The organism is Staphylococcus sp. NWU MKU2 (assembly GCF_033283605.1).
In the GTDB taxonomy this organism is placed as follows: Bacteria; Bacillota; Bacilli; order Staphylococcales; family Staphylococcaceae; genus Staphylococcus; species Staphylococcus haemolyticus.
The window spans coordinates 1-43,355 of record NZ_JAVSMH010000012.1; the positions used below are offsets into that span (position 1 = coordinate 1).

37 protein-coding genes and 2 pseudogenes are annotated in these 43,355 nt (G+C 32.5%); 2 read left to right on the forward strand and 37 right to left on the reverse strand.

Annotated elements, in window-relative coordinates:
* Positions 1–482 precede the first annotated feature (482 nt).
* From SBL15_RS12120 to hflX, 8 genes and pseudogenes are all read right to left on the reverse strand, one after another.
* Positions 483–860, reverse strand: a complete 378-nt coding sequence (locus SBL15_RS12120) for a DUF4355 domain-containing protein (protein WP_107612129.1) — start codon at positions 858–860, stop codon at positions 483–485.
* Positions 851–944: pseudogene (locus tag SBL15_RS12125) on the reverse strand (hypothetical protein); the annotation flags it as partial. The pseudogene SBL15_RS12125 and the gene SBL15_RS12120, both read right to left, overlap by 10 nt.
* Positions 945–999: 55 nt before the next feature.
* Positions 1,000–1,209: a hypothetical protein gene (locus SBL15_RS12130; protein ID WP_002433602.1), complete on the reverse strand. Its 210-nt coding sequence runs from the start codon at positions 1,207–1,209 to the stop codon at positions 1,000–1,002.
* Positions 1,209–2,056 (reverse strand): annotated as a pseudogene (locus tag SBL15_RS12135) (minor capsid protein); the annotation flags it as partial. The gene SBL15_RS12130 and the pseudogene SBL15_RS12135, both read right to left, overlap by 1 nt.
* A 117-nt stretch (positions 2,057–2,173) precedes the next feature.
* On the reverse strand, positions 2,174–3,514 hold the full coding sequence (gene glnA, locus SBL15_RS12140) for a type I glutamate--ammonia ligase (protein ID WP_317956139.1): 1,341 nt from the start codon (positions 3,512–3,514) through the stop codon (positions 2,174–2,176).
* A gap of 20 nt (positions 3,515–3,534) precedes the next feature.
* On the reverse strand, positions 3,535–3,900 hold the full coding sequence (locus SBL15_RS12145; protein WP_011275891.1) for a MerR family transcriptional regulator: 366 nt from the start codon (positions 3,898–3,900) through the stop codon (positions 3,535–3,537).
* Between the two features lie 203 nt (positions 3,901–4,103).
* Positions 4,104–5,342, reverse strand: coding sequence for an aminotransferase class I/II-fold pyridoxal phosphate-dependent enzyme (locus SBL15_RS12150; protein WP_107612128.1), 1,239 nt, complete (start codon positions 5,340–5,342; stop codon positions 4,104–4,106).
* A 19-nt stretch (positions 5,343–5,361) separates the two neighbouring features.
* The gene (gene hflX, locus SBL15_RS12155) at positions 5,362–6,600 is read right to left on the reverse strand and encodes a GTPase HflX (RefSeq protein WP_107613423.1); all 1,239 of its coding nucleotides are present in this window, start codon (positions 6,598–6,600) and stop codon (positions 5,362–5,364) included.
* A 109-nt stretch (positions 6,601–6,709) separates the two neighbouring features.
* Here hflX and SBL15_RS12160 point away from each other — a divergent pair, with 109 nt between their 5' ends.
* On the forward strand, positions 6,710–7,186 hold the full coding sequence (locus SBL15_RS12160) for a glutathione peroxidase (RefSeq protein ID WP_037537208.1): 477 nt from the start codon (positions 6,710–6,712) through the stop codon (positions 7,184–7,186).
* Between the two features lie 192 nt (positions 7,187–7,378).
* Here SBL15_RS12160 and hfq read toward each other — a convergent pair whose 3' ends face one another.
* From hfq to SBL15_RS12245, 17 genes are all read right to left on the reverse strand, one after another.
* Positions 7,379–7,621 carry an RNA chaperone Hfq gene (gene hfq / locus SBL15_RS12165; RefSeq protein WP_011275895.1) on the reverse strand — a complete coding sequence of 81 codons (243 nt, stop codon included), beginning with the start codon at positions 7,619–7,621 and terminating at the stop codon, positions 7,379–7,381.
* Positions 7,575–8,573 carry a tRNA (adenosine(37)-N6)-dimethylallyltransferase MiaA gene (gene miaA / locus SBL15_RS12170; protein ID WP_037537267.1) on the reverse strand — a complete coding sequence of 333 codons (999 nt, stop codon included), beginning with the start codon at positions 8,571–8,573 and terminating at the stop codon, positions 7,575–7,577. Before miaA ends, hfq begins: the two co-directional genes overlap by 47 nt.
* A 15-nt stretch (positions 8,574–8,588) precedes the next feature.
* Entirely contained in the window at positions 8,589–9,512 is a 924-nt protein-coding gene (locus SBL15_RS12175) for an alpha/beta fold hydrolase (protein ID WP_107612126.1), read from the reverse strand.
* Between the two features lie 292 nt (positions 9,513–9,804).
* Positions 9,805–11,478 (reverse strand): glycerol-3-phosphate dehydrogenase/oxidase, encoded by a 1,674-nt coding sequence (locus SBL15_RS12180; RefSeq protein ID WP_107613425.1) that lies wholly within the window; start codon positions 11,476–11,478, stop codon positions 9,805–9,807.
* Positions 11,479–11,630: 152 nt separating this feature from the next.
* Positions 11,631–13,130, reverse strand: coding sequence for a glycerol kinase GlpK (gene glpK, locus SBL15_RS12185; protein ID WP_053017106.1), 1,500 nt, complete (start codon positions 13,128–13,130; stop codon positions 11,631–11,633).
* 130 nt (positions 13,131–13,260) lie between these two features.
* On the reverse strand, positions 13,261–14,079 hold the full coding sequence (locus tag SBL15_RS12190; RefSeq protein ID WP_107612124.1) for an MIP/aquaporin family protein: 819 nt from the start codon (positions 14,077–14,079) through the stop codon (positions 13,261–13,263).
* A 226-nt stretch (positions 14,080–14,305) separates the two neighbouring features.
* The gene (locus SBL15_RS12195; protein ID WP_037537275.1) at positions 14,306–14,839 is read right to left on the reverse strand and encodes a glycerol-3-phosphate responsive antiterminator; all 534 of its coding nucleotides are present in this window, start codon (positions 14,837–14,839) and stop codon (positions 14,306–14,308) included.
* A gap of 15 nt (positions 14,840–14,854) precedes the next feature.
* Positions 14,855–16,867 (reverse strand): DNA mismatch repair endonuclease MutL, encoded by a 2,013-nt coding sequence (mutL, locus tag SBL15_RS12200; RefSeq protein WP_107613427.1) that lies wholly within the window; start codon positions 16,865–16,867, stop codon positions 14,855–14,857.
* Positions 16,868–16,879: 12 nt separating this feature from the next.
* Positions 16,880–19,531, reverse strand: a complete 2,652-nt coding sequence (gene mutS / locus SBL15_RS12205) for a DNA mismatch repair protein MutS (protein ID WP_317956143.1) — start codon at positions 19,529–19,531, stop codon at positions 16,880–16,882.
* Positions 19,532–19,798: 267 nt separating this feature from the next.
* A complete protein-coding gene (thiW, locus tag SBL15_RS12210; protein ID WP_317956145.1) occupies positions 19,799–20,290 on the reverse strand; it encodes an energy coupling factor transporter S component ThiW in 492 nt (163 codons plus the stop codon).
* Between the two features lie 21 nt (positions 20,291–20,311).
* Positions 20,312–20,677, reverse strand: a complete 366-nt coding sequence (locus SBL15_RS12215; protein WP_107612120.1) for a RicAFT regulatory complex protein RicA family protein — start codon at positions 20,675–20,677, stop codon at positions 20,312–20,314.
* On the reverse strand, positions 20,678–22,222 hold the full coding sequence (gene miaB / locus SBL15_RS12220; RefSeq protein WP_037537282.1) for a tRNA (N6-isopentenyl adenosine(37)-C2)-methylthiotransferase MiaB: 1,545 nt from the start codon (positions 22,220–22,222) through the stop codon (positions 20,678–20,680).
* A gap of 297 nt (positions 22,223–22,519) precedes the next feature.
* Positions 22,520–22,816, reverse strand: coding sequence for an MTH1187 family thiamine-binding protein (locus SBL15_RS12225; RefSeq protein WP_317956147.1), 297 nt, complete (start codon positions 22,814–22,816; stop codon positions 22,520–22,522).
* Between the two features lie 60 nt (positions 22,817–22,876).
* On the reverse strand, positions 22,877–23,488 hold the full coding sequence (locus tag SBL15_RS12230) for a poly-gamma-glutamate hydrolase family protein (protein WP_053017102.1): 612 nt from the start codon (positions 23,486–23,488) through the stop codon (positions 22,877–22,879).
* A 226-nt stretch (positions 23,489–23,714) separates the two neighbouring features.
* A complete protein-coding gene (locus SBL15_RS12235) occupies positions 23,715–24,581 on the reverse strand; it encodes a 2-oxoacid:ferredoxin oxidoreductase subunit beta (protein ID WP_107612119.1) in 867 nt (288 codons plus the stop codon).
* Complete coding sequence (locus SBL15_RS12240) at positions 24,582–26,342, reverse strand: 2-oxoacid:acceptor oxidoreductase subunit alpha (RefSeq protein ID WP_317956149.1); 1,761 nt, start codon at positions 26,340–26,342, stop codon at positions 24,582–24,584.
* Between the two features lie 134 nt (positions 26,343–26,476).
* Positions 26,477–27,271, reverse strand: coding sequence for a TIGR00282 family metallophosphoesterase (locus tag SBL15_RS12245; protein ID WP_037537290.1), 795 nt, complete (start codon positions 27,269–27,271; stop codon positions 26,477–26,479).
* Positions 27,272–27,430: 159 nt separating this feature from the next.
* On the opposite strand from SBL15_RS12245, the gene SBL15_RS12250 reads away from it, so the two are divergent.
* Entirely contained in the window at positions 27,431–27,646 is a 216-nt protein-coding gene (locus SBL15_RS12250) for a hypothetical protein (protein WP_037537291.1), read from the forward strand.
* 270 nt (positions 27,647–27,916) lie between these two features.
* Here SBL15_RS12250 and rny read toward each other — a convergent pair whose 3' ends face one another.
* From rny to rnjB, 12 genes are all read right to left on the reverse strand, one after another.
* The gene (gene rny / locus SBL15_RS12255; RefSeq protein ID WP_011275913.1) at positions 27,917–29,476 is read right to left on the reverse strand and encodes a ribonuclease Y; all 1,560 of its coding nucleotides are present in this window, start codon (positions 29,474–29,476) and stop codon (positions 27,917–27,919) included.
* Between the two features lie 576 nt (positions 29,477–30,052).
* Complete coding sequence (recA, locus tag SBL15_RS12260) at positions 30,053–31,099, reverse strand: recombinase RecA (protein ID WP_037551602.1); 1,047 nt, start codon at positions 31,097–31,099, stop codon at positions 30,053–30,055.
* A 175-nt stretch (positions 31,100–31,274) separates the two neighbouring features.
* Positions 31,275–32,417, reverse strand: a complete 1,143-nt coding sequence (locus SBL15_RS12265; protein ID WP_317956151.1) for a CinA family nicotinamide mononucleotide deamidase-related protein — start codon at positions 32,415–32,417, stop codon at positions 31,275–31,277.
* Positions 32,418–32,571: 154 nt separating this feature from the next.
* Entirely contained in the window at positions 32,572–33,147 is a 576-nt protein-coding gene (gene pgsA / locus SBL15_RS12270) for a CDP-diacylglycerol--glycerol-3-phosphate 3-phosphatidyltransferase (protein WP_037551603.1), read from the reverse strand.
* 33 nt (positions 33,148–33,180) lie between these two features.
* On the reverse strand, positions 33,181–33,573 hold the full coding sequence (locus SBL15_RS12275) for a helix-turn-helix domain-containing protein (protein ID WP_053017099.1): 393 nt from the start codon (positions 33,571–33,573) through the stop codon (positions 33,181–33,183).
* A 21-nt stretch (positions 33,574–33,594) separates the two neighbouring features.
* Positions 33,595–34,425, reverse strand: coding sequence for a YmfK family protein (locus tag SBL15_RS12280; RefSeq protein WP_037551607.1), 831 nt, complete (start codon positions 34,423–34,425; stop codon positions 33,595–33,597).
* Between the two features lie 173 nt (positions 34,426–34,598).
* Positions 34,599–35,303, reverse strand: a complete 705-nt coding sequence (ymfI, locus tag SBL15_RS12285; protein WP_107612117.1) for an elongation factor P 5-aminopentanone reductase — start codon at positions 35,301–35,303, stop codon at positions 34,599–34,601.
* Positions 35,303–36,592: an EF-P 5-aminopentanol modification-associated protein YfmH gene (gene yfmH, locus SBL15_RS12290; RefSeq protein WP_107609740.1), complete on the reverse strand. Its 1,290-nt coding sequence runs from the start codon at positions 36,590–36,592 to the stop codon at positions 35,303–35,305. The genes ymfI and yfmH overlap by 1 nt, the downstream gene beginning before the upstream one ends.
* The gene (yfmF, locus tag SBL15_RS12295; protein WP_107612115.1) at positions 36,592–37,866 is read right to left on the reverse strand and encodes an EF-P 5-aminopentanol modification-associated protein YfmF; all 1,275 of its coding nucleotides are present in this window, start codon (positions 37,864–37,866) and stop codon (positions 36,592–36,594) included. The genes yfmH and yfmF overlap by 1 nt, the downstream gene beginning before the upstream one ends.
* Positions 37,867–37,891: 25 nt before the next feature.
* The gene (locus SBL15_RS12300; protein ID WP_037537329.1) at positions 37,892–38,608 is read right to left on the reverse strand and encodes a GntR family transcriptional regulator; all 717 of its coding nucleotides are present in this window, start codon (positions 38,606–38,608) and stop codon (positions 37,892–37,894) included.
* A gap of 3 nt (positions 38,609–38,611) precedes the next feature.
* The gene (locus SBL15_RS12305; protein WP_107614291.1) at positions 38,612–41,029 is read right to left on the reverse strand and encodes a DNA translocase FtsK; all 2,418 of its coding nucleotides are present in this window, start codon (positions 41,027–41,029) and stop codon (positions 38,612–38,614) included.
* Positions 41,030–41,264: 235 nt separating this feature from the next.
* Entirely contained in the window at positions 41,265–42,938 is a 1,674-nt protein-coding gene (rnjB, locus tag SBL15_RS12310; protein ID WP_016930684.1) for a ribonuclease J2, read from the reverse strand.
* Positions 42,939–43,355 lie beyond the last annotated feature (417 nt).

Consider the following 43,355-nt stretch of genomic DNA (forward strand, 5'->3'; position numbering starts at 1 on the left):
CTCTCTACAACTATAAAAAATAGCTGTGAAAAAATCTATCGTCATAGATTTCTTCACAGCTAATCTTAGTATGTTTATTTTAAATTAATATTTATGGTTCTATTCTTAATTTATAAAGCTAGATATTAAAGCAAGTAATGCTAATATAAAAATCCCTATCGTTAAATATAGAGATATTTGATCCCTGTTGATTTTCATAATGTTAAACGCTCCTTTTATTTCTTAAAATAATTAACCATTGCTAACAATAAAGTAACTACATTAATATAAAAAGTTAACTTTCTTCTCAATTCTCTACTCATAAAACCCATCCACTTATAAATTATTAACTATTTCATGCGTCTTACTCGAGTCAATAGTTCTCAGACTTTGAGACCAACTTTTTATTTAATTATATTATATTAATTTTATAATATAACACACAAGTGTAAATTCAAATTTTATCGCAAGATATTGAGGCACATTTTAGTTCAGCAATTAAATTAGGGTTTTTCTATTATGTCTACAATTTGATCATCAAAATTTTCTACACCCGATTCACTAAGCATTGAACGCGTTTCATTTCTCATTTGAGATAATGCCTTTTCAGCTTTTAATGCTTCATTTTCTTTAAAAAGTTTTTCTATCTCATATTGACTTTTTTGGTCTTTATTCATCTTGGCCAGTTTTTCAGCTTCTTGAATAGCGTCTTTAATACGCTCATCAGATTTTCTTCTTTCTCTAGCTAGACGGTCTTTAATCATTTGAGATACTTCTTCTTGGGAAAATGTTTTCTCATTATGTTGGGCTTGTTCATTAGGTGTTTCTAAATTCTCATTGCTTTTTGTTTCTTTAGTAATATTACTTTGGTTGTTTTCCACGAGATATACCTCCGTTTATAGTCTGTCGACTTTTCATTCCATACTTGCTTTTATAACGTCATCAGCACGTTTTGGACATAAAAAATAACCTTCTGTAGAAGGTTAAAAAAGTGTATAAAAATAGCATCTTGGCCTTTTATTATCGAATAGATGCTTTATCTATAATCTTTATATATTTAATTTCACTTTCATCAAAATCATATAACAATTTTCCATCATCTAAATGTATAGAATCTTCTCCACTTTCGTTGTCTACTTCATCATCATAGTTTGTAACTTTACCAATGAATTGTTGTCCATTTGTCAACTCTATCAATACATTTTCACCTATGTAAGACCATAATTTCATCACTTCTCCTCTTTTCCGTTTGGAATAATATGAGTACAAGTTTTTGAATAATGTACTGTACCTACTTTTGTAGTTTTAAATTTGCCCTCAATATAATCTTTGCCAATAATTTTTCCGAAGTCAATTATTTCTTTATTTTTCCATATTCCTTTTGAATCAGTTATCAGTCTCCCACTACCGCTTTTTTGAATTATCAAAGAATTAAGTTCATCGCTTGTTAGTAATGTAAAACTAGGAGTTGCTTTTCCATTTTTTAAATTCTTCAGTTTGTATTCTTCGTATGATTTATGACCTAACAAATGTCTATTTTATTTTCTGGGTTTATATCTAATTTTATTTTACCACTACGTACCATATCAAGCATTTCTTTTTTTGCTTTTTCTTGTATTTTTTCTTTTTCTAATACATTATCCTGTATTTGATACTTACCTTTACGTTCATTAAAGAATTTATCCCGCCAGTTTCCCACATGCGGTACTGTAGTACTTCTACACCATGGATGCATTGGTGGAGCATTAACTCCAGGTATCATATCTTTAACTTTAAATACCTTACCATTTAATGTGTGACATATTTTAGATGTTTTCTTGTCAATTTTTGCTACATACTTGTACTCGCCATCTTCACCTAATTCTTTAAGATAAGTTAGCTTCTGTGATTCAGCCTGAACACGTGCAGATTCAGTAACTAACAATCTACTAGCATTATAAGTAGTGGAATTTGTTTGCTTTTTAAACTCAGATACATACTCATTAGGATGTCTCCCTCTATGTAATACATTGCTCGTCGTTGTTTCCACTTCTTTTTGAACTACAGCCATATCTTGCCATAATCTAGTTGACCAATTTGAATTTCTTCACAAAAATGGTCAAGTAAATTTAGCTTTTCAAACACAAAAAAGAAGCTAAGGCAAGATGCCTTAACTCCTTATACCACTAAGTCTTTCCCCAATTTGCTTAGCGAATTAATATTGTTTCATGTATTGATCGCGTTCCCATTCAGAAACTTGAGTTCTGTAATAATCCCATTCAATTGATTTAGAGTTAATAAATTGATTGTAAATGTGATTACCTAACGCTTTTTTAACTGTGTCATTTTCACGCATAGCTTTTAAAGCAGTGTAAAGTGTTGAAGGTAAGTCTTGGATACCTACAGCTTCACGTTCTTCACGGTTCATTTCATAAATATTTTGGTTAACTGGTTCTGGGACTTTAGTTTTGTTCTCAATACCATCTAAACCAGCTTGTAGGATAGTTGCTAATGCCATGTAAGGGTTAGCAGCTGGGTCTACTGAACGTACTTCAATACGAGTTGATAATCCTCTTGAAGATGGCACACGTACTAATGGTGAACGGTTTTTACCACTCCAAGCGATATAACAAGGTGCTTCGTAACCAGGAACTAAACGTTTATAAGAGTTTACTAATGGGTTACATACAGCTGTGAATCCACGCGCATTATTTAAGATACCTGCAGTAAAGTGATAAGCATCTTCTGTTAATTGCATTTCACCATTTGGATCGAAGAATGCATTTTCTTTGCCTTTGAATAATGATACGTTGAAGTGCATACCGCTTCCGTTAACACCGAATAATGGTTTTGGCATGAATGTTGCATGTAAGTTATGCTTACGTGCAATTGTTTTAACAACTAATTTAAATGTTTGGATGTTATCACAAGCAGTAATCGCATCTGCATATTTAAAGTCAATTTCATGTTGTCCTGGCGCAACTTCGTGGTGACTTGCTTCGATATCGAATCCCATATCTTCAAGTTCTAACACGATGTCACGACGGCAATTTTCACCTAAGTCTGTAGGTGCTAAATCGAAGTAACCACCATTATCATTTAGTTCTAATGTTGGTTCACCTTTTTCATCTAATTTGAATAAGAAGAACTCTGGTTCAGGCCCTAAGTTGAAATCTGTATAGCCCATATCTTCCATTTCTTTTAACACACGTTTTAAGTTATTACGTGGGTCACCAGCAAATGGTCCACCGTCAGTAGTATAAACATCACAAATTAAACGAGCTACTTTACCTTGACCGGCAGTCCATGGGAAGATAACCCAAGTATCTAAATCTGGGCATAAATACATGTCAGATTCTTCGATACGTACGAAACCTTCGATTGATGAACCATCAAACATCATTTCGTTGTCTAATACTTTTTCTAATTGGCTAACTGGTACTTCAACGTTCTTGATTGTACCTAAGATATCTGTGAATTGTAATCTTAAATATCTTACGTTTTCTTCTTTTGCAAATTTACGAATGTCATCTTTACTAAATGTACGTTTAGGCATGGTAGAAATCCTCCAAAAATTTATTTAATAAACCGTGATAAATCCCCACGATTTATTGGCAAAGCTTCACCAGGTGGTTTCTGCGTTGCGTCTACAATCATTCTTTTTCTAATCTCTTGTTCATCTGATGTTAAATGCCCTTGATTATTAGTTATGATTTGTTTAATTCCTTTAAGGTTAAATCCCTTCTCAATCAAAGATTTAATTTCGAGGAGACGTTCTAAATCATTTAACGAGAATAATCGCTTATTTCCTTCTGTACGCTCGGGCATGACAAGTTCATGTGTTTCATAGTAGCGGATTTGTCTTGCAGTGAGTTCTGTTAATTTACAAACAACACTCATAGAGAACACGGCCATATTACGTCTGATTTTATCGTTAGACATTAATAACCTCACCTCTACTTTTGAACTTGATACTAATTTAGCATAGTTTAAAGCGTATTACAAAAATATGTTAGGTTTTCTTACATGTAATTTTAAAAGCTATATTTAATATTAATTACAAAGCCTTTTATACCAGGTGATTTATATTGAATTATAAATTTTTCCAAAAAACCCCTACTCAACTCAAGTAGGGATACATTTTTCTATATCAAGTTTTGTTCTTTTAAATAACTAACTGCACGTGTAACAGCTAATTTAACATGTTCATATGTTAATCCGCCTTGTACATAAGCTTCATACGGTGGTCTAATAGGTCCATCTGCAGACAATTCAATTGAAGACCCTTGAACAAAAGTACCGGCTGCCATAATGACATCATCTTCATAACCAGGCATATAGCTTGGTTCTGGACTAAAATGAGCATTAATTGGTGAAGCATGTTGAATACTTTGGCAAAATGCTATCATTTGTTCTTTAGTATCAAATTGGACAGTTTGTATTAAATCAGTACGTTTAACATTATATTTAGGAACTGTTTTCATATTCATCTTTTCAAGGAGTAAGCTTGTAAATAATGCACCTTTCAAACTTTGACTAACTACATGTGGTGCTAAGAAGAATCCTTGATACATTTCTTGTAATGAATATAAAGAAGCGCCGGCCTCTTTACCGATACCAGGAGCTGTTAATCGATAACCACAACGTTCGATTAAATCTTTACGTCCGGCTATATAACCACCAATCTTAGCTAGACCACCGCCTGGGTTCTTGATTAGTGAACCTGCTATCAGATCTGCACCAACTTCAATAGGTTCACGTTCCTCGACAAATTCTCCATAACAGTTATCTACAAAAACAATGACGTTCGGATATTGTTTTTTAATTGCATGAATAGCTGATTCAATTTCGTCAACAGTGATTGAAGGTCTTTGGTCGTATCCTTTGGAACGTTGAATTGCCACTACTTTTGTTTTGTTTGTAATGGTTTCAATTGTAGTATTTATATCTATTTGTCCATCTTTTAAAGGGACTTCTTTAAATTCGACACCGTGTTCTTTCAAGCTTTCAATGCCATTTCCATTTACCCCTATTACTTCAAGCAACGTATCATATGGACTTCCAGTAATATATAATAGTTCATCTCCGTATTTAAGTGTACTTTGAAGTGCTAGAGTAATCGCATGTGTACCAGAAATGATTTGCGGGCGCACAATAGCATCTTCAGCTTTAAATGTATGTGCATAGATTTCTTCCAAATGGTCCCGACCAAAATCATCATATCCATACCCTGTACTTCCAACTAAATCACTCTCGGTAGCTTTAACGTAATGAAAAGCATTCAGAACTTTTTCCTGATTGCTATATGCAATTTCTTCTATTTCTTTAAAATATGGTGCCAACGTCTTCTCTACGTCTTTAACCATTGATGTAATATCTGACATTTTCATATACTTCCTTTTATCATTTTTTATATCCAGTAATGACGTAAGTTTCATTTTCAGCATCAAAATTCATTTCTTCAATGAGTGTATGCTGCTTTAAGAAATAAAGTCTATCTGCGTTTGTACTTGGGACAATCTCTTCATAGAAACTTAGTGTTGATTTAACTTGATCTATTAAAAATGCCTTAACTTTAGATTTATCTTCTTCATTACGGCTAGAGACAAAGATAGATGGAGATGCAGATAATGGTTTATCATCACTAACACTACATTGATCCTTCTTATTAAATATAACCGCTTGTGGTATTTGATTCATATCTAAGTCATTAATCAATTGATTTACTGTATCATATTGAGAACGGTATTCTGGATGACTTGCGTCAACAACATGTAATAATAAATCTGCACCTTTTGCTTCTTCTAAAGTTGATTTAAAGGCGGCAATCAACGTCGTTGGTAACTTTTGAATGAAACCTACAGTATCTGAAATAATTAAATTAAATCCTTCATTTATTTGAATTTGACGTGTTTTAGGATCTAATGTTGCAAAGAGTAAATCTTTTTCAAAGGTTTCTTCGCCAGATAATACATTGAACCATGACGATTTGCCCGCATTTGTATAACCTACGAGTGCAATCTGAAAGACTTGATTTTGTTCACGTTTGTTACGATAACGTTCCCTGTGTTCCACTACAGTTTTTAATTGATGTTTAATTTCATTCATACGTGTTCGAATGTTACGTCTGTCCATTTCTAACTTAGTTTCACCAGGACCACGTGTACCTATGCCACCACCTAGTCTTGATAAACTCTTACCATGTCCTTGAAGTCTTGGCAATAAATAATCTAATTGCGCTAATTCTACTTGTAATTTACCTTCGCGACTGCTAGCTCTTAAGGCAAATATTTCTAAAATCAATTGTGTTCTATCGATAATTTTAATGCCCAAATTATCATTTAATGTTTTTGATTGAGCGGTAGTTAACTCATCATTCGTTACTACGACGTCTATATCATGGAATTCAATAAAAGCTTTAAGTTCATCAATCTTACCTTTACCAACGTAATATTTATGATCGACTTGTTCTCTATTTTGAGTAACTTGTCCTTTAACATCTAGTTGACAAGTCAAAGATAGGGCTTTTAATTCTTCCATCGTTGAATCAAAATTAAATTCGTTTTCATTTTGAGCATGTACACCGACTAATACAGCAGTTTCTAATTTTTTCTTTGTTTCATGAGTAGTTTGCTGAGTCATGTTATACATCTCCTTCTTATATGTTTCTCAAATATTCTATCATAGTGTCTATGCAAAGACTATCCACTAAAATTATGTTACATTAAACCTATATCGAAAGGGTGATACTATGGAAAATATATATGATTTTGTTGTACAAAAGTCCAATGGTGAAGATTATAAATTAGAAGAATACAAAGGCAAAGTAATGCTAATCGTTAATACTGCAAGTGAATGTGGTTTCACGCCACAGTTTGAAGGCTTACAAGCATTGTATGAAAAATACAAAGACCAAGGTTTTGTGATATTAGGTTTTCCATGTAATCAATTTGGTGGTCAAGAACCTGGTTCAGGTGCAGAAGCTAATCAAAATTGTAAAATTAATTACGGTGTGACTTTCCCTATCCATGAAAAAATAGATGTCAAAGGTGAAAATCAACATCCTTTATTCCGCTACTTAACTGATGCAGCTAAAGGAATGTTAAGTGAAAAAATCAAATGGAATTTCACTAAATTCTTAGTTGATCGTGATGGTAACGTTGTAAGTCGTTTCTCACCTCAAAAGAAACCAGCACAAATCGAAAAAGATATTGAAAAATTATTATAGATATTGTTTTAATACAATAAAAAGCTTCATTATAGAGTGAAATAGCAACTCTATAATGAAGCTTTTTATATTACAAACATTCCTCTATTTGTCAAAAGTGCTAAAATTTGATGAGTTTATTACAAGTTACACTTTCATTAAGACCGTTGTCTACGCTCTTAAGAACTTGCAACGTTGCACTTTAATTACAACTTATTCTTCACTATTTACTGATTCTTCAGAATCTGAAACTTCAGTCTCTACAGTAAATGTGCTGATCGCATGTTTGTATATCAAATGTTGTTTACCTTGAGAAACTAAACTTACAACATATTTGTCAAAGTCTTCAATAACACCTTTCATTTGAAAGCCGTTTAAAAAGAAAACTGTAACTTCTGTTTGTTGTGATTTAAAGTTCTCTAGTGCTTGATCTTGGATGTTGTGGTTTGCAATCATGTTTAGAACTCCTTTTATTTATTTGGGTTGTAATCTCATCTAACATCATTTGAAGTGACATTGTCTCTCTATTAAACCATTGAACAGTCAATTTATTCTTGAACCATGTCAATTGTCGCTTAGCATATTGTCTAGAATGTTGTTTTAACGTTTCAACTGCTTGGTCTATTGATAACTCACCATTCACAACAGGTACCAGCTCTTTATAACCAATTGCTTGCATACTTTGAGTAGATTCATAACCCTGTTCTACTAGATTCTTCACTTCATTAAATAATCCGTGGCTCAACATAATATCTACACGTTTATTTATTCTTGAATATAATGTTTTGCGCGACATTTCAATCCCTATTAATAATGTATCATAATTTTCTGTAAATTGTTGTACTTTCTTGCGAGAACTTATAAGTTTTTTTGTGTTTAAGTAATATTCAATCGCTCTAAGCACTCTTTTTCTATTATTTGGATGTATGTCTTTCGCAGATTGTGGATCAAATGTAGCTAAATAATCATGCACTTCTTGATTAGTTAATGGTTCTAATTTTTGTAATTGTAACTGTGTTTTCTGTTCAACTTCTTTTGAAACTGTCTCATCATCAAAAGGATAATCATATATTAACGATTGTATATATAACCCTGTTCCTCCTGCTATGATCGGTATCTTTCCTCTTGAAGTAATATCTTCTATTAGTGCTTGAGCACGTAATTTGAAATCGTACACAGAAAATGAGTCATCTGGATTTAAAATATCAATCATATAATGAGGAATTCCATCCATCTCTTCATTTGTAACTTTAGCAGTACCAATGTCCATTTGTTTATAAACTTGCATGGAATCCCCACTAATGATTTCACCGTTAATTTGTTTAGCAAGTTCAATACTTAACTCTGTTTTACCTGATGCAGTTGGACCTACTATAACTACTAAAAACGGTTTATTGACGTCACTCAATAGTTATCCCTCACTTTATTTTTTCTTTAACACTTGTTTTTGGATCCATTCAAACATATGACTCCAAATCATTTCTTTTTCATCTTCAAATAAAATTTCATGTCTTCTATTAGCATATAGTTGGACTGTTATATGGTTTATTCCAGCACGTTTGAATTTCTTTCCTAATTTACGTATACCTTTCCCATAATCTCCAAATGGATCATCCTTACCAGAAATAAGAAGTATTGGTAATAGTTCATTCATTTTTTTAAGTTGATTATTATTTGCTGTAAGTATCATATTCTTAACGGTTTGGTAAATTAGTTGGTTTGAAACTAAGAAACCAGTGTAATCATCCTTAACAAATTTATTAATTTCATCGCGTTTAGATGATAGCCAATCACTACTTGTTTCAGGTTGGTCTATCTTTTTATTAAACGATTTATAAACAAATTGATTTACCCATTCTAGGCGACTGCGCTTCCCAAAAATTAAAGTTATTAATTTTAAAACGATGATGGCTGGAATCCCTTTATATTTTGGATATTGACCAGTACCAGTGAGAATTAAACCTTGCGCAATGTCTGGATATTTCTCTACAAATAAACGCGCAATAATTGAGCCCATTGAATGTCCTAAAACGATATATGGAATATTGTGATCTGAACCGTGAAGTGTTTGAGCTATTTCATATGCATCTTGTGCAATGATATTCATATCATCGTAATGACCTCTTTCATTTTCATAAATATCAATACCATGCCCTCGATGATTATGTCGAATAACATCATATCCCTGATGTGTTAAAGCTTGCACAAGTGCTTCATATCGATCCATATGCTCGGCCATCCCGTGAAAGATATGGACGACACCAAATGTTGCAATCTTAGCCTTATCTACTTTTACTTCAATCATAGTGCCGTCTTCAACGGTAATTTTGAATGATTGTTGACTCACGCATATGCCTCCTTGTGAAATTATAACTTAATCCTTAAAGCTTATATTCTTTTTAATATACCTTTCATTCTTAATGTTATCAAATTGTTAGTCTCATTTTAACAACTAAAGCTTTGTAACATAAAATTACTTTATTTTATAAAAAATGAACCGAGATGAGCTTCATATTAAAGCTCTCTCAGTTCAGATATTAACTACGAATTTGAAGTTTAAAATTAATTTACTAGTTAGTTAACAGTATCATATTTGAATTTAATCAAAAATGTTAAATTTCAAAACATAAATACTAATTTTATTTTAGTACTGCAAGTTGTTCATTTCCACGAGTTGCTTCTTCAATTGCAATATTAATTTCTTTAGTAAATTCGTTTTGTTGACTTTGTGTATAGTTTAGTAATTTAGCAAGTTCTTCAACGACTGCATCTTTATATTGTTTAACTTCATTGATATTGAAATAAAGTTTACCAGATCTACGAATTAAGAAATCAGTTGGTTTAAACACCATTTCATTTTGTACACTATATACTAATTCAACGTACAATTCTAAAGGTAAATTTAAATCTTTGTCTTGTGCAATTTGTGCGATGTTAAATAGTTTATCTACGTTAGAACCATATTTAGAAGCTAAACGTTTGGCAACATCGGCTTGAAGTCCAATCGCTTTACCTTCTTCAACTTTGCGTTTCACAAAACTTTCAAAGTTAGCGCTACCACCTACATCACCACCAGAAATTGGTGTATGTTTTGTTTTACATTCAGCAAAAGTCAATTTATATTCTTGTTTCAAGCGCTTAGCTAATAAATCTACGATTTCAAGCGCCATATGACGATAACCTGTTAATTTACCACCTGCGATTGTTAATAAGCCTGATTTACCTTCCCAAATTTCATCTTTACGTGAAATTTCAGAAGGGTCTTTTCCATCTTCTAAAATTAAAGGTCTAACTCCTGCCCAAGTTGATTCGATATCTTCATCTTTAACATTAACATCTGGGAACATATAGTTAATCGCATCAATTAGATAATCTCTATCTTCCTGTGTTGTTAAAGGTTTTGTTTTGTCATTATCATAGAAAGTATCTGTAGTTCCAACGTATGCTTTACCTTCACGTGGAATTGCAAAGATCATTCGACCATCTTTTTCAGTGTCAAAATAAACAGCTTGTCTTAATGGAAACTTAGATTGATCAATGACTACATGGACACCTTTAGTTAAACGTAATTGTTTATTGTTACGTGTATAATCTTTTTTACGAACTTCATCTACCCAAGGACCTGCTGCATTAATAACTTTTTTAGCGTTAATTTCATACATTTCACCAGTAAGTAGATCTTGCACTTCGATACCTCTTACTTTTGATTTAGAGTCGTAAATGAAATCTGTAGATTTCGTGTGATTTAAAATCTCTGCAGCATTTTCTTCAGCACGTTTCATAACTTCAATTGTTAAACGTGCATCATCAGTACGGTATTCAACGTAATAACCGCCACCTTTAAGGCCATCTTTTTTAACCAATGGCTCTTTGTTTAATGTTTGTTTTTTGCTTAACATTTTCTTGCGTTCATATTTTTTTACGCCTGCTAAACGATCATAAGCAGTTAAACCTAAATTAGTTGTGAATTTACCAAACGTTCCGCCTTTGTGCATTGGTAATAACATCCATTCAGGAGTAGTTACATGAGGGCCATTTTCATAAACAATCGCACGTTCTTTACCCGTTTCAGCTACAACTTTGATTTGAGCTTGTTTTAAATATCTTAAACCACCGTGAACAAGTTTAGTAGAACGAGAACTTGTACCTTGAGCAAAATCTTGCATTTCTACTAAAGCTACTTTCATTCCTCGTTGAGACGCATCTAACGCAATACCTGCACCTGTAATACCGCCACCGATAATAACGACATCGTATTCTTCATTTTGTAAATTTTTCTTAATTACTTCTCTGTTTAATGTTGATAAAGCCATAAATATACCCCTCCGATATTTTATTTAAGCGAAAAAAGAAAGACCTATCCATATAGAATCAAACTGTATGCAACAGGTCTCTCAAATCTCGACTGATGTATTAACTTAATTTAATCATATCACACTTCAATAAACTAAGCCATGTTTAGAGATTAATCTTCCAATTTAAAGACCTGAGTAGCTTCAACTGCTTTTTTCCAACCTTTATATAACTTAGTTCTGTCTTCTTCAGACATCTGTGGTGTAAATTCTGTTTCTAATTGCCATCTATTTGCTATTTCATCTTTACTATCCCAGAAACCAACAGCTAATCCTGCTAAATAAGCTGCACCTAATGCTGTCGTTTCTTGTATTTCAGGGCGTTCTACAGCAGTATTTACAATATCAGCTTGGAATTGCATGATAAAGTTATTTTTAACTGCACCACCGTCAACACGTAAATTGTTCACTTCAATCTTAGAGTCTTTAGACATAGCTTCCATAACATCACGAGTTTGGTAGCATAAAGATTCTAAAGTCGCACGAATAAAGTGTTCTTTTTCAGTACCGCGACTTAAACCAAATATAGCACCTCTAGCCTCTGAATCCCAATAAGGTGTACCTAATCCTACAAATGCTGGTACGAAGTAAACATTATCTGTAGAATCAACACGTGTAGCATAATTCTCTGATTGAGGTGCAGAATTTATAATTCTTAGTCCATCACGTAACCATTGAATTGCTGAACCTGAAACAAAGATAGAACCCTCAAGTGCATAATTGACTTTACCGTCTAAGCCGTATGCAATAGTAGTTAACAATCCACTTTCAGATTTAACTGGTTCTTCACCAGTATTCATTAACATAAAGCCGCCTGTACCATAAGTATTTTTAACATCTCCACGTTCGAAACAAGCTTGTCCAAATAGTGCTGCTTGTTGGTCACCAGCGATACCTGAAATCGGTACCTCTTGACCGAAGAAATGATAATCTTTAGTATGAGCGTAAATTTCACTAGATTCTTTAACTTCCGGCAATAATTGTTTAGGTACATTTAATAAATCAAGTAGCTCATCATCCCATTTTAAATCGTAAATATTATACATTAAAGTACGACTAGCATTTGAATAATCTGTAATATGTGCTTCTCCACCAGATAACTTCCAAACGAGCCAAGTATCAATTGTACCGAATAATAAATCACCATTTTCAGCTTTTTCTCTAGCTCCATCAACATTATCAAGAATCCATTTAACTTTTGTACCAGCGAAGTAAGGATCTAACAATAATCCAGTTTTATTGCGGAATGTTTCTTCATGACCTTGTTCCTTTAATTCATGACAAATTGATTGTGTTTGACGGGATTGCCAAACAATTGCATGGTATATTGGACGTCCAGTATTTTTATCCCAAATAACTGTAGTTTCACGTTGGTTGGTAATCCCTATACCCTCAATTTGGTCAGCGTTAATTTCATTTTCATTTAATACTTCAGTCATAACTGCTAATACCGAAGTCCAAATTTCATTTGCATCGTGCTCTACCCAACCTGATTTAGGGAAGTATTGCTTAAATTCTCTTTGTGCAACACCTTTAATATCGCCTTCTTTATCAAATAGAATAGCTCTTGAACTTGTTGTTCCTTGGTCAATCGACATGATGTATTTTTCCATAAATTTTCTCCCTTTCTGCTATGTGAATAAAAACACTTATTTTTTAATTTTGAATAATAAGGAAGTGTACTATATGTATAGCACTTTTCCAAAAAAATTAACCACTAATTTAAGATATTTATTAAATTAATTAATAAATAGACTCAATATCATTTGATTTATTAGATTTGTTTAATACTAAACCTAATACTAATGTTGCTATTACTAGTAAAATACCTACTGCACAAATTAAATCAAATTGACCTTTATAAAACACTTTATAAATTACTGCTCCAAGCATACCTCCAGCTATAGGTCCTAATACAGGTACTATCGCGTATCCCCAATTAGAACCACCTTTACCTGCAATTGGTAATATAGCATGAGCGATTCTTGGTCCTAAATCACGTGCTGGATTAATTGCATATCCAGTCGGACCACCTAAGCTCAAGCCAATAGCCACGATTAAGCCACCAACAATAAGTGGATTCATTCCATCTGCAATTTTATTTACACCGATAAATAAGATACCTAAACATAGGATTGCTGTCCCAATAATCTCACTTAAAAAGTTTGCAAAATAATTCTTAATTGCAGGTGCTGTAGAGAATACACCTAACTTTGCACCCTGATCTTCAGTTGCCTTCCAATGTGGTAAATACATTAACCAAACTAATACACCACCAAAGATACCTCCAAGCATTTGACAGATAATATAGCCAGGTACTTTAGCCCAACTAAAACTTCCATCCATCGCTAAAGCAATTGAAACCGCTGGATTTAAATGTGCACCTGAAAACTTACCAACTGCGTATGCGCCCATTGACACGGCTAATCCCCAACCTGCTGCAATTACTATCCAATCAGAATCCTGTCCAGCACTTCGCTTTAAATTGACGTTAGCACAAACGCCACCACCGAAAAGGATAAGAATAGCAGTACCAATAAATTCTGCTAAATATTCATTCATGACGAATCCTCCTATAAGACAAAAAGATTCCTACAAAAGCGCTAATAAAGGCATTGCAGAAATCTCTTCGTCTCTTAATCTAATATTAACTTGTTTAAATCATACAGAAAGTTTGTAAGCGTTGTCAATACTTTCGTTAAAAATTTGTCACATTTAAATTGTTTAAAAAATAGTTATGATTGCTTTTTAAGATTTTAAATTAAAGCAAAATTGTTAACGATACTATCTACCATAATAAACGATTGCTTGTTGTAACGTAACTTGCCCCGCTATCAAGTGCTTGAACAATTTCACTTTCTTCATTAATTAAACCACCTGCTATAACTTTTGAAGGGGTTTCTTCATCAATAATTTTAACTACTTTATGTGCAATCCCAGGTAATACTTCAACGAAATCTGGTTCAACCTTCTTAATTAAGTTGATGCTTCTACTTAATGCTTGGCTATCTATAATAAACACCCTAAAAATCGTTAACTTATTTAACGATTTAGCCTTCTGAATTACTTTAGATTTGGTAGAAACGATCCCTTTAGGATTATAAGTTTGAATTATATACTCACAAGCAAATTCATCGACAGCCATCCCTTTAATTAAATCAATATGAATATAAGTTTCAATTTGATTCGCTTTAAGTAATGCCATAACACTTTTCAAATGGCCGATATGCATATCTAATAATACGCATATCTTATAATCTGTTTTTATTAATTTCTCTAAATCTTTCATGTTGCGTATCGCTGGTAAAACATATTCCTTCATGCGGCATTTTCCTCTCTACATTACACGTTTAAATAGTTTTTCAAGTTCATAATTTGAGAAATTGATGATTATAGGTCTGCCATGAGGACAAGTGAATGGATCTTCTGCTTCACGTAACTGATCAATCAAATCCGCCATTTCATTATTTTTTAAATAATGATTTGCCTTTATTGATTTTTTGCAACTCATCATGATGGCAGCATCTTCACGCATTTTTTTAACATTTACTTTTTTATCGTTTAATACTAACTCAACCATATCTTGAATAATTTCTTCAGCTTCAGCTTTTGGGAACCAAACTGGGTAACTATTAACGATATAATCATGACCGCCAAAGTGCTCTAAATGAACACCCACTTTGTCTAATTCATCTTGATATTGATCAATAATCATTTGTTCATCTTTTGAAAAGTGGAATGTTAGTGGTATTAATAAATCTTGAACTTCATTAGTCACTTCGCCAATTTTTTCTCTAAAATATTCATATTTGATACGTTCTTGTGCAGCATGCTGATCTATCATAAACATGCCATTCTCATTTTGAGCAATGATATAAGTGCCATGCACTTGTCCAACGACTTCCATATACGGAACGCGTCGAGATGGTGTGTTACTTACTTTACCTTTAATATCATTATTATCTTGCTGACTGTATAATGTTTGATAAGCTTTTGATGACGCTTCATCACTATTGTTTTGTTCAGTTACAACTTCTTCTGAATCGTTTGTAGATTCGTCATTTAATGATGAAACATCACCATTGTCTAAGTCATTCAAAATTTCTTTTTGAATTTGGAAGTAATCTTTGTCATCTGAACGTTTATTATTATGTACGAAACTTTCCGTACTTTCATTAATTAACTCATTATTATCTAAATTTGAATTTTGTACTTCAGATTCACTCATATCATAATAATGAGAATTAGAATTGTCTTGATTAGTGTTACGCTGCCTTCTTTCAAAGTCTAATTTTTGTTGTTCAAATTGATTTAAGACTTTATTTTTTTTAGGCGTTCTATCCAAATCGTTTTGTGGAATTAAAATTCTATCCTTGAATGCATAACGGATTTTCTCAACTATTAATTGATATAATTGCTCTTCCTTTGATAATCTGACTTCTAATTTAGTTGGATGGACGTTCACATCTACTAATATAGGATCCATTTCTATGTTTAAATAACATATCGGGTAGCGTCCTATTGTCAGTAATGTATGATAACCTTCAATAATAGCTTTATTTAGTACAAAATTTTTAATATATCTTCCATTGATAAAAATTGATATATAATGTTTGTTACTTCTTGAGTGTTCTGGCTTGGCCACAAAGCCTTCAAGGTGATAATCACTTGTATCACCTTGAATATGCACTAAATCTTTTGCTACTTTTATACCATAAATCTCTGACATAACTTCATTTGTTTTACCTGAACCATTCGTTTTTAATAACGTTTTTCCATCAGATATTAAAGAAATTCGTATATCAGGATGACTCATTGCCATCCGATTCACAATATCTGTAATTTTACCTAACTCTGTGTATAAGCTTTTAATATATTTTAAGCGAGCTGGTGTATTGTAGAAAAGTGATGAAACAGTAATATCTGTACCTTTTTTAGCTTTAGCAGGTTTACGACTTAAAATCTCTCCCTTTTCTGCATAGATTTCATGTCCATTCTCATTATCAGTGCAAGTTTTAAGTGTAACTTTAGCAACTGAAGATATGCTCGCTAATGCCTCCCCACGAAATCCTAACGTTCTGATATGAAATAAATCGTCATCGGCATCTAATTTACTAGTGGCATGTCTATGAAACACTAAATCTAAATCATCTTGTTCTATTCCAGTACCGTTATCTACTACTCTAATTGAGGATATACCTGATTGTTCTACCTCAATATTAATTTCTGTCGATTTAGCATCGATTGCATTTTCTAGCAATTCTTTCACAACTGAGCTTGGACGCTCTACTACTTCGCCTGCTGCTATTTTATTAGCTAAAGAGGTTTGTAGTTCTTTAATTTTGCCCATTTTCAAACACCTCTATCTCAATTGGTTTTGTAATTCACTTAGTTTTAGTAATGCTTCAATAGGCGTCATGTTTGATATATTAAGATTTTTAATCTGTTCCTCAATTTCACTAGTCATTGTTTCTGAATCAAATAAATCGAAAGACGCTTGCTCAAATTCATTCTCATTTTCATACTTTGTTGTTTGAGACTTTTTATCATTGTTATTTGCATTTTGTGCGTCATCATCTTCAAACCCTTCCACTGAGGCTGAATCTTTAAGAACAGTAACGTTAGAATACTCTTCATTATCAGATGCTTTTTGACTTTGTTCAAAAGCATCTAATATAACTTGTGCACGATTAATAACTTCATCTGGCAAGTTAGCTAGTTTCGCTACTTGAATACCATAACTATCATCTACAGCACCATCTTTTACTTTATGTAAGAAGATTAATTCACCTTGATATTCATCTGCAGCCACATGAACATTTTTAAGACTTGGTAGTTCTTGATCTAAAGTCGTAAGTTCATGATAGTGTGTTGAGAATAAAGTTTTCGCATGAGATGTTTGAGCAACATATTCAATCATTGCTTGAGCTAGCGCTAACCCATCATATGTTGAAGTTCCTCTACCAATTTCATCGAAGATTATTAAACTATCTTCTGTTGCGTAAGTTAAAGCTTTTTGTGCTTCTAACATCTCTACCATAAATGTACTTTTTCCTGATACTAAATCATCTGCAGCACCTATACGAGTGAATATTTGATCAAATATTGGTAATTCTGCTTTATCACAAGGAACATAAGCCCCCATTTGAGCCATGATGCTTATGATTGCTACTTGTCTCATGTAAGTTGACTTACCAGACATGTTAGGACCAGTTATTAGATATATAAAGTTATCTTTATCTAATTTACAGTCATTAGGTACATAGTCGTTGTAGTCCATCACACGTTCAACAACAGGATGGCGAGAGTTCTCTAAACTTAGCGTTTTATTATCACTAAATTCAGGTTTAACATAGTTGTATTTTTGTGCAATTTCAGCAAAACTTTGTAGGCAGTCAAGTTCAGAGATGATTTTAGCCTGTTTTTGAAGTCTTTCAGTATATGTTTTAATGTGTTCTCTTAGGCGAACAAATAGTTGATATTCAAGATCTACCGCTTTATCTTCTGCACCTAAAATAACATCTTCTTTTTCTTTCAATTCATCTGTAATGAAGCGTTCGGCATTGGACAATGTTTGTTTACGGTGATAGCCAAATTTACTAGGTTCAAATCCTTGTAAATTTGCTCGTGTAATTTCTATAAAATAACCAAACACTTTGTTAAAACTAATTTTAAGAGATTTAATACCTGTACGCTCTCTTTCTTTAGCTTGTAGTTGTGCTAACCAATCTTTTCCATTTTTAGAAGCTTCTAAGTATTCATCTAATTGTTTACTAAAGCCTTGTTTAAATAGACCACCATCTTTAATGGAAATAGGCGGTTCTTCGATTAAACTATCTTCTAACACTTGTAATAAGTCTTCTAACGGTTCAAGGGAACTAAATTGATTTGATGCTACGTCATTCATACTTTCAAGTAAAGATTTAATATTAGGTATCTCTGAAATTGAATGTTTAAGTTGAATTAAATCACGCGCATTGACATTGCCATAACTGACACGGCCAACAAGTCTTTCTATATCATATACTTGATTTAAATATCCTCGTAATGTGTCTCTCTCAATAAAGTGATTCATGAATGATTCTACTACACTTAGTCTTTCTTCAATTCTTTCTTTATTGATTAATGGTCTGTCTATCCATTGCTTAAGGCGACGTGCTCCCATCGGCGTTTTAGTTTCATCCATTAACCATAAAAGTGTTCCTTTTTTAGATTTTAATCTAATACTTTCAGTTAATTCTAAATTTCTTTTAGCATAGTAGTCCATCTTCATAAAATCCACTGCAGCATACGTTATTGCAGTTTCTAAGTGAGACAAATCTCGTTTTTGAGTATGATAAACATAATCGAGTAATAGTTGTGTTGCTAGATACATATGATTATTAGTTAATTGATTCACTTCATAGCTTGCATCGGAAATAGATTCTCTAATTGTTATAGTTTCTGTAGTTAAATAGATTTGTTTTTTAAGATTATCATCAATTTCCTGGTTAACAACGATTTCATTAGGATTAATAGTTACAATTTCATTAATCAATGTATCTTCATCTTCAATTTGAGTGGCCTTTAACTCTCCTGTAGAAATATCACAATAACTAAGGGCGTAGTTACTATCTTGTTTAATGAAACTTAAAATGTAGTTATTTTGGTTTTCATCCATACCACCTTGTTCCATGACTGTTCCAGGTGTTACAACTCTAACTACTTCACGTTTTACCATACCTTTAGTTTGTTTAGGATCTTCCATTTGTTCACAAATTGCTACTTTATAACCATTATTTATCAATGTTTCAATATAGCTATTAGCGGAATGATACGGAACGCCACACATAGGTATTGGATTCTCTTTTTTAGCATCTCTTTTAGTTAATGTAATTTCTAATACCCTTGACGCTTCTTTAGCATCTTCAAAAAACATTTCATAAAAATCGCCTAATCTGAAGAATAATAAGCAATCTTGATATTGCGATTTAATTTTTAAATATTGTTGCATCATCGGTGTCGTGTTAGACATATTTTCACAACCTTACTAATTTTTTCCGATTTATTACATGCTTTTAACTCATATATTTTAACATATGAAATGTTACAACGCTCGTGAGTTCATTTTATTGATTTTATTTACTTTTTAGAGTTTAGTTAAAAATGATTCATCTTAATTTACAAATAAAAAAGATTATCACAACAAAATAAAGACCACATCCGTTTCATAAACGACTGAACTTTACTTTTTGGAATGATAACCTCAAATCAACTAAAACAATCTCTTATTTCCAAACTATTATTTTTTAAATCTATCTAGTAAACCTCTTTTTTTCAACATTATAAGTAAGAAATAACTAATAGCAGCTCCGATAAAACTTGAAATAATAAACGCTATCATTAAAGGTTTGACGAAGAAATCTTGCATACCTAAAACCCAGGCCATTGGTATACATAAAAGACTTCCTATAATGCCTGTACCAATTACTTCACCAACAGCAGCCATAAAGATATGTCTTCTATACATATAGAATACACTAGCCAATAGCACGCCAATCATACTTCCAGGAAATGCAAAAAAACTACCAGTACCAAATAAATTTCTTATGATTGATGAAATTAATGCTTGGGCTAAACCGTACCATGGTCCTACAAATACTGCACATAACACATTGATGAAATGTTGAACAGGTGCTGCTTTGACAGGACCTAAGGGTATGATAATAATACTGCTTAATACAACATTAGTGGTAATTAACAGTGCAGTAAGTGTCAATTTTCTATTGTTCATAGTGCTTATCCCTTTCTTCCATTAATCCTTATGTTCATCTTCATTATGTTCATTCAAACGATCTTCCATTGTGCTTATCATTAGTTGTAATAAATCATTTGCTTCATAATGAGCAGAACGAAATTCTTCCACTATTGGTAATTCATTAATTTCATGTTCAAGCGCTTCAATTTCATTTTCTGATTGTTGATAAGCATGTTGTTTCCCATAATTTTGAAAATTAACAGATTGCTTCTGTTGTTTTTTTAAGCGGTTCATTTTACTTTCAATATTATGATTTTCATGAATTTGTTTCTCTATATTTTGATAAGATTTTATTAAATCTAAATCTTGAATTTTACTCGTGAGTTGATCGGCTTGTTTTAAAATATCATCTTTACTATACATTTAATTTGTCACCAATGGTGCATCGTTAAATTCTTTGAATGTACCATTTAATGAATATTGCTTTGTTTCATCAATTTCAACATTTACTAACTTACCGATTGCTTCACGTGGTCCTTTAAAGTTAACTAACTTGTTCTTTTCAGTATAACCTGCTAAAACTGTATCATCTTTTTTACTTGAACCTTCACATAGAACAGTTACAGTTTTGCCTTCATATTGATTCATGGCTTTTTCTGAATAATGTCCTACTTTTTTATTTAAACGTTGTAATCGTTCTTTTTTAACGTCTTCAGGTACATTATCTTTCATTTTTGCGGCAGGTGTACCATCCCTTTGAGAGTATAAATACGTATAAGCGTGCTCAAATTGAACTTCGTCATATAGTGATAGTGTCTCTTCAAATTGCTCTTCAGTTTCGTTTGGATATCCAACAATGATATCAGTAGTTAAAGCTACATTAGGTATTGATTTTTTTATTCTATTAACTAGATCTAAATAACTTTCTCTTGTATATTTACGTCCCATAATTTTCAATACAGCATTATTTCCTGATTGCACGGGTAGATGGATATGAGGTACAATATTGCCACCTTTAGCTATTACTTCAATCATTCTATCTGTAAAGTCCCATGGGTGACTAGTAGTAAAACGTACTCTTGGAATATCAATTTTGGAAATGTCTTCTAATAAATCTCCTAATCCATACTCTAAATCCTTAATATCTTTACCATATGAATTTACATTTTGACCAAGCAAAGTTATTTCTTTATAACCATCTCTCGCTAAACCGCGAACTTCTTCAATAATATCTTCTGGTCTACGACTACGTTCTTTACCTCTAGTAAAAGGTACAATGCAATATGTACAGAATTTATCACAGCCATACATAATATTAACCCATGCTTTTGTACTACCTTCACGTACTTTAGGAAGGTTTTCAATAATGTCGCCTTCTTTAGACCAAACTTCGACAACCATTGCTTTAGATAGGTATGCTTCTTCTAAAATTTCAGGTAATTTGTGAATATTATGAGTTCCAAAAATCATATCCACATTTTGGTATGATTTAAGTATTTTATTTACTACTGACTCTTCTTGTGACATACATCCACATACACCAATTAATGCTTCTGGTCTATTCTTTTTTAAATGTTTTAAGTTACCAATTTCACTAAACACTTTATTTTCAGCGTTTTCACGAATCGCACATGTATTTATCAAAATAACGTCCGCTTCGTTGATATCTTCTGTAGCAGTATATCCTAAGGCTTGTAATATTCCTGCCATTACCTCAGTATCATGTGCATTCATTTGGCAGCCATATGTTTTTATTAAGAATGTGCGGCCTTTGCCCATCCCTTCAAACTTGTCTTCTATATGAAAGTCACGATTATAATTTATATCTTGTTTTCCACGTTTACGTGCTTCTTTTAAACTAGGTGGTTGATAAATTTTTTCGAAATATTTACTATAATCTTTTTCTACTTTTCTATCGCGTTCATCAAGGATATTTATCGTACCAGCTTTTCTTTGTTCTTCGTTCACTTTAAAAAATTCCTTTCTATATGCCCTTATATCATTAGTTCATTATATTAAAATTAATAATAAAGTGCAAAAAGAGTTGAAATAGTTAATAAATTTGTCATTTAAAAAGTGGAATGGGGTGGGATAGAAATAATATTTTTACAATATTTATTTAGATGTAATCCCAGCAAAGCAAGATTAACTAGCATTATATAAGCTTGTTATAAGTATTTTTTAGAACAGTCAACTACTGCCATTATAAAAAATATAGCCTAAGACACAGATTTATGTCTCAGGCTTATCTCATTTAAACTTTACTTACTCGTTATCATATTTTCCTGTCAATGTTTCAATTGTGATGCCAGCTGGTACATGGTAGAACTTAACTTGACTTATAATACTCGGACATTCTAATTCAACCACACGTTCATGCAATTTTTGGATTAAAATTAAGCACTCACTCATATCACCTTGAACTGTGGTCTCAAGCGGGCCAACTCTAAAATGCAATCCAGAATCATCAATAATTTTTATTGCCTCATCTACATAAGGTATAACGTCTTCATTGTTTGGCGTTTTCGGAACGATTTGAATACTCATTAATGTGTCTTGCATTAACAATCACCTCATTCAATATTATTACCTTAATTTTACCACGCCCTTATTTAACTTGCCTTAATTAATTGCCGAGTTAATTGCTTGGCCAAAATCATACATTTTATCATCCCAATTTGATTCATCCATTCTACTTTTACGATTAAACTTATTATTTTTAAATAAAGACTTTCTTAAACTAGATGTTAATTCTATTTGTACCCCAACTTCATTTTTCGTGCAATTAACTATATTATCATCTTGAACACCAGACATGTGACTCGGTGCTTCTTTAACTTCTACACCTATTTGATTTAATTCATTAGCAATACGCTCTTTTAATTGATTATCTTTACCACCGATATAAGCAACGTTTTCTTCACCAAGACATCCATGAATTGTTACAGCACGTTCACTAGATTTCACTAAGTTCATTGCGATATCATTATCATAGTTTATAGATGTCACATGCAATTCATTGTTTCCTTTTGTACGAATACCGTTAAAGGCGAAATAATTAAATTGCCCTTCATTAGCGATGACCCTAGCAATTTCAGAAGTAGCTGGTTCAATTCCACCACCATGTATTGCTAAAATCGTTACGTTACTATCTCTATCTTCAGTAATTATCTCCCAATCCTCATTCTCAATTGTCTCATTTTGTAATTCTTTCATTGAATGATATTTATCCATTGTAAAAACCTCTCTTAAGTATAGTGTTATTATTATTCTTTCCCATTTTATAGGTTCTAAAAAGTATTTAAATGATTTTTAACAATGATTACTTAAACTAAAATATTTTAATATTTTCTATACATCATTAAGCAATGGTGTTATTATTTTCAATAAAAAAACTCTTAAGTTATAAAAAAAACTCACTTCAAAACTTAAAGCGTTTTAAAGTGAGCTCCTACAATTTCTATACAAATTGAGCAGTTAAGTTATTAAAATCTTCTTCTGTTATATGAATATCGCGTTTAGATAATGCACTTTCATTTAATTCTTCAATTTGAGACTCATATGATGGTGTTTCAGTATCTTGATATACAATACCTTTAACTAGTGATTCATGATCTAGAACAGTCTTCATTGCTAATTGTTTATCTGAAGTATCATAGCCTTCGATATCTTCTAAACTAGTTAAATGTTCTTTAAACCAATCATATGTGTTTACTTTGTTGTATGTTACACATGGTGAAAAGACATTTACAAAAGAAAAACCATCATGGTTAATCGCATCTTCAATTAGTTTAGTTAATGCTTTAATATCACTAGAAAAGCCTTGTGCTACAAAAGTAGCGCCTGATGATAAAGCTAATTCGAGTGGTGCAACATTCTTCTCGATATTACCTTTAGGGGTAGATTTAGTAACAAAACCAACCGCAGATGAAGGCGACGTTTGACCTTTAGTTAAGCCATAAATTTGATTGTCCATAACAATATACGTCATGTTCATATTACGTCTTAATGCGTGTATGGTATGACCCATACCAATAGCGTATCCATCACCATCACCACCAGAAGCAATAACTGTTAAATCCTTGTTCGCCATTTTAACACCTTGCGCTAATGGTAAAGCACGCCCATGTATGCCATGTACACCGTATGAATTAATATAACCAGATAGTCGTCCTGAACAACCTATACCAGTAATAACTGCTACTTCCTCTGGCTCTAACCCTACATTAGCTGCCGCCTTTTGAATAGCTGCTTGAACTGAGAAATCACCACAACCGGGGCACCAATTTGGCTTCACATTATTTCGAAAATCTTTAAATGTAGCCAATTATACCAACTCCTTACTTTCGCTTACTACTTTTTGTCCTTTAGATTCAATTTCATGAGGTAAGAAAGGTGTTCCATCATACTTAGTTTGATTTATTAATTTATCTTGAATAGTTGTATTCATTTTAAGGATATTTGAAAGTTGACCTTGATAATTATGTTCAACAACAATAACTCTAGATACTTTATCGATAGCTGCTTGAATGACATCTTTCGGCATAGGATGTAGTTGTCGAATCTGCATTGTATTTACTTTTATACCTTGAGCGTTTAATCTTTCAGCACCTTCTTGAATAGCACCTTTACTAGATATGAACCCTATAAATAGAATATCTGCTTCTTCGTGTTGTTCATCTAACTCAACAGGTTTTTCAATTAGTAAATTTGTTGTTTTAAGCATTCGTTTTTCCATTTGTTGACGTCTATTTTCAGCCGCTTCACTCGGTTTACCTTCTTCATTATGTTCAACGCCAGTTACATGGTGTATGCCACCTTTAACACCTGGAATAGGTCTAGGTGATACACCATTTCCTGTTAATGCATATCTTCTAAAGTATTGTTTGTCATCTTCTTCTCGTTCAATATCAGATTGTAATAACTCGCCACGGCGTATTTGAATTTTATTATAATCTAAGCGTTCAACTGTTTGTTTACCTAATGATAATTGTAGGTCACTCAATATAATTACTGGGCACTGATATTCTTCTGCTAAATTAAAAGCCTCAATAGTTAAATAAAATGCATCTTCAGCATCTGTAGGAGCAACTACTATTTTAGGTATATCTCCATGCGTACCATAAATCATTTGCATTAAATCTGATTGTTCTTGCTTGGTTGGTAAACCTGTAGATGGTCCACCACGTTGAGTATTAATAATGACTAAAGGTGTTTCAGTCATACCTGAAAGGCCTATGGCTTCTATCATAAGTGATAAACCTGGGCCAGCACTAGCAGTGAATGCTCTGACACCTGCATAATTAGCACCAATTGCCATATTGGCTGCAGCAATTTCATCTTCAGTTTGTACTACCGTGCCGCCTACTTTTGGGACGTTTGCAATCATATATTCCATAATTTCAGATGCCGGTGTAATTGGATAAGCAGCCATGAAACGAGAACCAGCTGAAATCGCACCTAATCCAATAGCATCATTACCAATCATATATAAGTGTGGAGTCTCTTCAGTCGTTTGTAGTTTGAAGTCTCCTTGTAAATCATTTAATTGTTCTTTCATCAATGTATAACCTTGATTTAGAGCTTCAATGTTCATTTCTACAACCTTTTCACCTTTTTTAGTAAACATATTAGTTATAAGGGTTTCAAATGTTGCAGTATCTAAATCCATGATTGCACTTGTTGCTCCTACAGCAACCATATTTTTCATTAATGCAGTACCTAATTCTTTAGCTGTGCTAGTAAAAGGTAATTCAATAAGTTGAGCACGACATTGTTCAGGTTTTGTCGGTTTAGCTTTTGCATCAGCAATAATAATGCTATCTTCACGCATTTCATGATGATTCAATTCAATCGTTTCTTGATCAAAAGCCACTAGAATGTCTAAATCATCACTGATTGCATGTACAGGCGCAGTAGACACTCTAATTTTGTTATTAGTATGTCCACCTTTTATACGACTTGAGAAATGTCTATATCCATATAAATAATAACCTTTACGGTTCATTGCTGTGGCAAAGATTTCTCCAGTCGATTCGATACCTTCACCTTGTTGTCCGCCCACTTTCCATGATATTTGTGATTTCATATCATATGCCTCCTGTGGAATTAATTCATAATAAATCATAACAAAAATAACCACCGTCTTACTATGACAACAGTGGCAATTATTTAAATTCATACTAATGGACTATATTCGTTCATCTATAAGTTTCTTTTGAATTATTTATTAAATGGATGATCGTCATTAATTAAAATTCTTTCAATTTGTTTTGTTTTTCCATCTTTATCTAAATCTATAATAACACCAGATAGAACACTTCTTCCATCATCTGGCACAACATGACGTTGTGGTAAGCTTGTAATAAATCTCTCTATTACTTCATCACGATTAATACCTAATATACCATCGTAATATCCTGTCATACCAACATCAGTAATATACCCTGTGCCATTCGGTAGTACACGTTCATCTGAAGTCTGAATGTGCGTATGCGTACCAACTACCGCACTTACTCTACCATCTAAATACCATCCCATTGCATTTTTTTCTGATGTCGTTTCTGCATGAAAATCAACAAATATAAAATTAGTCTCTTTTTTAGCTTCTTCAATAAGTTGATCAGCTTTTTTAAAAGGGTCGTCGATATCTTGCATAAATGAACGGCCTTGCAAATTAATAATTGCTAATTTAATATCATTAATTTGAATAAATCTCATGCCTACTCCAGGCGCTTCACTTGGAAAATTAGCGGGTCTTATCATTCTGTTTGCATCATCAATAAAGTCATAAATTTCACGTTGACCGTATGTATGATTACCCATCGTCATGAAATCTACGCCATCTCTTAATAATTGTTTATATAACTTTTCAGTTAGACCCTTACCGTGCGCTGCATTTTCAGCATTAACGATACTTACAGTAGGTCTATATGATTGTTTTATTTTAGGTAAATATTCAGCAATTGCATTTCTTCCAACTTTACCTACGATATCTCCAATAAATAATATCCTCATTGAATGTTCATCCTCTCATAAAAATAGTTTAATTCATATAGGTCTATAATAAAAGAGGATATTCATACTCTTTTTAAATTTGATATCTATTTGCTTTAGCATGTATACAACATATGTTAAGATAGGTTTATCAAAAGTAATAGGAGTTGTAAAATTTACATGTCAATTAATATTGATCCAGAAAAGTTTGCAGAATTAGTGGTAAAATCTAATCCATCTAAATCTGAAGATGCAGAAGATATTGCTAAAGAAAGTCTTGAATTATACATCAACGCTTATCGTTTAGCTGAAAGATATTCAAATATTGCTACTAATTGCTATGATACAGCAGAAATTATTTCTGAATTAAGAAAAACAGATTTACAACTTAAATAATTTTTAAGACTATCAATTAAGGATAAGCATAAACATCAAATAGTTTAAGTTTAAAATGAAAATTTATATTAAATGATTGAACTTTGAGTATGTCCTCAATTAGTTTGTACTTTGGTTCTAATCATCCATTTGGAGTGAGACTATGAATTCGTAATGAATTCAATCTCACTCTTTTTTAATGACAACATTTCACCTACTTTATTATTTTCAATTAATAATTGAATTTTAACTGAAAAGAAAAACAGACCCAAAATTTGGATCTGTTAAAAACTATTTCGCATACTCTACTGCTCTTGTCTCTCTTACAACTGTCACTTTGATGTGACCAGGATATTGTAATTCATCTTCTATTTGCGTTTTAATGTCTCTAGCCAGTCTGTATGACTTCAAGTCATCTATTTCATCAGGGGAAACAATAACTCTAATTTCTCGACCTGCTTGAATAGCGAATGCTTTTTCTACACCATCATAACCTTCAGATAGTGTTTCTAAGCGTTCTAATCTACGTATATAGTTTTCAAGCGTTTCTTTACGAGCACCTGGTCTAGCCGCAGATAATGCGTCAGCAGCTGCTACTAGAATTGAAATAATAGAAGTAGGTTCAACATCACCATGATGAGAGTGAATAGCATTAATTACAGTTTCATTTTCTGCATATTTTTTAGCTAATTCAACACCTATTTCTACGTGGCTACCTTCAACCTCATGATCTATCGCTTTACCAACATCGTGAAGTAATCCAGCACGTTTGGCCAAGCTAACATCTTCTCCTAGTTCAGCAGCAAGCATTCCAGATAAATGCGCCACTTCAATAGAATGTTTCAAGACGTTTTGACCATAACTAGTTCTATAATTTAGACGACCTAAGACTTTAACTAAGTCTGGGTGCATATTATGAACATTGATTTCGAATGTTGCTTGTTCACCAGCATCTCTAATAATGTCATCTACTTCTTTTCTAGCTTTATCTACCATTTCTTCAATTCTGCCTGGATGGATGCGTCCATCTGAGACTAAATTAACTAATGCTGTACGCGCGATTTCACGTCTAATTGGATCAAAACCAGATAAAATAACCGCTTCTGGTGTATCATCAATGATTAAATCAATACCTGTTAATGTTTCTAAAGTTCTAATATTTCTACCTTCTCTACCAATGATACGACCTTTCATCTCATCATTTGGTAAATTAACTACTGAAACTGTTGATTCAGTTGTATGGTCAGCAGCTAATCTTTGAACGGTAGTAGCTAATAATTCTTTTGCTTTTTTATCAACTTTTTCTTTAGCTTCTTTCTCTTTTTCTTTAACAAGTACTGCAATATCTTGTGACAGTTCTTCTTCAACCCTTTGAAGTTGTTCATTTACAGCTTCTTCTTGAGTGAGACCGGAGATGCGTTCTAATTCTTGTTCATGCTTCATTATTAATGTCTGAACACTACTCTCTTTTGCATCTACTTGTTGTTGTCTTTCTTCAAGTTTAGATTCTTTTTGTTCTAAAATCTCATCTTTTTTATCGAGAAGATCAGATTTTCGATCTAAATTTTCCTCTTTTTGAAGAAGTCGGGCTTCTTGTCTTTGAAGCTCACCACGTCTTTCACGTAGTTCTGATTCAGTTTGTTCTCTTATGATTTGGTTTTCTTCTTTTGCCTCTAATAATTTTTCCTTTTTGATATTATCTGCTTCTTTTTGACCTTGCTTGATAATATCATCAGCAGTTTGTCTAGCTTGTAATTGCTTTTGATGCAATAAATTTCGGGCTACAAAATACCCCACAACAACCCCTAGAATAATCCCCAGCAAAATGAGTAGGAGGTTTAATAAATTCACATAAACACCTCCTTTTTCTAGGTATTTGCTTTGTATATCAAAATCTCTTCATGATTTTTATAAATGTATAATAATTATACATATTAATTGTACGTTTATTAACTTGTTAGTGTCAAGATATGAAATTGCACTGTATTTCGAATTTACATACATTGGGAGTGGGACAGAATTCTTTTTAAATTCGTCGTCCCACTCCCAACTTGCTTTGCTTGTAGAATTTCTTAGTGAAATTCTCTTTGTTGGGGCCCCGCCCGCAAGGATGACTAGAACTGAAAAAAGCTTGATTTAAGCGCATTTTCAGTTCAGTCAGCTACTGCGAATTTGCAAAATAGCATCATCATATTATTTATGTCCCAGGCTCTTATATAAAAACAAAAAGCCTACTACAATGATAGGTGATAAAAACTGACTCCTAGTATTTCATTTATTCAATGCTTAATACTGGGGTAGCTTATCAAATGTAGCAGGCTTATTTCATATACTAAAAGTGAATTTTAATGAACTAATGTATTTTACTATAACTTTATCGCTATATAGTTTGCGAAATATACACTTCAATACTTAAAATTGTAAATACTATTCTTCATCGAATAATGTTTGAGGTGCATCTTCTTCTTTTTCATCAACATCTCCATCGAAAATACCGAGTTTTTCTCGTAACTTACGATCGATTTCTTCTTTAACTTGAGGATTTTCTTTAAGGTATGTTTTTACATTTTCTTTACCTTGACCCATTCGATCACCATTATATGAGTACCATGCACCTGATTTATCTACGATGTCATTTTCAACACCAAGATCAATCAATTCACCTTCTTTAGAGATACCTTGACCATACATAATATCTACTTCAGCGACTCTAAAAGGTGGTGCAACTTTGTTTTTGACAACTTTAATTTTAGTTCTGTTACCAACAATTTCTTGCCCTTGTTTTAACTGCTCAGCACGACGAACTTCTAAACGAACAGAACTATAGAATTTTAATGCACGTCCACCAGGTGTAGTTTCTGGGTTACCAAACATTACACCAACTTTTTCACGAATTTGGTTAATGAAAATGGCTGTTGTATTTGATTTTGAAATTGCACCAGATAATTTACGTAACGCCTGTGACATTAAGCGAGCTTGAAGTCCTACATGCGTATCGCCCATTTCACCTTCAATTTCTGCTTTAGGTGTTAATGCGGCAACAGAGTCAACTACTACAATATCAACGGCACCACTTCGAACGAAAGCTTCAGCAATCTCTAAACCTTGTTCACCATGGTCTGGTTGCGATAGATATAAATTATCAATATCTACACCTAATGCTTCTGCATATACCGGATCAAGAGCGTGTTCAGCATCGATAAATGCAGCAACGCCACCGTTCTTTTGTACCTCTGCAATAGCATGTAAAGCTACTGTTGTTTTACCAGAACTTTCTGGTCCATAAATCTCTATAATTCTACCTTTAGGATATCCACCTACACCTAGTGCGTTATCTAATGTAACTGAACCACTTGAAACACTTGAAACACGGCGTCCTTTATTATCGCCTAGTTTCATAACGGCACCTTTACCGAATGATTTTTCCATATTTTTTATAACTGTATCTAAAGCTTTTTGACGATCATTATCCAAAGCGAAACCTCCTATTAACGAGTTAATCATCGTATTAATATCTTAATTAATACTATACATTCAATTGAAACTAATTACAAGCATTTTGCGAATATTTGTTCGCTTTTAACAATACAAGCCAAGATAAAATCGAACAAACGTACTAAAAATATACTCTAATTTTCAAAAATAATAACTATATAAACCAATTTATTAACTTTATCATGGCATAATTTTGACTTCTGCTTTTTAAAATATTACGTTTTAGAGGCATTTTAAATGTCTCATATTTAAACACACTGTCATCATAGTATCCAAGATAAACTTGTTCTTGATCGTGTAATAACGCTATACCCCAATCAGTTTTATATAAATCTTTTACATATTGAGATACATATTTTAATTTATCTAGAATATCATCAAAATCAGAAACAAAGACTGATGAATCAGGTAGTTGTCCTTTCAATAAATGATTTAAATCTTGGTTTTTCAAACGTGTATATAGTGCACCATTTGTCACGCCATCATATATACTGAAACTTTTATTTATAATATTCATCAATGCCTGTTCAATAACGATATCATCCGAACCGTAATAATAGTCACCTATTCTTGCAAGAATCTTCTCTTTAGTAGGTTCAATTAACTTTTTGCATTCTTTTTCTGTATTGGCATTAGCAGTTAATCTAATATAAACTTCATGCGTACCAGCTAATGGAGCAATAGTTGGATTATCTTGACTATCAATTAAATCCATTAACTCTGTTTCAACTTTAGATTCTCCAATTCCAGCGAATCTTAATTGTTCTGAGTGTATAACTCTATCTTCATCCATTAAATAAGGTAATAACTCATTCTTTGCCATTGGTTGCATTTCACTTGGTGGGGCAGGTAATAAAATGACTTTCTTATCTTCATATTCCACCAACATACCAGGTGCCATCCCATAATTGTTTTGTAATACTTTTGCACCTTCAATAACCAAAGCTTGTTGCTTATTATTTGGCGTCATTTCTTGTCCTTGTTCTTTAAAATAATTCTCGATATATTCTAATGCATTCGTATCTGTCACAAGTTTTTTACCAAGCACCTTCGCAACAGTATGCTTTGTTAAGTCATCTTTTGTAGGTCCTAATCCCCCAGTAAATACAAGTGTATCAAAACGTTTTAACCCCTCTTTGATAACATACTCTAATCTTTGAGGATTATCGCCAATCACAGTATGTTCGACAACACTTTTACCAATACTATTAAATAATCTTGATAAATATTGTCCATTCGTGTTAGCAATTTGTCCTAATAATAACTCAGATCCAACAGCTATTATTGAAATATTCATGTCCATTTATCCCCCTAACGATAATTCTTGCACAACATCTATCATTATAATGCAAAGTATGACATTTATTCTAAAAATTGAACTAAAAAACCAAGAATAAATAGGAATAGAATTATCTATCTATCGCTATCATTCTTGGTTATATTTCACTAATTTAATGTTTGAAAACATCTCTACCTTTATAAAAGTATTCAATACCAGATAAAATCGTGAATAAAACACCTATATAAAGTAATACTTGTCCAATTTGGATGCCTATCCATGTTGCTAATAAATCACCTAATAAAATCCAAATAATTGCAACCATAGTTACAGCAGTTTTAATTTTACCTAATTGACCAGCAGCACTAACAAACCCTTGTTCAATCTGTAATAGACGTAATCCTGTAACAGCAAATTCACGTGCAATTATAATGATTGCTACTACTGAATTTGTAAGTCCTAATTGAACCATAACAATTAATGCACTGGAAACTAATAATTTGTCAGCTAGTGGATCTAAGAATTTACCCATATTAGTTACAAGTTGCCATTTTCTAGCTAAGTACCCATCTAGGAAATCACTTAAAGAAGCTACAATGAAAATGATAGCAGCAATAAGTTGTTCAATACGGATTTCAAATCCACCTAAAATAGATACATTGCCAAATCCAAAGTTTACTAGAGCAAATAATATGAAAACCGGAATTAATATTACTCTGAAAACCGTAATTTGATTTGGAATATTCATGTTAAAGCCTCATTTCTAAATTTATCTCTCATTTTATAATAGTAACACAGCTAAGACCCATAAGATAAAAGTTATTACAATAATGCAACCAATAATTATCATTAATTGTAAAGGTTCTTTATTCTTAGTACGATATGTAGGCGCGTCATCATTATGATATCTATATAGAAGTTCATTCAATTGATGTTGACTATCTGGTATTTCCTCTTGATGCGCTTGAATCAGTTGTTGTGAATCAATATTTACCACACTCGCATAACGTCGAATAAACCCCTCTGCGTAATCAACTTTAGCTAATTTATCAAACTGATTTTGTTCGATTAATTTCAACGTATCACGTTTAATTTGAGTGCGCTCTTCTAATTCTGCTAACGTCATTCCTAGCCTTTCACGTCTACCTTTTAATGTTTCACCAATTGTCTTCACTTCTAAAAGCCTCCACAACCACTATTCAAAAAATCCAAATCCTCCGCCAAACATGTCTTCTCCAAAGTCTAGCGTGTTTTTACTTTTAACTGTTTGTTGTTTCATTTGATCATATTCAATTTCTTGATTTTCATTTTCTCTTAATTCAATAATATAATCAAAATCATCCATGCTATAATTACCCGATTCCACAAATAAATCTGGATGTTCAACCACTTTGATTGATGGTAAGGTCATTACTTCACGCACTAATTCTTGATGCTTAGGGTTTGATTCTCTAGCAGTGACAGCGCCATCAATAATATAAACATGGTTAGAATCATATTCTCCTTTAATAAGAGAGCTTCGTACAGTTTGCTTAATCAATGTAGAACTAATAAATAGCCATCGCTTATGCGCACATACACTTCCTGCTACGATTGATTCCGTTTTTCCGACACGCGGCATACCTCTGATACCAATTAATTTATGACCTTCCTCTTTAAAAAGTTCAGCCAAAAAATCTACCAATAAACCTAAATCTTCACGTTCAAAACGAAAAGTTTTTTTATCATCGGCGTCTTGTTCAATATAACGTCCATGTCTAACAGCCAATCTATCACGTAATTCAGGTACTCTTAATTTAGTAATTTCTATCTCACTAAGCTCATTGATTATATGTTCAAAGCGATTAACTTTCTCAAGACTGTCCGTTTTAATTAATAAACCCCGTCGACCTTGATCAACCCCGTTAATCGTAACGATACTTATACCTAACATACCAAGTAAACTCGAAATATCACCCAGTAAACCTGCTCGGTTAACTGTGATTTCATATTCAAGATACCATTCTTTCTTTTCGGCTACTGTCATCAATATCCGCCCCTTGTTTTAAATGGTAACCTACCATCGGAATATTAAAATTAGTAATCATATTATAGCATTTAGAACTTGGTTCAAAAATCTTTTTTTACTGTGTAAGGGAAATTTACTATAGCTAATAGAGTAGTGACGTTAAATGCTATCACATCCCTAATTGTCATAACTTAAATATACCAAGCACCGTTTACTTTTTGAACAGTTCCAGTAATACTTTTCGCCAAAGGATTCCATAGATAAGCACACGTATGCGCAATTTCACAAGAATTAATCATTCTTTGCTGAGGCAATTCTGCTAATATAGCTTTCAATTCATCTGAATTAAAAACTTGTGACATATTTCCACTTACAAAACCAGGCGTGATAGCATTAACAGTGACATTAGTCATCGCTAATTCTTGACTTAGCGCTTTGACGAAACCGATTTGTGCACTTTTCATTGCCGAGTAAATTGTTTCCATACTCGCACCTGTTTCACCCCAAATGGATGAAATAACAATAATTCGACCAAACTCACTTTGACGTATTAAGTCTATAAAATAACGACAACATCTAATTAACTGCTTAACATGAATGTTATAACTAAGATCAATATCTTTATCTGACATATCTTGCAATAAGCCATACAAAGCTGTACCACTACTGTATATCAAACAATCTAAATGTTTGATGTGAGCAAACGTAGTTTCCAAATCAATATTTTGCGTCAAATCAACTTGTATAAATTCGACTGCTTCGCCTTTGTACTTATCTTGTAATGCTTTTAAATCTGATTGAAAATATTGAATAATTACTTCATTACCTTCTTCTAATAAACGCTCTACAATTGCTGTTCCTATAGTGCCTGACCCACCAAGTACTAACGCTCTCATTAAGCTTTAGGCTCCAATCGACTATCAACCATATTATTGATATTTAAAAATTTAGATGCAGTTTCGTTAATACTATCTAATGTTATATTATCTATAATATCTAACATATCGAATACACTGACGCCCTCAAAATATAATTTAGAATATTGATTTGCAATATATTCAGGAGAATTTAAACTTGAAATAAATTCTCCAATAAATTGTTTTTTCAACAATTCAAATGCTTCTTGATCATCAAGATTGCCACAATACTTGTTTAGTTCACTTAACAACACTTCTTTTAACTTATCTGGATATTGCGTTGCACTGGTGATAATTGAAAAACAATATGTAGGTTCGAGTACAAATTGATATCCAAAAGATTCGTCTATTAAATCTTCATTTAATAAGGTCTGATAAAATTCAGTTTCTTCACCAAATATTAATTCGAAAAATAGTGTCATTTCTAAATCATGTTGTACGTATTCATGTGGTGACGCTTCAGTTGGTTCATTTTTAAAACCTAACATTAATCTAGGAGATTGTAATTTCATTTCTTCTGAAACAAATGGTGTTATTACATTTGTTGGTTCATCAACAGTTGCTCGTTCAATGCTAGACTGATTCGTTTTATCCCTTTTATTTTCATGAGTTTCAACTATGTCACGTATGTTTTCAGGATTGACATCTCCAACGACAAATAACACCATATTTGATGGATGATAAAATGTTTCATAACATAAATATAAATCATCTTTAGTAATGTTATAAATGCTTTCAACGCTTCCTGCTATATCAACTTTAATAGGGTGATTTTGATACATAGCACGTAAAGTATTAAACATAATTTTATAACCAGGTTGCTCCTGATACATCTTTATTTCTTCAGCAATAATACCTTTTTCTTTATCTACCGTTTCCTTAGAAAAGAAAGGCGTTTCAACCATTTCTAATAATCTTAAAATATTCCTTTCAACATTATCTGTTGCACTGAACAGATAGCTAGTGCGATCAAAACTAGTAAATGCGTTTACTTGTGCATTATCATTGGCAAATGCAGTGAATAAATCTTCAGTATCATCTTTCTCAAATAACTTATGTTCTAAAAAGTGAGCGACACCATCTGGTACGGTCACAAAATCATTTTGATTATGAGGTTTGAAAGTATTATCAAGAGAGCCAAATTGAGTAGTATACGTTACAAACGTCTTTTGGAATCCTTTTTTGGGGATAACAAATAAACGTAAACCATTAGTTAATTCATGTTCAAAAACACGTTCATCAATCAGTTCATAGTATGTTTCCCTCATTAAGAATGATCCCCCTTTGTAAGTACATATATCATATCTAGTTCTGCTTTATTAGCCATTGATATCACATCATCCTTTGTTACTCTTTGAATGTGATCTATGTAGTTTTCGTCTGTTTGTTTATAATCTAAAAGTAGTTGATTTTGCATGACCTCGATGATACTTTTAGGTCGATCGGTTATTTCGTGCCTATGAGAAATGATAATTTTTTTAGCAAGTTCTAATTTATCTATATCAAATTCACCGCGTTTAAACTTATCAAACTCCTCTAAAATTGTATCTTTAGCTAGTTCATATTTATCTGCTGAAACACCGCTTAATACAAAAAGATAACCGTTTTTACCATCTAATTGAGAGTGTATTGAATATGCTAGACTTTGCTTTTCACGGACTTCATTAAATAATATAGATGATGGATCGCCACCGAACATCGTGTTTAATACAACCAATGCATAATAATCATTTGCCCCGAATCGTGTTGGAAAACGATAACCCATATTTAATTTAGCTTGATCGACTTCATCTTCTTCAACTATATATTGTGTTTCTGAACTTGAATCTTTTAAATTAAGTTGATTAGTTTTCGCTATTTTAAATGGATTAATCGTAAATTTAGATTGAATTAATTGTTTAACTTCTTGTTTATTTACGTTACCTACTACATAAACGGAACATAGGTCATTACTAATCATGTTTTGATATGTATTATACAAATTTTCAGGTGTGATTGTACTAATTTTTTCAATCTGACCTGTCGCTAAATGACGATAAGGTTCATCTTTAAACATATATTTTAATAAATTCAAGAAAGAATATTGTGCTTTATTATCAATTACAGCTTCAATTTTCTTTGATAATAATGATTTTTCTTGATTTACAAACGTTGTGTTAAAGGCATTATTCTCTATAAGTGGATTCATTATCACTTCATATAGTACATTTAACCCTTTTTCAAATAAGGGTGTTGAATCTTTTAAATAGCGTTCGTTAACTATTTCTAATGAGATAGTGATAACGTGTTTATCTTTAAATTTTGAGACAAAACTATGTATGTATGCACCATATAGTTCAGATAGATGTTTACTAAATGCTTTATCCGTGGACCATTTTTTTGTAGCACGTATTAACAACTTGCTTAACAATGATCGTGCTGTAATAGTTTCATATTCTAAAGGTGCCATAAATTTAAAGGTAATCATAGTTGTCTTAAATTTATCTGTAGGTAACACATCAATATGTATTTGATGCTCATTATTGGTTTGTTGTTCTAACATTCATCCACACTCCTCAATATTGTTTCTATATTTTTGTACGCGTCAGTTTAAATTTAACTAGACTGCTTTTCACATAATTTAATGAGTATAAAATAGGTTTACCCATTTCGTCATAATGTACAACCTTTAATAGCATTAAACCTTCATGTGGAGATGCGTTTAGAATATCAGAAATATGCGGTTCATAACTAATGGCTTCAACCTCTGTTTCAGCTGAAGCGACTTTATGTCCCGTATTAGTCTCTATTGCATTTAACATAGAACCATCGCTCACTTGATAATCTGCACATGTTAGATAATCTTCTGCTATTTTATCTAAACAATAAATTACTGGTTGGTGGTTGGCAGTACGCAGTCGTTCAATGATTGTAATAGGTTGTTTATCATTGATACCTAACATTTGTGCATCCAGTATGGAGGCAGGTTGTTGCTCTAAACTTAAATATTCCGTGCCTGAGTGGTAGCCAGCTTCTTTAATCATATCGTTGATGCTAAATAATTTATTCAATGGATAGAAGAAGGGGTGCAATGTTTTTACGCTTGGTCCTTCTTCAAAGTTATCAGTCAAGACTTGTTCAGTTATGAGTTCACCAATCGCTTCATAGACATCATCAGTTTTTACATTTAATTCTCTAGCAATCGATAAATTGCTAGGTAGTTTATCACCAGGTTTTAAAGATTGTTCTTTAATCTGCTTAAGAATATATTCTTTCACTTTAAAAGCTGAGTTTAACTCTGTCATCATTTACACCTCTTCATCATCTAAATTTACTAATACTTGTCTAGGTTTACTGCCCTTTTGTGGTCCGATAACTTGGTTACGTTCCAAATCGTCCATTAATCTAGAAGCACGATTATAGCCAATCCTAAATTGTCGTTGCAATAGTGAAGTACTAGCTTTCTGTTGTTCAATTACAAATATATATGCATCTTCATATAAAGCATCTTCACTCTTCATTTCTGATTTATCTACTGGCGCATCTGGTTCCATTTCTTTCACATAATTTGCTTTTTGTTGTTCAACAACATAGTTAACTACATCTTGTACTTCTTGATCACTTAAGAAAGCACCTTGTACACGCGTTTGAGCTGATTCACCATTTCCTACATATAGCATATCACCTTTACCAAGTAATTTTTCAGCTCCCCCAGAGCCTATAATTGTTCTGGAGTCAGTTTGAGAACTTACTGCGAACGCAATACGTGATGGTATATTATTTTTGATTATACCAGTGATTACATCTACAGATGGTCTTTGAGTAGCAACAATTAAATGAATGCCTGCTGCTCTAGCCATTTGAGTGATTCGTTGAATTGCGTTCTCTACTTCTTTACCTGCAACCATCATTAAATCAGCTAACTCATCTACAATGACTACTATATAAGGTAATTCTGCTTGTTTTTCATCAAGTTCTTCATTCTGACGGCGTATATATTTATTATACCCTTCAATATTACGTGTAGATGAATGCTGGAATAAATCATATCGTCGTTCCATTTCAGCAACTACTTTCTCTAATGCTTGAGAAGCTTTGTGTGGATTTGTAACTACCGGTATTAATAAATGTGGTACTCCATTATAAACATTTAATTCCACCATTTTAGGATCAATTAACATAAGTTTAACTTCATGAGGTTTTGCATTTAAAAGAATACTAGTAATAATGCCATTGATACATACTGACTTACCACTACCAGTTGATCCTGCAACTAATAGGTGGGGCATTTCATTTAATTGAATTGTCATTGGTTCACCAGAAATATCTCTACCAAGTCCAACTTCCAGCTTATTACTCGCTGGGAATTTAGATTCAAGAACTTCTTTAAGCGTAACTAAAGAAATCTTATCATTTGGTACCTCTATACCAACAGCTGATCGACCTGGAATTGGTGCTTCAATTCGCACATCTTTCGCTGCCAAAGCGAGTGCAATATCATTATGCAAATTAACAATTTTACTAACCTTAACCCCTTGGGCTGGTTGGATTTCATATTGTGTAACAGCTGGACCAATTTTAATTTGCTTAACCTTTGCATTTACACCAAAATTTTTCATTGTTGATTCGAGTATCTGGCCTTTACGTTGAACTTCAGACTTAGATGTAGATTGTTGCTTAGCTGGCTGATTAAGTAATGATAATGGAGGAATGTGATATGCCACATTCGACTCTTCACCAGCTTCGGAAATTGTTCCATTCATTTGATGATTATCATTTGAATTCGACTCTGGTAAATTTTTATCCTCTAGATTTGTTTCCTCGTTACTACTATTCTCTTTATCAATATTTTCACTATTTAAACCAAAACGTCTTTTCTTACGTTTATTAGTAGTTGTTTGTTTACTTTCTTGCGATTCACTATGTCCATATATAGGAATATCTTCTGGTTCAGTATTAACTTCAGGGAAATCACTAACATCTTTGATTTGTTCTGACTCAAGTTGTTCTTGTTCTAATTGATGTTGTCGTAAGCGTTCACGCTCTTCTTCTTTTTCACGTTGACGTTCTTCTTTTTTAAGTTTGTTTTGTTCTCTTTTTACTTTGAAATTAGATGATGCACTTTGACTTGAGTTTCTCATTTTATCAATTGATGCTTTAACAACATCTCTATGTCTAAGTTTAAGCAATAAAATAATACTAGAACTTAATAAAATTAATGTAAGGATGATGACACCAGCAATTGAAATGAGTGGAATAAATATTTTAAGTAAATAAAATCCTATTAATCCCCCACCAAAATTCGGGAAATGACTATGTTCATAAGCCTTATACACATAGTATAAAACAGGTTCTCTTTCAGATACTGCACCTTTTTGAAAATGGTAAATAATTTGTGTTGTAATTAATAAGACAAATTGTAATGATATTAACCCAAAAGTCCGTCTTGTTTTAGGAAATTTCTTTTGCATTGCAATATAGACTGTAATCAAACTTAGTAATATGTATGTTAAATAGCGACTCATTCCAAACAAATAATTGAAAAAGCTATCAATCATTCGACCAACAATTCCTAATTGGAACATTCCCAAAACCGACAAAATGACTATAATGATTGCAACGATATAGCGAATTGAGCTATCTTTTTTCTGTTGCTTTTTCTTAGTCGATTTACGAGCTGTTGCACCCTTTTTACGAGTTGTTGTTTTTTTCTTAGTTTGTGGCAAAATAGTACACCTTCTTTATTTCTCACTTAGTATTTCTTCTAATACAAATATTTATAGTATTCCGATATGTATTAATAGTATTTTTAAAAGTATGAAAGAGGTTGGAACAATACCAACCACATTTAGACTTATCGTCATAAACTAAAGTGAATAATTTAAGTAATGAGTTTTCATAACCTTTTAAATTATTACACAACTGTGATGTTGTCCCGACCTCTTTTTGATTGTATATATCTTAAATTTCTGAAATAACTGGAATAATCATTGGACGACGTTTTGTACTTTCAAATAGTAATTTACTGATTTGATCTCGCATATTCTGTTTGATGTCAGACCACTCAATACGTTTCTCTTGAAGACCTGCTTCAACAATTTCACGAACCTTATCTTCTGCTTCCTTCATTAGTTCTTCACTTTCACGGACATATACAAAACCACGTGATTGAATTTCAGGACCAGCAGCAATTCGTCTATTTTTCGGATCCAATGTAACAACTGCAATAAAAATACCATCTTCTGCAAGTAAATGACGATCTCTCAATACGATATTACCGACATCTCCTACACCAATACCATCGATAAGAATATTGCCAGAATTAACTTTCTCGTTTAATACCATATCTTTACCGTCGTAATGAATAACGTCTCCCTTTTCGACTAAGAAAATTTTCTCCGGCGCCACACCAGATTCGTTAGCCAATTTAGCATGCGCAATTTGCATTTTAAATTCACCTTGAACAGGGATAAAGTATTCAGGTTTCATAATATTAATCATCATTTTTAATTCTTCCATGCAACCATGACTAGATGCATGAATCTTTTTATTGTTAGGAATAATATATGCACCTGCGCGCACTAATTCATTTAGTGTATCAGCAATGATAACTTCCATATTAGCTGATGCTGTGATTGCTAAATATACTGAATCGCCTTCTTCAATATTCATTATTTTGTGTTTTTGTTGGGCCATTTGGCTCAATGCTTCGATAGGTTCGCCTTCCATACCAGTGGCAATAATTACGACTTCATTTTTAGGATAATTTCCAACTTCGTTAATAGGGATTAACAAGTCTTTAGGAATGTCAAAATATCCCATTTTACGTGCAATATTAAACGAACTTTCAAGTGAACGACCTAAAAATGAAACTTTACGATTTAATTTGCTTGCAGTATTCAAAACTTGTTGAATTCTAATAAAGTTTGAAGCATAGCATGACACAATTAAGCGTCCTTTTACTTTCGCAAAAGCATCGTAAATGTGCGATTCAATAACATTCTCAGGTGTATTATATCCTGGTTTCTCAGCTTCTGTTGAGTCACTGATTAATGCGAAGACACCTTCTTCTCCTATTTCAGCCATACGTTTGATATCTGGCGTGTAGTGTCCTTGTAAACTTTGATCAAATTTAAATTCACCTGTATAAACGATTGAACCGTATGAAGTATGAATGCAAATTCCTAAACTATCAGGAATGCTGTGTGTAGTGTTGAAGAAAGTGATATTAACATTTTTAAATCTCATTACTGAATCATGATTTACAGTATAATAACGTACTTTCTTTTTAACATTACGCGACTTCATATTCTCTTTAACAAGTGCTAACGTTAATTTAGAGCCATATACTGGTGCATCAATTTGTTCTAAAATGTAGCTAACTGCACCAATAGCATGTTCATGACCATGGCTTAGAAAGATACCTTTTAGTTTTTCTTTATTTTCAATGACATATTGAATGTCAGGAATTACAATATCTACACCTAACATTTCATCTTCTGGGAACATTAACCCCGCATCTAACATAAACATTTCATCGTCTACTTCAACGATATACATATTTTTTGCGATTTCGCCGACACCACCAAGTGGAATGATGCGAATATCGTCATTCTTTTTTTTCACTAAACTCAAAATGTTACCTCCTATTATAAAATCCCCGTCCATATAAACTCATAATTTATTATAGTTTAATTTATGTTGGATGTACACTATTAAAGTATTTCATGAGGCATTATAGTAACAATCGAATTTAGTATTAGATATTATATAATTCTTAATTTTAATGATTCCTGAAAACTAATAAAAGAGGCTGGGACAAAATAAAATGTCTCAGCCTACTTTAACATTTTGTCAGTAGCTGACTGATTTGAAAATGCGCTTGAATCAAGCTTTTTTCAAACCTAGTCATCTTTGACGGGGTAGGACAACGAAATAAATTTTGAGAAAATATTATTTCTGTCCAACTCCCTTCCCTACGATTAGTCAAGCATTTACAAATAAAATAAGCATTACTTAACTAAACCGTTCAATTTTAATTTTTTGAATAAG

Excerpts from the sequence above, each read along its gene's own strand:
- SBL15_RS12130 (WP_002433602.1), bottom strand. The coding sequence starts at position 1,209 with ATGAAATTATGGTCTTACATAGGTGAAAATGTATTGATAGAGTTGACA.
- glnA (WP_317956139.1), bottom strand. The coding sequence starts at position 3,514 with ATGCCTAAACGTACATTTAGTAAAGATGACATTCGTAAATTTGCAAAA.
- SBL15_RS12145 (WP_011275891.1), bottom strand. The coding sequence starts at position 3,900 with ATGTCTAACGATAAAATCAGACGTAATATGGCCGTGTTCTCTATGAGT.
- SBL15_RS12150 (WP_107612128.1), bottom strand. The coding sequence starts at position 5,342 with ATGTCAGATATTACATCAATGGTTAAAGACGTAGAGAAGACGTTGGCA.
- hflX (WP_107613423.1), bottom strand. The coding sequence starts at position 6,600 with ATGACTCAGCAAACTACTCATGAAACAAAGAAAAAATTAGAAACTGCT.
- SBL15_RS12160 (WP_037537208.1), top strand. The coding sequence starts at position 6,710 with ATGGAAAATATATATGATTTTGTTGTACAAAAGTCCAATGGTGAAGAT.
- hfq (WP_011275895.1), bottom strand. The coding sequence starts at position 7,621 with ATGATTGCAAACCACAACATCCAAGATCAAGCACTAGAGAACTTTAAA.
- SBL15_RS12180 (WP_107613425.1), bottom strand. The coding sequence starts at position 11,478 with ATGGCTTTATCAACATTAAACAGAGAAGTAATTAAGAAAAATTTACAA.
- glpK (WP_053017106.1), bottom strand. The coding sequence starts at position 13,130 with ATGGAAAAATACATCATGTCGATTGACCAAGGAACAACAAGTTCAAGA.
- SBL15_RS12190 (WP_107612124.1), bottom strand. The coding sequence starts at position 14,079 with ATGAATGAATATTTAGCAGAATTTATTGGTACTGCTATTCTTATCCTT.
- SBL15_RS12195 (WP_037537275.1), bottom strand. The coding sequence starts at position 14,839 with ATGAAGGAATATGTTTTACCAGCGATACGCAACATGAAAGATTTAGAG.
- mutL (WP_107613427.1), bottom strand. The coding sequence starts at position 16,867 with ATGGGCAAAATTAAAGAACTACAAACCTCTTTAGCTAATAAAATAGCA.
- mutS (WP_317956143.1), bottom strand. The coding sequence starts at position 19,531 with ATGTCTAACACGACACCGATGATGCAACAATATTTAAAAATTAAATCG.
- thiW (WP_317956145.1), bottom strand. The coding sequence starts at position 20,290 with ATGAACAATAGAAAATTGACACTTACTGCACTGTTAATTACCACTAAT.
- SBL15_RS12215 (WP_107612120.1), bottom strand. The coding sequence starts at position 20,677 with ATGTATAGTAAAGATGATATTTTAAAACAAGCCGATCAACTCACGAGT.
- SBL15_RS12225 (WP_317956147.1), bottom strand. The coding sequence starts at position 22,816 with ATGCAAGACACATTAATGAGTATTCAAATCGTTCCGAAAACGCCAAAC.
- SBL15_RS12230 (WP_053017102.1), bottom strand. The coding sequence starts at position 23,488 with ATGGATAAATATCATTCAATGAAAGAATTACAAAATGAGACAATTGAG.
- SBL15_RS12240 (WP_317956149.1), bottom strand. The coding sequence starts at position 26,342 with ATGAAATCACAAATATCATGGAAAGTGGGCGGACAACAAGGTGAAGGT.
- SBL15_RS12245 (WP_037537290.1), bottom strand. The coding sequence starts at position 27,271 with ATGAGGATATTATTTATTGGAGATATCGTAGGTAAAGTTGGAAGAAAT.
- SBL15_RS12250 (WP_037537291.1), top strand. The coding sequence starts at position 27,431 with ATGTCAATTAATATTGATCCAGAAAAGTTTGCAGAATTAGTGGTAAAA.
- SBL15_RS12265 (WP_317956151.1), bottom strand. The coding sequence starts at position 32,417 with ATGAATATTTCAATAATAGCTGTTGGATCTGAGTTATTATTAGGACAA.
- pgsA (WP_037551603.1), bottom strand. The coding sequence starts at position 33,147 with ATGAATATTCCAAATCAAATTACGGTTTTCAGAGTAATATTAATTCCG.
- SBL15_RS12280 (WP_037551607.1), bottom strand. The coding sequence starts at position 34,425 with ATGACAGTAGCCGAAAAGAAAGAATGGTATCTTGAATATGAAATCACA.
- ymfI (WP_107612117.1), bottom strand. The coding sequence starts at position 35,303 with ATGAGAGCGTTAGTACTTGGTGGGTCAGGCACTATAGGAACAGCAATT.
- yfmH (WP_107609740.1), bottom strand. The coding sequence starts at position 36,592 with ATGAGGGAAACATACTATGAACTGATTGATGAACGTGTTTTTGAACAT.
- yfmF (WP_107612115.1), bottom strand. The coding sequence starts at position 37,866 with ATGTTAGAACAACAAACCAATAATGAGCATCAAATACATATTGATGTG.
- SBL15_RS12300 (WP_037537329.1), bottom strand. The coding sequence starts at position 38,608 with ATGACAGAGTTAAACTCAGCTTTTAAAGTGAAAGAATATATTCTTAAG.